General features: G+C 45.5%; 53 protein-coding genes and 1 pseudogene (1 of these 54 running past the window's edge). 6 read left to right on the forward strand and 48 right to left on the reverse strand.

Features of this window, described 5'->3' with window-relative positions:
• From ESE_RS0100750 to ESE_RS11235, 7 genes and pseudogenes are all read right to left on the reverse strand, one after another.
• A partial coding sequence (locus tag ESE_RS0100750; protein WP_010369625.1) for an Eco57I restriction-modification methylase domain-containing protein occupies positions 1–752 on the reverse strand: 752 nt, incomplete at its 3' end.
• Positions 752–4,006, reverse strand: coding sequence for a DEAD/DEAH box helicase family protein (locus ESE_RS0100755; RefSeq protein WP_010369627.1), 3,255 nt, complete (start codon positions 4,004–4,006; stop codon positions 752–754). The genes ESE_RS0100755 and ESE_RS0100750, both read right to left, overlap by 1 nt.
• 2 nt (positions 4,007–4,008) lie before the next feature.
• Positions 4,009–4,953 (reverse strand): hypothetical protein, encoded by a 945-nt coding sequence (locus tag ESE_RS0100760; RefSeq protein WP_010369630.1) that lies wholly within the window; start codon positions 4,951–4,953, stop codon positions 4,009–4,011.
• Positions 4,954–5,169: 216 nt separating this feature from the next.
• Entirely contained in the window at positions 5,170–6,078 is a 909-nt protein-coding gene (locus ESE_RS0100765) for a quinone oxidoreductase family protein (RefSeq protein ID WP_010369632.1), read from the reverse strand.
• 70 nt (positions 6,079–6,148) lie between these two features.
• A complete protein-coding gene (locus tag ESE_RS0100770) occupies positions 6,149–7,123 on the reverse strand; it encodes a Ppx/GppA family phosphatase (RefSeq protein WP_010369635.1) in 975 nt (324 codons plus the stop codon).
• Positions 7,124–7,141: 18 nt separating this feature from the next.
• Positions 7,142–9,193: a polyphosphate kinase 1 gene (gene ppk1, locus ESE_RS0100775; protein ID WP_010369638.1), complete on the reverse strand. Its 2,052-nt coding sequence runs from the start codon at positions 9,191–9,193 to the stop codon at positions 7,142–7,144.
• A 118-nt stretch (positions 9,194–9,311) separates the two neighbouring features.
• Positions 9,312–10,706: pseudogene (locus ESE_RS11235) on the reverse strand (FAD-binding oxidoreductase).
• Positions 10,707–11,064: 358 nt separating this feature from the next.
• Between ESE_RS11235 and ESE_RS11240 the strand changes: the two are divergent.
• Positions 11,065–11,808, forward strand: coding sequence for a DUF4352 domain-containing protein (locus tag ESE_RS11240; RefSeq protein ID WP_010369639.1), 744 nt, complete (start codon positions 11,065–11,067; stop codon positions 11,806–11,808).
• A gap of 335 nt (positions 11,809–12,143) precedes the next feature.
• On the opposite strand, the gene ESE_RS0100790 is transcribed toward ESE_RS11240, so the two are convergent.
• The 4 genes from ESE_RS0100790 to ESE_RS0100805 form a co-directional block, all read right to left on the reverse strand.
• On the reverse strand, positions 12,144–12,629 hold the full coding sequence (locus ESE_RS0100790; protein WP_010369642.1) for a hypothetical protein: 486 nt from the start codon (positions 12,627–12,629) through the stop codon (positions 12,144–12,146).
• A 78-nt stretch (positions 12,630–12,707) separates the two neighbouring features.
• Complete coding sequence (locus ESE_RS0100795) at positions 12,708–14,573, reverse strand: hypothetical protein (RefSeq protein ID WP_010369645.1); 1,866 nt, start codon at positions 14,571–14,573, stop codon at positions 12,708–12,710.
• A gap of 482 nt (positions 14,574–15,055) precedes the next feature.
• Positions 15,056–15,301 carry a hypothetical protein gene (locus ESE_RS0100800; protein ID WP_010369648.1) on the reverse strand — a complete coding sequence of 82 codons (246 nt, stop codon included), beginning with the start codon at positions 15,299–15,301 and terminating at the stop codon, positions 15,056–15,058.
• Positions 15,302–15,334: 33 nt separating this feature from the next.
• Complete coding sequence (locus ESE_RS0100805) at positions 15,335–15,595, reverse strand: hypothetical protein (RefSeq protein WP_010369651.1); 261 nt, start codon at positions 15,593–15,595, stop codon at positions 15,335–15,337.
• Positions 15,596–15,907: 312 nt separating this feature from the next.
• Here ESE_RS0100805 and ESE_RS0100810 point away from each other — a divergent pair, with 312 nt between their 5' ends.
• Positions 15,908–16,273: a helix-turn-helix domain-containing protein gene (locus tag ESE_RS0100810; protein WP_010369654.1), complete on the forward strand. Its 366-nt coding sequence runs from the start codon at positions 15,908–15,910 to the stop codon at positions 16,271–16,273.
• Between the two features lie 41 nt (positions 16,274–16,314).
• Here ESE_RS0100810 and ESE_RS0100815 read toward each other — a convergent pair whose 3' ends face one another.
• Positions 16,315–16,647 (reverse strand): hypothetical protein, encoded by a 333-nt coding sequence (locus tag ESE_RS0100815; protein WP_010369657.1) that lies wholly within the window; start codon positions 16,645–16,647, stop codon positions 16,315–16,317.
• A 286-nt stretch (positions 16,648–16,933) separates the two neighbouring features.
• On the opposite strand from ESE_RS0100815, the gene pnuC reads away from it, so the two are divergent.
• The gene (pnuC, locus tag ESE_RS0100820; RefSeq protein WP_010369659.1) at positions 16,934–17,713 is read left to right on the forward strand and encodes a nicotinamide riboside transporter PnuC; all 780 of its coding nucleotides are present in this window, start codon (positions 16,934–16,936) and stop codon (positions 17,711–17,713) included.
• A gap of 68 nt (positions 17,714–17,781) precedes the next feature.
• Here the strand turns inward: pnuC and ESE_RS0100825 are convergent, their stop codons facing one another.
• Positions 17,782–18,423 (reverse strand): YdcF family protein, encoded by a 642-nt coding sequence (locus ESE_RS0100825; protein ID WP_010369662.1) that lies wholly within the window; start codon positions 18,421–18,423, stop codon positions 17,782–17,784.
• Between the two features lie 53 nt (positions 18,424–18,476).
• Entirely contained in the window at positions 18,477–19,409 is a 933-nt protein-coding gene (locus ESE_RS0100830; RefSeq protein WP_010369664.1) for an ADP-ribosyltransferase, read from the reverse strand.
• Positions 19,410–19,549: 140 nt separating this feature from the next.
• Here ESE_RS0100830 and ESE_RS0100835 point away from each other — a divergent pair, with 140 nt between their 5' ends.
• Positions 19,550–19,936: a hypothetical protein gene (locus ESE_RS0100835; protein WP_010369668.1), complete on the forward strand. Its 387-nt coding sequence runs from the start codon at positions 19,550–19,552 to the stop codon at positions 19,934–19,936.
• A gap of 47 nt (positions 19,937–19,983) precedes the next feature.
• Here ESE_RS0100835 and ESE_RS0100840 read toward each other — a convergent pair whose 3' ends face one another.
• The 3 genes from ESE_RS0100840 to ESE_RS0100850 all read right to left on the reverse strand — a co-directional run bounded on the left by ESE_RS0100840 (position 19,984) and on the right by ESE_RS0100850 (position 22,929).
• Positions 19,984–20,208 carry a hypothetical protein gene (locus tag ESE_RS0100840; RefSeq protein ID WP_134658205.1) on the reverse strand — a complete coding sequence of 75 codons (225 nt, stop codon included), beginning with the start codon at positions 20,206–20,208 and terminating at the stop codon, positions 19,984–19,986.
• Positions 20,209–20,219: 11 nt separating this feature from the next.
• Positions 20,220–22,415 carry a DEAD/DEAH box helicase gene (locus ESE_RS0100845; protein ID WP_010369673.1) on the reverse strand — a complete coding sequence of 732 codons (2,196 nt, stop codon included), beginning with the start codon at positions 22,413–22,415 and terminating at the stop codon, positions 20,220–20,222.
• An 88-nt stretch (positions 22,416–22,503) separates the two neighbouring features.
• On the reverse strand, positions 22,504–22,929 hold the full coding sequence (locus ESE_RS0100850; protein WP_010369676.1) for a hypothetical protein: 426 nt from the start codon (positions 22,927–22,929) through the stop codon (positions 22,504–22,506).
• 229 nt (positions 22,930–23,158) lie between these two features.
• On the opposite strand from ESE_RS0100850, the gene ESE_RS0100855 reads away from it, so the two are divergent.
• Both ESE_RS0100855 and ESE_RS0100860 read left to right on the forward strand, forming a co-directional pair.
• Positions 23,159–24,451 (forward strand): MFS transporter, encoded by a 1,293-nt coding sequence (locus tag ESE_RS0100855; protein ID WP_010369679.1) that lies wholly within the window; start codon positions 23,159–23,161, stop codon positions 24,449–24,451.
• A gap of 1 nt (position 24,452) precedes the next feature.
• Positions 24,453–25,616: a M20 metallopeptidase family protein gene (locus ESE_RS0100860; RefSeq protein ID WP_010369682.1), complete on the forward strand. Its 1,164-nt coding sequence runs from the start codon at positions 24,453–24,455 to the stop codon at positions 25,614–25,616.
• Between the two features lie 337 nt (positions 25,617–25,953).
• Here ESE_RS0100860 and ESE_RS0100865 read toward each other — a convergent pair whose 3' ends face one another.
• From ESE_RS0100865 to ESE_RS0101015, 31 genes are all read right to left on the reverse strand, one after another.
• Positions 25,954–26,730 (reverse strand): DUF6994 family protein, encoded by a 777-nt coding sequence (locus tag ESE_RS0100865; protein WP_010369686.1) that lies wholly within the window; start codon positions 26,728–26,730, stop codon positions 25,954–25,956.
• A 156-nt stretch (positions 26,731–26,886) separates the two neighbouring features.
• Positions 26,887–27,621, reverse strand: coding sequence for an acetolactate decarboxylase (budA, locus tag ESE_RS0100870; protein ID WP_010369689.1), 735 nt, complete (start codon positions 27,619–27,621; stop codon positions 26,887–26,889).
• A gap of 118 nt (positions 27,622–27,739) precedes the next feature.
• Positions 27,740–30,016, reverse strand: coding sequence for a DNA gyrase/topoisomerase IV subunit A (locus tag ESE_RS0100875; RefSeq protein ID WP_010369693.1), 2,277 nt, complete (start codon positions 30,014–30,016; stop codon positions 27,740–27,742).
• A gap of 6 nt (positions 30,017–30,022) precedes the next feature.
• Positions 30,023–32,038, reverse strand: a complete 2,016-nt coding sequence (locus ESE_RS0100880) for a toprim domain-containing protein (RefSeq protein ID WP_010369696.1) — start codon at positions 32,036–32,038, stop codon at positions 30,023–30,025.
• A 340-nt stretch (positions 32,039–32,378) separates the two neighbouring features.
• On the reverse strand, positions 32,379–32,693 hold the full coding sequence (gene trxA, locus ESE_RS0100885) for a thioredoxin (RefSeq protein ID WP_010369700.1): 315 nt from the start codon (positions 32,691–32,693) through the stop codon (positions 32,379–32,381).
• A gap of 81 nt (positions 32,694–32,774) precedes the next feature.
• Positions 32,775–33,176: a hypothetical protein gene (locus ESE_RS0100890; RefSeq protein WP_010369702.1), complete on the reverse strand. Its 402-nt coding sequence runs from the start codon at positions 33,174–33,176 to the stop codon at positions 32,775–32,777.
• A gap of 42 nt (positions 33,177–33,218) precedes the next feature.
• Positions 33,219–33,926: a hypothetical protein gene (locus ESE_RS0100895; protein WP_010369705.1), complete on the reverse strand. Its 708-nt coding sequence runs from the start codon at positions 33,924–33,926 to the stop codon at positions 33,219–33,221.
• Between the two features lie 64 nt (positions 33,927–33,990).
• On the reverse strand, positions 33,991–34,458 hold the full coding sequence (locus ESE_RS11245) for a pyridoxamine 5'-phosphate oxidase family protein (RefSeq protein WP_010369708.1): 468 nt from the start codon (positions 34,456–34,458) through the stop codon (positions 33,991–33,993).
• 143 nt (positions 34,459–34,601) lie between these two features.
• On the reverse strand, positions 34,602–36,980 hold the full coding sequence (locus tag ESE_RS0100905; protein ID WP_010369712.1) for an endonuclease MutS2: 2,379 nt from the start codon (positions 36,978–36,980) through the stop codon (positions 34,602–34,604).
• 32 nt (positions 36,981–37,012) lie between these two features.
• The gene (locus tag ESE_RS0100910; protein WP_010369715.1) at positions 37,013–37,555 is read right to left on the reverse strand and encodes a CvpA family protein; all 543 of its coding nucleotides are present in this window, start codon (positions 37,553–37,555) and stop codon (positions 37,013–37,015) included.
• The gene (zapA, locus tag ESE_RS0100915; RefSeq protein ID WP_010369719.1) at positions 37,555–37,785 is read right to left on the reverse strand and encodes a cell division protein ZapA; all 231 of its coding nucleotides are present in this window, start codon (positions 37,783–37,785) and stop codon (positions 37,555–37,557) included. The genes ESE_RS0100910 and zapA overlap by 1 nt, the downstream gene beginning before the upstream one ends.
• 96 nt (positions 37,786–37,881) lie before the next feature.
• The gene (locus ESE_RS0100920; RefSeq protein ID WP_010369722.1) at positions 37,882–38,130 is read right to left on the reverse strand and encodes a hypothetical protein; all 249 of its coding nucleotides are present in this window, start codon (positions 38,128–38,130) and stop codon (positions 37,882–37,884) included.
• A 221-nt stretch (positions 38,131–38,351) separates the two neighbouring features.
• Complete coding sequence (gene yihA / locus ESE_RS0100925; RefSeq protein WP_010369725.1) at positions 38,352–38,981, reverse strand: ribosome biogenesis GTP-binding protein YihA/YsxC; 630 nt, start codon at positions 38,979–38,981, stop codon at positions 38,352–38,354.
• 13 nt (positions 38,982–38,994) lie between these two features.
• Positions 38,995–40,248, reverse strand: coding sequence for an ATP-dependent Clp protease ATP-binding subunit ClpX (gene clpX, locus ESE_RS0100930; RefSeq protein ID WP_010369727.1), 1,254 nt, complete (start codon positions 40,246–40,248; stop codon positions 38,995–38,997).
• Between the two features lie 169 nt (positions 40,249–40,417).
• Positions 40,418–41,707 (reverse strand): trigger factor, encoded by a 1,290-nt coding sequence (tig, locus tag ESE_RS0100935; RefSeq protein WP_010369730.1) that lies wholly within the window; start codon positions 41,705–41,707, stop codon positions 40,418–40,420.
• Positions 41,708–41,839: 132 nt separating this feature from the next.
• On the reverse strand, positions 41,840–42,277 hold the full coding sequence (locus ESE_RS0100940) for a nucleoside 2-deoxyribosyltransferase (RefSeq protein WP_010369733.1): 438 nt from the start codon (positions 42,275–42,277) through the stop codon (positions 41,840–41,842).
• 173 nt (positions 42,278–42,450) lie between these two features.
• Complete coding sequence (tuf, locus tag ESE_RS0100945) at positions 42,451–43,638, reverse strand: elongation factor Tu (RefSeq protein WP_010369738.1); 1,188 nt, start codon at positions 43,636–43,638, stop codon at positions 42,451–42,453.
• Positions 43,639–43,853: 215 nt separating this feature from the next.
• Positions 43,854–44,771 (reverse strand): hypothetical protein, encoded by a 918-nt coding sequence (locus tag ESE_RS0100950; RefSeq protein ID WP_010369741.1) that lies wholly within the window; start codon positions 44,769–44,771, stop codon positions 43,854–43,856.
• 56 nt (positions 44,772–44,827) lie between these two features.
• Entirely contained in the window at positions 44,828–46,789 is a 1,962-nt protein-coding gene (locus ESE_RS0100955) for a ribonuclease J (RefSeq protein WP_010369744.1), read from the reverse strand.
• Between the two features lie 265 nt (positions 46,790–47,054).
• Positions 47,055–47,309 (reverse strand): 30S ribosomal protein S20, encoded by a 255-nt coding sequence (gene rpsT / locus ESE_RS0100960; RefSeq protein WP_010369748.1) that lies wholly within the window; start codon positions 47,307–47,309, stop codon positions 47,055–47,057.
• 54 nt (positions 47,310–47,363) lie between these two features.
• Positions 47,364–47,633, reverse strand: a complete 270-nt coding sequence (rpsO, locus tag ESE_RS0100965) for a 30S ribosomal protein S15 (RefSeq protein WP_003609971.1) — start codon at positions 47,631–47,633, stop codon at positions 47,364–47,366.
• 139 nt (positions 47,634–47,772) lie between these two features.
• Complete coding sequence (gene holA, locus ESE_RS0100970; protein WP_010369760.1) at positions 47,773–48,795, reverse strand: DNA polymerase III subunit delta; 1,023 nt, start codon at positions 48,793–48,795, stop codon at positions 47,773–47,775.
• 38 nt (positions 48,796–48,833) lie between these two features.
• Positions 48,834–50,960: a ComEC/Rec2 family competence protein gene (locus ESE_RS0100975; protein WP_223824471.1), complete on the reverse strand. Its 2,127-nt coding sequence runs from the start codon at positions 50,958–50,960 to the stop codon at positions 48,834–48,836.
• A 137-nt stretch (positions 50,961–51,097) separates the two neighbouring features.
• Positions 51,098–51,775, reverse strand: coding sequence for a ComEA family DNA-binding protein (locus ESE_RS0100980; RefSeq protein ID WP_010369766.1), 678 nt, complete (start codon positions 51,773–51,775; stop codon positions 51,098–51,100).
• Positions 51,776–51,868: 93 nt separating this feature from the next.
• Complete coding sequence (locus ESE_RS0100985) at positions 51,869–52,153, reverse strand: DUF1292 domain-containing protein (protein WP_010369769.1); 285 nt, start codon at positions 52,151–52,153, stop codon at positions 51,869–51,871.
• 66 nt (positions 52,154–52,219) lie between these two features.
• The gene (locus ESE_RS0100990) at positions 52,220–52,504 is read right to left on the reverse strand and encodes a DUF1292 domain-containing protein (protein WP_010369772.1); all 285 of its coding nucleotides are present in this window, start codon (positions 52,502–52,504) and stop codon (positions 52,220–52,222) included.
• 12 nt (positions 52,505–52,516) lie between these two features.
• Positions 52,517–52,951: a Holliday junction resolvase RuvX gene (ruvX, locus tag ESE_RS0100995; RefSeq protein ID WP_010369776.1), complete on the reverse strand. Its 435-nt coding sequence runs from the start codon at positions 52,949–52,951 to the stop codon at positions 52,517–52,519.
• A 64-nt stretch (positions 52,952–53,015) separates the two neighbouring features.
• Positions 53,016–53,267 carry an IreB family regulatory phosphoprotein gene (locus ESE_RS0101000; RefSeq protein WP_010369780.1) on the reverse strand — a complete coding sequence of 84 codons (252 nt, stop codon included), beginning with the start codon at positions 53,265–53,267 and terminating at the stop codon, positions 53,016–53,018.
• A 42-nt stretch (positions 53,268–53,309) separates the two neighbouring features.
• The gene (gene alaS, locus ESE_RS0101005) at positions 53,310–55,958 is read right to left on the reverse strand and encodes an alanine--tRNA ligase (protein WP_010369783.1); all 2,649 of its coding nucleotides are present in this window, start codon (positions 55,956–55,958) and stop codon (positions 53,310–53,312) included.
• A gap of 318 nt (positions 55,959–56,276) precedes the next feature.
• Positions 56,277–57,413 (reverse strand): glycerate kinase, encoded by a 1,137-nt coding sequence (locus tag ESE_RS0101010; RefSeq protein WP_010369784.1) that lies wholly within the window; start codon positions 57,411–57,413, stop codon positions 56,277–56,279.
• Positions 57,414–57,491: 78 nt separating this feature from the next.
• On the reverse strand, positions 57,492–57,671 hold the end of the coding sequence (locus tag ESE_RS0101015; protein ID WP_010369787.1) for a hypothetical protein. Its footprint extends 1,329 nt past the window's final position; only the last 180 of its 1,509 coding nucleotides appear in the window; the start codon falls outside the window, past its right edge; its stop codon occupies positions 57,492–57,494.

The raw sequence follows: 57,671 nt of genomic DNA on the forward strand, positions 1-57,671 counted from the left end.
GAGATAAATGTTTCCAAATACCCAATTAACGGTACTCCAACAAATGGGGAACTCAACGTCTCTCCGAGCGATCCGGATCCGTTTGCTTTCGGAAAAATAACTTTATATTTTTCAAAATTTGAAGGTTCCTGCAAATAATCTCTTCTAAAATATTTAAACACGCGAGTGGCGTTTTCACGCCCGAGTATTTTTGCATACTCATTTCCGTCGTTAGGCTGAACATCATAGAAAATCTCACTCAATTTTTCGAAAGCATTTGACGCAAGCCTTCTATCCGAAGTCTTCGCTAATATTTCTGGACGATCTTCGTAGGCAAAATCGGAATAGCGATATGAACCACGATTAGTAACAATATCTGAAAATGAACTAAAGCCGGGCAGTGATACCACCTTCTTTAGTATTGAATTCAGCTCTTCAAAGCTAGTAAAGGTGCCAATTTCTCCAAAATTTTGGTCAGCACTCCGGTATAGAACAGCTACGCCACCCTTGATATCCGTATTTGGAAATACTGAGCCACTCTTTTGCTCGTAGTACGCTACCTTAACATGAGGATCATTTAGCATCTTTTGATTCCATTGCTTTGGGGTGCTACCGGCATTAAATAGGAATCTCGCCGGAGAAATCAAAGAAACCTCAGTACCTACCTTAAAAGCTAATTCATAGAACAAATGATAAATAGGCTCGTCTCGTTTACTCGTTCCTTGTGATTCTTCTTGATATGGGGGATTACCCACCACTACATCAAATTTCATTAATTCATACCTCCAAACAACTCGTCCATTTTAGCTTCAAAATCCCCTTCACCACGTGCATACGGCGTTGTGTCCAGGTAGACGATATGTGAATCATTGATATTTTTTGCATCACTATCAAACCCGAATATAAAGTTACGGGCGATGTTGTAGATAATTTCTGTGGGCGCAAACCCGAATACCTGGTTCTCCAAAATATGTTTTAAACGACTTGAATCATCAGGTATTTGTTCTTCCAAGCCATCATATAGTCGCTTAACAATTTCCGTGATGTACAATCCTGACTTCATGTAGAGGTCAGCAAATGTCTTGTTTGGGTCCTTGAATACTTCAGGATCCTCTTCCATCAATTCATCCACCATTATCTTCACCACTTTCTTCGGTGTGAAGATTTGGTTCGTTTGCTGTGGTGGGATGTAATCAAAGATATCTTCTTCGTTATCATCATTGAAGTAGTCCGCCAGCTCGACACGCTTGTTCAAAAACTCCTGGATTGACTGATCAAACACCACCTCATCAAAGAAGTTGTACGTGTCTCGTAGTGTACGGAACTGCTCTAGAGTGATGCCTGTAACTTCCTGGAACACCGCATCCTTGATAGTTGTATCGAACGAAGCGAGCGTTGTTTCGGGGGTTCCATATGCCATAAGGAAAGAAGGAATGGTGCGTGCGAAGCCACGAAGACGCGCACGTATGTCATCCTCGACAGTTGTCTTTTTCTTTTCTTCACTCTTCTTCAGAATCGTCTCTGCAGTGTCCTTTGCAACCTCTTTCGTCTTCTCAGCCACAACAATCTCAACTTCTTTGCGGAAATTCTGTTCGATTTCTTGTTGCTTAGCTTCGTAGGCAACTTTCGCCTCTTCTAACTTCACTGGGTTGCTTTGAGCTTCCTGAACTTCCCTCTTGTAGATAACCGTGGCCTCGTTCTGCTTGATTTTAGCCTTCTCTTGTTCGACTTGTACTTCACGGGCAATGGCGTTGGCACTCTGAGAAACCACTGCTTCAGCGGCCTTTTTTGTGACCCCTTGTTCCTTTGCCAACTCGGTAGCACCTTCTTGAACCCGTTCCTTGAATGCATCTGCAAAAGTTTTTGCCAGATTATCTGTAGCCGGTGTTACATCTGCCGGGGCAGCCGCAGGCACTTCTTCATAGATTTTCTCACCAAACTTGGCAGCGGTCGTGCTAACAACAACTTCTTCAGAAATCGTAGCGTTTCCTTCATCATCGACCTGTACATTCTTAGTGTCGATTGGCTCGTCTGTCTTAGTAGGTACAGACTTTCCAGGAGCTACCGGATTCAGGTTTTCTAGAATTTCTCGAGCCCCAGCGGATGCGAAAATTCCAGACACATTTTGGAACAACAAATTAGACATGAACCCATGACGAACAACCTCTTGTGCCTTAACAGTCTTTGGAATAGTCAGCACTTGATTAACATCAAGCTCCACCATCTTCCCTTCACTATCTTCTGCAATGACAGGGAAGAAGTTAAGCAACTTGCGGATATTTTCCTTACGATCTTCTGACGTACCGCCACCCTTAGCAGTCTTGTTACTTAGGTTGTTTGCAAATCCATCATAGACTTGCAAAGTGCGTTCTGGAGCAAAATCGAACACGTAGGCATTTTCCTTTTGATGCCATTTCCCGTCAACTTCATATTCCCATGGATTTTGGGCTCGGAAGGCCGCCTGCATGTAGAGACTCTGTGACTTCATGTTTGAAAGCATCATGACAGCCGTCCACTCTGGTACTGTGACACCAGTTGTCAGTTGTCCAACAGACAAGGTAATGGTCTTGTCATTTGACTTAATTGCTTCACGCACCCTGTCTAGTGACTTTTCGTTAATGGTTTGATCATCGTCAATTGCACGACCATCCCCAGCGGCTAGAACGATTTTGTAATTTTCGAAAACAAGGTGTTTCTCTAGCAACTTTTGAAGTGCCTTAGCACTTGCGACACGATTGAGTATCCAGAAGGTATGCTTTAGTTCGTTACGTAGCGCATGCGTTGAGAAAGGATACTTTTCATTGTGCGTTAGAGAATCCAACCACTTCTTGACATCTGATTCATGGACAAACTTTCCTTGATCATCCGTCTCAAAGAACTCGTTAAGGTCAAAAGCATACTCCTTGCTTTCACCTTCAATGTTCGCGCCTTGGTTCACTTCATCAGTAATCATCTGACTCATCTGATACGAGAACATACTTAGACGTGGCAACAATGCATAGGGGTTATTCTCTTCTGACTCAACTGGCCAGTTCACCTTTGCCTCTTGTTCATCTGTGTAAGTCCAGTTGAATATTTGCTCTTCTGCGAACTTGCCCTCCGCGACGGCTTTGAATGGAGTTCCCGATAAGTGCAACGTGAAGTTTCGCTTAATCTCGTTGAAAGCAACGTCAGTCTTAAACGTGTCGACTCCTTCGTGGCTTTCGTCAACAACAAGCAAATCCCAATTGATTTGCTTGACCCAAGCAAGTTTGTCATAACCACCACCGAAGGCGATGGCCCCCTTCAAGTCCTGGAGAGAAATGAAAGCAATTTGTCGCGTATTGTCCGTTAGACTCTCAATGTACTGTTCACGGGTTAGCACCGGTCGATCCTTGAGAGAGTCCGATGTTGAAACGAACTTATAGTTCGTCTGCCAAGCAATAAACTTCTCAAAGTCATCGAACCAAGAGTTAGCGATGGCCGGACGATTCGTCACTACCAATACGTTTTCTGCGTGCATTTGTCGGGCCAAATCGTACGTAGTCAATGTCTTTCCGAAACGTGGCTTAGCATTCCACAAAAACTCACTACCCGGATGCCCTTGTGCATACTCCAACGTCTGGCTTACTGCAGCTTGTTGCTCTGTGCGAAGCCGGTACTCCAGCTCTTGTTTAGCCTGGTCATTTACATTGCTTCGAAAATCTTCAAAATCTTCCTCGGCACGTTCCGGGGTTCCATTGTAGTAGAACCACTCGGTGTGTGGTCGTTGATCCACACCTTTGAACTTGCGTAAATAAGCATGCAATGGCTTATCCTTGAACCACTCGTCTGAGTTGCTAAAACGTGCTGCGTGATGCCAAAGCACATTGTACGGTTCTTGGAGCGCAGCTGTTTTTGTCTGCTCCTTGATTCGCGTTTCAACATCCTCACGTTCCGTGTACCCAATCTTAATCCATCCCGCGTCCTCTTGTCGTTGTGGCAATGTGTAGGCATAGATTTGTGGGTAAATAATTTTAGTTGTTTTTATCTGCGTTTTCTCACTCATAATTAGTGTAACTCCTTATCAAAAGGCTCCATTTTATTTTTCTCCCAGTTCATGACTTTTACCCGCTTTCCGGGCTTCACGATCCACTCGTCATCCTCTTTGTCGTCGGCTTCATCATCAAAACCAAGCATCCCAAACAAGTCCATTTGTCGATTCATGTTTCGTTCTTTTTTCTCTGTAAGCGGCACAATGTACTTCAGGCCGTCCATTTGAAAAATATTGTAGCTGATGATTTCAGCTATTTTCTCAAACAAACCATATAGTGGTTCTTCGCCCCACTTGTCAAAGTAATAGTCACGATATGTGTAAAGCAGATTTTCACGTGCTAAAAGTAGTGAATCACCACTCCACTCGAACCCAAAACTTGCTTTGTATGCTTCTTCGGCAAGTCTCTGCCACTCAGCTTTGTCAGAAACTTCTAGGTTGATACGCTTCATTTTTCGGTCGACAAACCCAACACGGTCAGCGATAGGGATCGTATCACCAGTTTCCATGTCGTATCGTGATGCCATGTAAGGAGCCTCACCCGCGGTTATTTCCAGCCAACGACGTTTGGTATACGTTTCCAAGTCATCATTTTCGTATTGCTTATTCACCTCTGAATTCTGCATATCAACAATCCAAGTCGGCGTAAAAACTTCCGCCTTAGTCTTAGTTCGTTCCTTTTGAAGCTCCCTCGTCTTTAACGCACGAGGTTTAATAATGCCATCTGAAAGGCCAGTAATAAGGTCTGGCTTTATTTGAGCGGTTGGCGCATAGTCCTTAATACCATAACCAAGATAATTATCGTTCGCCCAAATAATATTTCGCCGTGTCTTAGCATCAGATGTAGTTCTATCCACAAGTAAAATATCTAAGATATCTGGCATCGTCTCCTTAATTACATTTTCCTGAATGTCACTTGAGGTAACTGGATCGATGGGTCGCATTTCATTAGTAATTTTCATTTTTTTGCGGCGCCGTTGACCGGCACGTTCCTCCACATTAATTATCAAGGTATGTCAACATACTATATCTTTCATTTTACCATTACATTGCAAAAGTAGGGTTTTGTTCATATAGTAATGTAAACAAATAAATAATAAAAGAAAAAAGCCCCAAAATGAGGCTTCCAAAAGTGTATACAAATTTAAATTAAAATTCATTATATATATTTTTTAATATCAACGTTCAACCGTCAAAATCAACTTACCGTGCACGCCACCCTGTTGCAGACGTGCATAATCCAACCGCACATTATCAGCGCTCAATGGTAATTCGCTATCAATCACACTGATAAAGCGACCACTGCTCAAACGATCCAACAAAGTCTGAACCGTTTCACCACTCGCTTGGTTAAAGAAATGAACAAAACGTGGATCACGATGTGAACGCGATACAATCGACAAGACATGACCATTTTGCTTAGTAGCCTTAAATGAGGCCGCCAACACCCGATCTGAACCGACCGTATCGTAAACTGCATCATACACAGCCCCGTTAGTCGTAACATCATCCGTCTTATAATCAAAGACCGTCACTTGCGGGAACTTCTCGCGCAACATTTGTAAGCCCCAGCCACTGGCCGTGGCGCTCACTTCGGCACCAGCATCCAGTGCGGCCTGAATTGCCATTAATCCAACTGAACCCGAGCCACCGTGAACCAGAACATGTTGGCCAGCCTTAACTTGCAATCCGCGGACAATGCCACTGTATCCAGTTTGGCCACCGAGCACAACCGACACCGCGGCCGCGTATGTCACATTATCAGGAATGTGTGCCGCCAATCGCTCCGGCACTAATACTTCTTCTGCGTAGGTTTCACCGCCACGGACATTAGCGGCCAACCGATCACCAACCTTGAAGCCACGAACATTGCGACCAACCGCAACAACATCCCCAGCCACCGACGAACCCAAAATCATGCCATCTCGACCGCCACGGCTACCGCTCCCAATCTTAATATCAATTGGATCCACTGCAACCGCGCGTGTCTTAACCAAAATTTCATCAGCTGACACCTTCAAATCACGGACCTCTGCATCAACTAATGAATCGAAATCACCTAACCGATTTAGTACAACTGCCTTCATGTTTCTTGCCTTCTTTTCTTATTTACGAATAGTGTACACCTGCCCAAAATAGGTGGCGTAAAAATGGCCCTTAATCGGCATCAATCGTTAATTGACGCGCCTCAGGGTTCAAAACATGCTGATTAGTTAACTCTTCAATCGTCGCAAACAGCACGCCTTCACGTATACCTGACTGCGAGAAGATGACCTTATTACTATCGATAATCGTCAATAACGTCACAATTGGCAAAACGCCCCCGATAATAATATCGCCACGAGCCTTCGACAGACCACGAATTCCAATGCGCTCCGCCTTGTTATCACCCAACAACTCAGCAAAAATATCATCGACCTCGTCCTTAGTCATTTGATAACCGTGCACGGGTAAGTCCAACTGATTACGACGGTGACGCATAATCTTAGCCAACGTTCGGTTAGATCCACCGATTGCAATAATCGGCAAGTTCACCGCATTTGCTAACCAAGCAATATCATGGAAATATTTATTCGTCGCCGTCAATGCGTTGAACAAACTCTTCGCACTAACCAGGTCTTTCTCCAAGTGGGCTTCCGTAATATTGACGGCCCCGATTGGTACACTGATTCGTTGCACCATCTTACCGGACTTCACTAAAATCATTTCAGTCGACGCCCCACCGGTATCCAAAATCAGCGCATCATTAACCGGTAACGAATTCATAACGCCTTTGAAGTCATACACCGCTTCCTGATCGCCTGAAATCACGGTCAAGTCAAAGCCCATCGTTTCTTTAAAGCGCGCTAAAAACTCCGCTTGATTGCTGGCCTGACGTACAGCAGCCGTTGCAACGGCCCGCACGTGTACCTGTTCATCAAATGTCGTATAAATTTCTTTAAATTCAGCCAGTGCCACCATTGTCCGGTCAATCGCATCCGGTTGAATCACTTTCTCATCGCCCATCCCCGCTGACATTCGCACCATTTCTTGACGGCGGTCTAATACTTCATATGACCCATCTGCATTAATGCGATTGACCATCATGCGAACCGAGTTTGAACCAAGATCCAAAATTGCTAATGTAGGCATAATCTCTCTCCTCCAGTTTTAGTCGTTTTCATTTTCAGCTGCGATTAATAAGCGTTCTTGCACCGGTACCGGATCTGAATCCGCCTGTAACTTACGTCGGACATACCGCCCATTACGGGTTTTATTGAAGCTTTGCGCGCGGTCTGCCCACATCTGCCGGAAAATTTTACGAATACGGTGTTTCAACGCCGCATCGTGAATTGGAAACAGCAGTTCTACGCGCCGGTCAAAGTTACGAGGCATCGCATCCGCAGACGCCAGATACACCGTCACATCCTCTTTGTCCCGTTTAAACAGATAAATCCGTGAGTGTTCGAGTAACCGCCCAACAATTGAACGGATTTGGATATTCTCACTCACATTCGGCAGGTTCGGCATCGCTGTTGCAATCCCCCGGACCAGCAAATGAATGTGCACCCCGGCTTGGCTCGCGATATACAACCGTTCAATCAACTCCTGGTCCGAAATGGAATTCACTTTGAACCAGATTTCGGGGCGTTTACCAGCATCGGCTGCGACAATCATTTCATCAATCTGTTCAATCAAGGTCGCCCGCAACATATTTGGTGCAATTCGAATGTCAGCCAGTTCTTGCGGTTGTGATGCTTGCCCCGTCACATAAGCAAACACACGCCGGACATCAGCCGCCATGTGCTCATCAGCAGTAAACAAACCAAAGTCCGTGTAAAAGTGAGCCGTCTTATCGTTGTAGTTACCCGTTCCCAAATGAACAATCGTGCGACCGTCACGGACAACATAGGCCATCTTGGCGTGGACTTTCATCGCTGGAAAACTTGTAAATACGGTCACGCCAGCAGCTTGTAGTGTATCGACCAATTTCAAGTTGTTTGGTTCATCAAACCGGGCCTTAATCTCAACTAGCGCCACCACGTGTTTACCCTCCTGGGCTGCTTGCGTGAGCGCCGCCACAATTGGTGAATCATGCGACACCCGATAAATAGAAATGCCAATTTCTGACAACAAGTCATCATGCGCGGCCCGCTGGAAGAAATTCAACACAGCGTCATAACTGTCATACGGATGATGCACAAGGTAATCCTGCGCCACAATGTTATCAAAAATATCAGCCCCTGCCAGCGCCTTCACCTGGTGTGGCCGGTATGGGTGATAATGCAAGAAGGCAAACTCAGCAGCTTGGTCCTCCTGCTTCAATAAGTCATTTAATTCAGTCACAAAATCATACGCCAGTGGGCCCTTAACCTTAAAGACGTGAAGCCGGTCAACGCCCAAAACCTGCTGCAAATGGCGTTTCAATTCGGCTGGCATTTGCGCCGAAACCGTTAAATTAATTGCTGGCGCCGTCGCCCGTTTATTAACCTCTGCTTGAATGGCATCCACCACATCAGTCGTTGACTTTGGCAAAATAGGCATGCTCATATCTTGCAAGATACGGAATTGATACACCTGCTTATCAGCCAAGTCAGTCGCTAAATCGGCAATGTACGTCGTCATGACATCGGTCGTCGTGACAAAGCGGCTGTTAGGTCCCGGCACGCGGATAAATCGTGGTGTCGTCGCTGGCAAGGCAAATGTCGTCCAATCGGCATCCCCCGTATGACCAACGACATAGTTAATCGTCCCGTTGGATACTTCTGATAGACTGGTCGCGTCCATTGTCTTTAAGGTCAACTCTGGCTGAATCGTCTGCTGAAAAATCCGGCGGACCGCTGCCCGGTCATGTGCCTTTAAATCCGCCACCGGCAAAATCGGTAAATGCACATTGCTCAAAGCAACTTTCAAAGCTTCATAACTCTGGTATTGGTGCCGCAACTGTTTGCGAATGGCATGACGTACCGCGTTCATTTGTTGTTGTGGCGTCATGCCCGCCGGATCCTTCTTATCATCCCCAGCTTGAATATCACGAATCAAATCCGCCATGCGGACCATGTACCATTCATCAAAATTGCTCTGCGTGATACTTAAAAAGTTTGCTCTTTCCAAAAGCGGCTGGCCCGCATCTTGACTCAGCGCCAAAACCCGTTCATTAAAGGCCATCCAGCTTAACTCACGATTCATAAAATCGTGGTGTGTTAAAAAGTCTAATCTCATGAATAATCCCCTCCCCCGAGTGACCAAATTATACGCCTAATCGGTCCCAATTCTCCAGTGAAAATGAGAGAAAAATGACAAAGCGTGCAAGAATGTTACAACTTGCACGCTTTGATGATTAATTAATCTTTACTTGTGGGTTCAATAGGCCCATTGGATCCAATAAGGCTTTGATTTGGTGTTGCAAATAATCCGTCTCCCCGAGTTCATAATTGTTCCACTGATTTTTCTGCAAACCAACCGCGTGTTCACCTGAAATCGTCCCACCACGGCGAATCGTTTCCTTGAACATATCGCTAATTGCTTCCGCTGCACCAGCTGGTGGCTCGGTCACATTTTGGTCCCAAACAATTGACGGGTGGACGTTACCATCCCCAGCGTGCCCAGCAACATATAACTCAAGACCATACTTCTCGCCCAGTGACGTGATGTAATCCATCATGCCGGCCATTTGTGACAACGGCAAGGCCATGTCTTCCATGACGTGGTTCTTATCCTTGAAAATAGCTGGCAACATATCCTGGCGCAACTTAAGCAATGCCGCTGCCTGCTCAGGATCATCCGTTACCTGAACGTCAAAAGCACCATTCGCCGTCAACGTTTGCTCACTAATGTTGAGAATTTCAGGTGTTGAGAAATCCAGCTTGAAAATCAGCATCGTCGCGTGTTTGTCAGCGTAGTGCGTGCCTTCAAAACGGTCCAAAGCAGCCACAGTTGCTGCGTCGAGCGCTTCCAGCATGGTTGGGTAGACACCTGAACGACGCAAGGCCCCGGTTCACTTAGCTAAATCAGCCATATCCTTAAAGAACGCAATCCCAGTTAAGGGCGTCCCTACTGGAATTGGACTCAGCTTGACGGTGATTTCAACAATCACACCTAGCGTTCCTTCCGACCCAACAAACAATTGTGTCAAATCATACCCAAACGCCTGCTTCAGCGTACGGCCACCTAACGTCACTAAACGGCCATCCGCAAGCACAACCTTCACACCAAGAATATTATCCTTGGTGACGCCATAACGCACGGAACTCATACCACCAGCGTTTGTTGACACATTACCACCAATACTACTGATGTTCTTTGAGCCTGGGTCAGGCGCGTAGAAGAAACCAACTTCACGGGCAGCTTTATCCAAATCGTTGTTAATTACCCCTGGCTCAACAACTGCTACAGAGTCATCGGGATTCACTTCCAAAATATGGTTCATGCGATCAAGTGACAAAATCACCGCACCTGACCGGCCTCGTGATCCGGATACCACACTGGTACCCGTTGCCTTGGTAATAACCGCCAAGTGGTACTGACGGGCTACGGCCAATACCGCTTGCACATCTGCAATCGTGGCCGCTTCAATGACGGCGAGTGGTAGGATTACTTGGTCAACCACTGAATATTGATCATCACTATACTTATACAATGTGTCTTGATCAGTTAAGACATCACCAGTTACGACCTGCGTTTGCAAAGCCGCAATAATATCCTGGTTCGAGAACGCTGCAAAATTAATCGACATCACTTCGACCTTCCGTTTCTCAGCTAGTGTGTATGTTACGCTTACATCTTAACTCGCTTACTAAAAATAAATGCAAAAGTCCGGTATTGTGGTGACACCAGAACTAACCATCCTCATTAATGGTAATTTCTCAGAGATTTATAAATGTATTCTCCCGCCAGAATTACAGACATCATCAGTTCCCCCAGAGGCAAAAATTGCTTTACGGGGGGATTTTTTTGTTCTGAGAGCCCAATCAATAAATCGTCATAATTATCTGATACCTTTTATGCAAATACGATAGAAATAAAATTTTCTCTATTGCATTAAACACGTCCAGATAGGATCGACGTTAAAAGCTGCAAAAGGAGTCTTTGTTTTGGAAAAAGCAAAAGAAAAAAAGGTTCTTGGTATCATTGCATTGATTATCGCCATTTTCGCGCTGATCTTATCTTGGGTACCAATTGTAAATAATATAGCAGCCATTTTTGCTGTTCTTGGTATCATATTGGGTGTTATTGCACTTGTGATTAATCGCAAGAATAAAAAGACAATTGCACTCATCGCGACTATTCTGTCAGTTTTATCAATCATAGTTGTATTAGCTACTCAAGGTTTGTACTCGAAAGCGATTGATGATGCCACTGGGAAATCAGACAAAAATGTCACCTCAACCGCTTCTTCAACTGCTTCATCAGAGAAGAAAGACGATACCACAAAGAAAACTTTCAAATTGAGCGAGACCGTTAAACAGCAAAACGGACTGGAAATTAAGGTCAACAATGTTAAATTCACGCAAGGAACCGAATACACAACGCCGAAAGCTGGTACTCAGTTTATCCTAGTGAACGTTACTCTTAAGAACACGGGAAATAAATCTGTCAGCTATAACCCGTATGACTTTAAGCTCGATGATAATGGCAATCAAACGGATATGAATTCTTATGCCGGTAGTGATGAACAGGGAAATCCCGTCGTATCAGATGATTTACATTCAGGTACTTTACAACCTAACGCAACCGTTTCAGGAACCTTGGTTGGTGAAGGAAACCCTGAAAATGACATTAAACTTGCTTCTGTCGACTACGATGGCGAAATCAACTGGACAATTAATTTGAAATAGCTATCTCTCATCCATTAATTTAGATGCAAAATTTTCATCAGCGATTACTCCTAGAATTCTCACATCCAATTGATACTCTAAAGGAAACATTTGGAGGGCATCAGAATGGTAGTAACTTGCGAAAATTGCGGTAGTGAATTCAACACTAACGACTTAAACCCTAGTTTTAGCCTGGGAAGATGATAACAATGAGTTCCCATATTGGACGTGTCCAGACTGTGAATACAACAATTTTGTTTACGATTTGGATGATAACTAAAATGAGCGCACAACCCGATTTCTGAGGTTGTGCGCTCATTTTTTATGTTTCAATCAGTTTGTTAATTGCACCAAGCTCAGCAATCAACGGTCCAAGTTGTTTCATCCGGGGTCGCCGTGTTATTCACGCCATCTGAGACAAATTCAGCCCGAATATTTTTGGCCTCCCGAATAAGTTTAACGAGTAGTCCGCCAATTTTGATAAACAAGCGTAGCAACTTCACAACTTTTTCTAAAGCGGCCGTGTTCAAGGTCATCGCCGCCATCCCCAATTGGGCATTGTATGTCGTGGTCGCATTTTTCTGAACCCGTTCGTCATTGAAAAATGCCCACATGACATCGTTCGCTTCCCCACGCGTCACAAACTTGCCGAACTTGTGATCCAAAGCAAATGCCAATTGCTCTTTCGAGTGAATGACCGGGTTGCCAGCATCATCCAAAACAACATCGTCAAGTAACGTCATATTTTTACCATGTGCAAATCCAAGCCCTGAAACAGCCAGACCGCTTAAATCCGGCTGATGTTGTGCTTGCTTTAATTTTTCTAACTCAGTTGGTGTCATTAGACCGTCCTCCTCTAGTTTCACGGTTGTTTACCGTCATTATACCGAGAACCGGTCAAAAACCGGGCATCCAAACTTTTAGTCAGCTAAGGCTAAGGCCATGTTGAGCATCGTTGAAACACCTGGGTTGGCCTCCACCCGCACATTCAATTCAGGATCCTTGCGAATGACTTCGTAAGCTTCCCAGACCGTGTGGTGATGCGAACCATTCATCACCACAATCTTCAAATCATACTTATCGTTCCACAGCATGTCATTGACTTTGCCCTCACCAATCTTTGAGGTATCAATCCAGTCAACTGCCGCACCATATTCTTCAATACGGCGCTTAGCCATCCCGGCTGACTGACCAAACCAGGAAACAATCATCACCCGTTTACCAGCTAAGCGGTCATCAGTATCATGCGTCTCCGGTTCGGCCGGCTCATCTTTTACTTTGGTCGCTGATTCATCAATCGCCCGGAGGCTCCGCAAGATGACAACCACATTTGTATCTGACCGCACCTTAGCTGAATAAATAACGTGCTCGGCAATTGTGGCCGTATCAATGCCATTATAGTCAATCTGGTCATCCAAACTGCTATACGTCACATCATTCAGGGTCACAAAATCCCAATAGCCGGCATTTTTCACGAATTGCCCCTGCACCTGCTGCCAAAGTGATTTTTCATCATTAGTTAACGTGTTGTACTTATCAACCAAGCGATCAAGCCGGACATAATCAGTAACCGTATCTGCCGACAAGTTTGCGATTAGTAAATCCATCATCTCCCGGTTTGTCAGCGTGGCTGGGGTAACAGCGGCCGGTACTGGTTCCGTTGGCGTTGGTTCGCTTGCGACTTCAGCTGGTTCGGTTACCGGTGTCGCCGGCACACCTTGTTGCAGCGTTGCAATTTTCTCTGCCAAGACATTCATAATGGTCACCGCATTGGTATCATTAAACAGCCCAGTTGCCGTCATCGTTGGCTGTGGTTGGGTAACAGCCGTCTGGGCTAATTCACCGTGTAACCGGTCGTTTTCCTGTTGCGCTTGCGCTAAATCAGCTTGCAACGCTTGTTGACTAGCTGCCAATTCACGCACTTGCTGACGGAGTTGTTCATTCTCGCGCCGGTTATTGTCTTGCTCACCATCCGCAATCTCAAATTCATCGAGACGCTTTTTATAGGTCATCAACATGTTATTAGCAGCGGCAAGCTCAGTCGCTTGCTGCTTAAGTTGGGCCTGTAACGCCGCTTGGTCGTCGGTTGTCGCGCTTACGGATGTCTCGACGTTGGCCAGGTCTTGGCGAAGACTATCTGCTTCGTTTTCAGCAGTGACAGCCCGGGCCATGTTGGCTTGCGCTTCCTTCTTTAAGGTCTTGTTGGCCTTGTTTAATCGGTTGATTTCACTTTGCAAATCCGTCACTGTGGTATCCGGCTGGGGGTCCTGAGCAACCGCCATGTCAGTCATCCGGCGCTTCAACGGTTTAGCTGGTCGGCGAGCAGGTGTCACCTTATCATCTGGTCTGAGTTCGAAATAGTCTTCAAGTTGCATCGCGTCGTCGATCTGTAACAACGCCTGTAGATCAGCATACGAGCGCGTCCCTTTCACCATCATTGATACCGCGGTTGCGAAGTCTTCATATTCCATCATGATATCGCCACGGTCGGCGTGCGTGACCATGTAACGACCCAAATGTGGCTTCACCTCATATTCAGTCAACGCAAGTGGTTGCTCCTCATTTGGAAATGCAGCCATCAGTGTCTCCTGCAGTTGTTGCAAGACAATTGCTGCTTTCGTATGAACCACACTTTTCTGAGCTACTGATCGGCCCATTAACTCCTGCAAGTTTAATAACTTGTGTTGGACCGTTTGTGCAAGTGGCGTCGTCGTTTTAGTCGTACGGGTCACTTGTGTTTGTTGCTGTAATAAATGTTTCAGTTGTTTCTTATTAACCTTTGCCATCTCAATACCCTCAAATCTCATTATTCTCTTGCGGTGTTGCCAAACACCATGTGTGAAAATCACTATTTCTAGCATAGCACGCCACCCCAGTGTTTGGCAGAAGTTGCGTCTTTGGGCATATACCAAAAAGACCACATTACCGGCCTCGCTGTGCACGGTGATGTGGTCATCCCAAAATAACGGTTCAATATCATGCTGCTTGAGAAAAGTCAGTTGGCAAAGCGACACAATTTGACGGCATGTTTTGAACCCTCCATTAGTGTAGTCCTTTCCAGAACACGTGGCACAGATGTCTGGAATACGTTGTTGTTAGACTGACTAATACCTGAATAGTGGAACTTTGCCGTAACCGCGTGTATTCGGCGTACACTTACTTAGTGGCTTCCGCATCGTGCCACACCTTCTATAATCTCAACAATCACAATATTCTTGATGCGAAAAAGCACCGGACCTACGCAACTGCGTGAGTCCGGTGCTTTTAGTTAATTGTCTTGTGTCAATTGCGCCAGTTTCTTTTCGAGCGTTGTGACCAACGTCAACAGTTCCGCTTGTTGATTAAGTAGCAACGCATTTTGCGTCTCTAAGTAGTCAAAGCGCAATGCATCACGATGTTCCAACAGCCGCCCTCGATTTGATTTCAAATCCAGTTCAGCCGCCATTTCATCGCGATCTTTCTCTAAGTCAGCAAGTCGTTTTTCAAGATTTTTTCGATCGTTCTGTCTAGTCATGCCGATATCATCCCCTTCCAACGACAGCAACCCTTATTTAGCTGAGAGTCCTGTTTCACGCGCTAGTTGGTGAATCGTCGTATCATCAACGTGCAATTGTTGCCGAATGGCCGCGTATGACACGTGGTCACGTTGCGTCAACAATTGGGTATACCGTTCAACCAATTGCGCATGGTACGCCCCCTTGTTCAACCCTTGGGTTTCAATGACGGGTGCCGTGTCAATCCCCGTTGACTTCGTGAACCCGTAGTGGATGTTACCAATTCCTGTGCTTGATGCATCAAAGTTTGCCATATTAAATCCCTCTTTGCACACGTCGAAACGTGTTGCTTAATACTTTCTGTCAACCAATGGACCAAAAACGAAAAGTCACGTTCACAACCTACCACAGTTGCGGATCATGACTTTGTGACTGACATTTTAAATGGGTGATAACACTTTTAATCTCCCTCATGTTATTTTAATACTTTTTGTAAGTAAATGGGCAAAAGTCCGAAAAAATGGCGTTATTTCCTTGTTCGCTATATAATCGTTTGACGGATCCACCGCTAATGGGGTTCAATAGAAGTATCACATAGTCGCATTCGGCTAGAAAGAAGCTTTCATATGGCAGCATTCACACCCATTACTTTTAATCGCATTAAAGAAATTGCAGATGAACAAGGCTATTCCCTTCGAACTATTAATAATGTGGCCGAATTAGGCACAAACACCATTTACGGTTGGAAGTTTAAAGAGCCCACCATTGCTCACGTCGAGGCCGTCGCGAACGTACTGGGCGTTTCAGTCAATTACTTGCTGGGCTACACCGACAGCCGTGATAACAGCGTCGAGACCTTACCCTTGGAATTTACTGAGATTGATACCGACATGGAAGAAATCGTTGCCTTGATTGAGTCGGCCGGTCTATCAAAGTTGCAACTACAAACCTTGAAGCGTCTCATTCAAAAAGATTTAACGCAATTTGACTAACAAAACCGCGTATCCACATGGGTACGCGGTTTTCATTTTGATTAGAATTGGGCGGCAGACCCATAATCTGTCCGATAAGCACCGTTTACGCCAGCCAGTTTACCAATTTCACGTAATTGCGCCACATAAGGCGCAGCGCCATCCGGCAAGGTGAAGGTGCGGTTGAAAACGCTAAAATCAATATAGGCCACTAAGCGGTTCGCCCACCGACGGGCATCCTCGCCTCGTTCCATACGGGTTGCCACGCGTTGGGCCACCAGCAAAAGTTCATTAATCACATCAGCCTCGTTCAATACCTGCTGCAGTCCCATCACTGCATCTAGAACTTGAGCCCGCTCCAGCCGATCAATACGGCGTTGCTTATTAAAAAACATCGTACTACCCCCTTACGGACAGTCTAGCACTTTTTCGGGTGTTGAAAAGCGGATATTTTACTTATTAAATTCACGCTTGCTATTATGTCCCTTTGGCGTTAAAGTTATGCCACGTTGACATTTTAGCAGCGCCGACCGGAGCTTGTCGTTAAACAGCTCAGAGGGTTTTACGGGATACAACCGCCTCTCAAAAAACAAACCGGCCGGTACAATTTTTGTACCAGTCGCATGTCGCATGCGCCCACGTTACCGAATCGGTGGGTTTTCAACAATCGGAGGAACACCTATGTTCTCATATCACTCGCTCGCATCAGCCACATTGGCAATGCGTCGCACCATCCCAGCACCTCACCAATTGTGGGATGCTATTAACCCGGTCACAATGGTCCGGGAACTCGTCACCTTAAATCGACGGGAGCACCTGTTACTTGGCAGTATGTTGACCGCCTCGGTTATCGCCTTTGCTTTCCAGCGCGATTACTCAACAATTGGGTGGATTGGCTTATTAACCTCGTTTGCCACGGCATTCAACTTAATTCTGGTTGATCGTGGGCGGTTAACGAATTACGGTTGGGGCTTAATCTCAACCAGTACTTGGCTGGTAATTGCCTTTCATAATCGGTTAATTGGCGACATATCATCACAACTGTTCTATTTTATCGCACAGTTCGTTGGTATTGCCGTTTGGCACCAGTCAATTGCTGCCTCGCAAAATGATGCCGTTGTACCAAGACGGCTCACCAACACGATGGTCATTTGGGCCATTGGCTTTTCACTGCTATTATATGGTGCAAACGTCGCGCTATCCCATGCACTACACGGTAATCAAATCTATTTGGATGCCTCATTGCTGGTGCTGGGTGTTATTGGCCAGATTTTAATGACCTACGGGTACCGGTCACAGTGGGTTGCTTGGCTCATTCTGGACGTCATTAATGTCATCATTTGGGCTGTACAACTCCGTCATGGCGGCGCTGCGGCTCTATCGATGTTGGTGCTGCAAATTAGCACTTTGATTAATGGGCTCTATGGTGCTTACTTATGGTTCCGGCCACAAACTGCATAATAACTAATACAAAGGGTGTAACCGTCGCTGGCAAGTCGACTGGTTACACCCTTTTAAAATGATTAAATTCACTGCAAATAGGTCGTATAACCCTGCGCAATTAGGTATTCATACGCCCTTAGAACTTGATCTGGCATAGTTACTGGAACCTGGAAACCCTGGTCCGGGTACGTCAACAAACGTTGCGTATCGCCCACCATTAGCGCAATCATCCGTTCAAGCGGTACATCATTGGTTGGATATTGTTCAAATGGCATGGCTGGTGAATCAATATACCAATCAACTTCAGGCCATTGTCGTTGCGCTGTCGCCATCGCCCGGCGACCGAGATACGTCTTACTGACAATCAGGCCACTTCGGACGGTAATCTGCTTCGATGCCAACAAGCGCTTCGTAAATTGAAAGTTTTGACCAGAATTGGTCGACTCATTTTCAATGAAAATTTTATCAGCCGGTACACCAGCTGCCCGCATGATCTCTGCATATTTTTCAGCTTCCGGAATTCGCCAGAGATCACGAGTAATTTTACCAAAGCCACCAGCCGCCACAATGAAGTCAGCTTTACCTTGCAGAAATAGCTTGGCAGCATGTTCAGCCGGACGTAGGTCGTGCGATCCCATCGTCAGGATAAAATCTGCGTGATTGGTAGGTCGTTCTTGATGATGAAAGTCATATAACACTTTGGCAGCTGTTAATATTTTTTCGTTCATTGCGCACCCTCCGTCCGTAGCTTTATAAAGTTTCTGTCTGCGCGTTCATTATACTACTTCACATACTTCAGACTAACTAACTTGTTATCGCCTAAATCAGCAATCCCAGTGACCTTAAACTGACTGCCGTGCTTGATCAAATATTCTTTCTCAATCTTCCAATCTGACAAGTTACCGATATAGGCACCTGTTGACTTGCCCTTTGGCAACGTGATTTCAAGGACGATGCCCGTACCGTACTTCTTAGCAATTTCTTGGTCAAATGTGGCACTCATATAACCTTTATCACGGTAAGTTGCCCCAACCCGTAACTTGCCAGTCAACCCGGCCTTAAAGCCATCCGTCGACAAGCCACGCCAAACCGTGGTTGCCTTGGGATTCTTAAATCGCTTGAACGCCGTGTCAATTGACTTAATTTCGGCCTTGGTTGCTTTTGAGGCATGCTTATCCATACCGCGTAACCAGTTATTCATATCACCATAATTTTTGCTGTATTCGTTAATGGCAGCGACCTGCTTCTTTGACAAATGCTTGGCCCAGGTTTGGCTGTACTGACTAAACTTGGGTTCGTCCTTCGACATTTTGGTTGCTGGATCCTGATGATTCAATGTCAGTCCATCTTGTGACAACCCCTCATCATTCAACACGTAGACGTACTTCTCTGTATCAATCTTAGGCAAGTCGGTTGACGTCACTGTGTAACCGCCCAAATCGGTATATGGGCCCGACAGCTTTAATGTTTCACCAGCCTTCATGTAGTAAATCTTAACCAAGGTGGTGCCGTCAGTCATGGTTTTACCCAACCGCAACTTTTGGACTGCAATGGCATCCCCTGCCAATGTATAGTTAATGTTCGACTGTACAGTTGCGGTTGTTGCTGATTGACTACTTTGCACGCCGTCCGCATGTACAGCCACTGGCGTAGTCGTTCCAATCAAGCCAGCAATCCCAAACGTCACCAATAAACTTGTTTGCCACATCTTCATAGCATTCATCCCCAATTCACACTTTTATTATGTCAATATTATGACGCGTTGTAACATTTCTGACAAATTGAAAGTTAAAATACGTCGCTAAACTAAATTTACGATATACTAAAACTAACTATAAGAAAGGGTTCGTCCATATGATGCCACTTAGTCTATTTATTTTGGCCGCCATCGTCGCGGTAATCGGCATGATTTTTTATAACACAAAATCTGACGCAAAATCTCGTTTCCCTATTTTGATTGGTGTCATTGCAATTGTTGCCGGCTTGTTCTTTGTGCCTAAGCAACAGCTTGAAGCTGGCACAACACCAATTGTTAAAACCATTTTTGGTACCCGCGCTGCCGCAAATTGGCAAGCCAACTGGTCAACCAGTGAACAACAGTCCGGCTGGTTAAAGGTTCAAGTATTAGATAAGCATAACAAGGTTGTCAAAACCATCAAACAGACGAATACCAACGTCATTAATGTCGCCGATATTCCAGATGGTGGCATGGTTAAGGTCAGCGAGACCACCGAAAAATAAATTTACCGCAAAAAGTCCGAAACAAAATGCTGTTTCGGACTTTTCATTTACCGCCAACCAGCCATGACGACAAGTTCAACAAAAATAATGGCCACACCCAGTAATGCAGATAATGTAAACGCTGCTTTTTTGGTCTCACGCCGTTTCAAAATACCCCATAGCACGTAACTCAGCCCCATGACGATATTCAATGCTTCCATATGGTACATATACCCAATCAAAAAGGCTAAGGTACCGATAAACGGTAGGTAATCCACAAATTTTTTCATCATGTTGTCCTTTATTAACGATACAAATTAATTTTCTTTGGTGACGGGGTCGCTAACGCTTGAATCAACATTTCGCGATCATAGTCGACAAAGACGAGTTCTTCTTTTGCACGTGAAACCGCCGTATAGGCTAAGCCATAGTCGGCTGCTTCCATCACGTAAACCTTACGAGCACCACTACCCTGCGACTTGTGAATCGTAATGGCATAGGCCAGCAATAAATCTTGGCGCGCCTGCCAAATCGGTAACTTATACACTTTGCCGGTTGCTGGAATGGTTACTTCCACTTCACCATAGTCACCGGCCATATTACTCTGGCGCAGATTGGTCACCTCACCATATTCACTCGTCGTGTACCCGAATTGATGTGATTGATCATTGTTATAAAACATAACCTTCGCGCCAATAAAGAAACCACCACGGCCATACTTGCCACGCTTCGTAAATGGGATGATGTCGTCCATACCAGCTGATAGGTGATTGAAGAAGTACTCATTAATCTGGGCAACGCGCTGATTGGTATACGCGAGAATCATCGTGTCGTCCAACTCGAGATGCTGCATTTTTTCTTGTAGCATATTCCGGTACGTGTCAGTCTGATACAGCGGTGTTTGTCGCAAGTAATTCGCATCACTTGCTCGGACATGGGCGATAAATTCACGCAATTGCGCATTCCGCGCACGATGGTTATTTTGGAAAATAAAGCCAGTGCCAAAGGTCCGGAGCATGCCAATCAAATCGCCCGTCACAGATAATGCATCTTCATCTAAACTCACGGGTGGTAACTGCGCGTCATCACCAATCAGGATAAAACGAGTATCCGGACTGAAAAAGGCCAACAATTGTGCCATCATCTCCATGGTCATCATGGATACCTCATCAACGATGACCGTTTTAAACGACTTGAAGGCCTGGGCAGTATCCGTATCAGCGACGACTGATTGCACCGTACCAACCGTCTGGAACCCATTATCAACCAGATTCAACTTGGCTTTGTGGGTTGGTGCCAAGGCCACCACTTGATCCGTCTGCAGAATATTTCCCAAAACAAACGTCTTACCGCTACCACCAACACCTAACAAGGCCACCACCCGGCGTGGCTCATGACGCAACCACTGGATAAAATCCGCCTGTTCACCAAGTGGCTTAAAGTCTACCACTTGTTCGCGGAACGGTAGCACACGATCCGTTGTCGCGGCAATCGCTTTCCGAACTGTCCGTTCAGCTGCTAGTTTCTGCTTCAGGTATAAATATCCAGATGATTCATCGTCATGGATAAAGCCAAACTCTGGTGATTGCATCAACGGCAAAGAACGGAAACGTTGGCGTTCTTGTACTGGCAATACTTCACCAGCTTGTTTAAGCATTACTAAATCATCGACAGCGGCTAAGTGCTTCAAAACTTGACCATCCGTTTGACGACTCTCATCCAAGAGTTGTTCAACGATTGCCTTATTAAACTCCGGTACCTGTAGTAACGCAAAGACCTTGGACAATGCCCATTTCTGTTGGAAATACGCATTTTCCTCCAAGTAATCATTAAAGGCCGACATATAACGAATGTCCGACATCAGTGGCAGATACTTATCATAGTAAGTCCGTGATTCCAGCACAGACGCACTCATATAACCTGGGATATTCGTCCAACGAGGCGTGGTCAAACGTAATTCGTGCCATTCGCGGTCACCTAGCATGGTAATCTGCTGATAACTCAGTCCATCCACGAAAATATAGGCTGATTGGTATTCTTTTTCGGTCGTCATCACGATCGGATTACCGTTCGAAGCCAGTCGATCTAAGCGTACCTGCATGCGCGAATTCAAGACTGGCTTGTCCTCAGCCTGCGTTGCCGCAACTTGCCAGATTTGTTGCTGAATCTTTTCTAAACGCTCATTCTTTAATCCACGTGCAGCCGCCCGTTTAATAAATTTTTGGGCCGTGTCAGCGTCTTCATCTCGTAGCGCTAACTTGGCCAAATAAAAATAAGTATTCGCTATATTCGACTTTGGCGTTGGCCGTTGCCGTACGTACCCGGCTAATACCTCGGCTGAACGGTCATTCTTTTTCAAGGCAAACAACACCCGGCCGTAATAATACGCCACAGCACGATACTGCGGGTCCTGGGCATACAACTTAGCCAACAGGTGTTCTGCTTGCGCATAGTCTTTTGCTTTCACTAGGCTACGGGCTTGTTCATACATCTCTTGCATCTCGTAACCTCATCTCTTTTTTACTCAGACATTTATTTTACCACAGCAAAACAGGCGTTCATTCGAGTCGATGAACGCCTGTTTTAGATTACTTATCAGAAATTTTTGATTCCATTGGATTTTGCAGGACATACCCCTCAGGTCGGGCTAGCTTAATGCTGTACCCCTTTTCCTTAAACATCTCGGCCACATCACCAATTAACTTGTTGCGCATGTATTCATCACGGTCCAACAAGTCTAAGCCGGCTGCTAAATCTTGGTCATTATCAACGGTCACATCGACCTCAGCTAGCGCTTGCTTAACGCGCTGTTGGACCATTTCAGCGTCATTGCGATAGTTTGCCATCAACCGCCACAAAATTTCACCTAGGATCACATCCCCATTCTGGGTATGCAACGCACTCGTTGCCTCCTTAGCCATGAATTGTTGCAAGCCATCCCCATAAACACGTAAAGCACGAACACCCTGCAATATTTCATCATCCATTTGGTGCTTAAAAATATCAACTGCCATCAAAATACTCCTCCAAATATCATTTTTTATCATGATGCCGGATAAACGTGAAAATGCAGTAGGCGAAACCTGAAACAGTCTGACCAGATTGTGAAAAATCCGTTGCGTTTCTAATTGGTCTAGACAAAACCAGATATCTCTCGGTTGATTTTCACAATTTACACAAAGTCAGCAGGTAAATTGAAAGCAATACAATACTATTCAGCCATGCAAAGGAGTAGACAATATTATGGATGATGAAAGAGTCCTTCCTAAAGCCGTCGAAAAGCCGGCTGCCAAAGCGAAATCAAAGGTTTCCGCCCGTACAATTACGCTTGTCGCAGCCCTCTTCTTAGGCTTTATCATGATTTACTTTGATAAAAATGCGATTGGAATCATTCTGGTCAGCATGCAACAGGACTTCGGGTTCAGTAACGTGCAAAAAGGAATGGTGATGTCCGCCTTCTTCATTGGATACGCTGCCATGCAAGTTCCGGCCGGAATTTTAAATACAAAGCTTGGGTCAAAGCCAATTTTGACATTCGCGATGGCTGCCATTGCTGTGTTTGCGACACTAGCTGGTTTTGCTAAGGCCGTCATGTTTATCATCGTGATTCGTTTCTTAGCCGGAGCGATTGCCCATTCTGGTTATGCGCCAAGTGCTGCTAAGGAGGTCGCCACTAAGTTACCACTGGATCAGCGTACGCTCGCACAAGGAATCCTGATTTCAGCTTCAGGAATTGCAGGGATTATTGTCCCCCTAGTGGTATCACCAGTTTTGGCGGATTACGGCTGGCAACGCGCCTTCTGGATGATTGCAGGCGCCTCAATTATCGTTGGCATAATCCTTCGCTTCGTCTTGCCAAGTGACAAAAAAACGAAAAATCTCACTGCTGATAACACTGATGATGTCGCGGTTGCAGAAGAAGTTCCAGCCGCTAAGCTACGGGAAGTCATTAGTGAACCATTTGTTTGGCTACTGGGTGTCTTAAACTTCACCATTAACGCCATGATGTACGGCATGCTTAATTGGATGCCATCTTATCTAATTCAATCAGTTGGTTTGAGTACAATCGTGCAAGGACATATCACGGCTATTGGTGGCGCGTCCTTCTTGGTCGGTGCAATTGGTGGTTCATATATCGTTGGTAAGTTCTTCTTCGGTAAAGAAAAGACAGTCATTGGCATTGCCGGCATGCTTGGGGCGTTGAGTTTGTTTACTGCCTCAATGTCAACCGATACTGGGTTGATTACAGTCGCCCTATCACTCGGTGAGTTCTTCTGTGCCACAACTTTCGTGACGTTGATGTCATTGCCTGTTAAGCGCTTTGCAGCCCACAAGTTTGGCCCATCATACGCCATTGTCGCAACTGGCGGCATCTTGGGTGGCATTGTGTCACCAACATTGATTGGTTTACTGGTTGATATGGCCAGCGGTGCCTACTTCATGGTCTTTATCTACTTTGTCATTTTGGGGGCATTACTGTTTGTTTTGTCGCGCTTCATTCCCAAGCACAAGCCAGTTGAAAACGAGGTGAATTAATATGGAAACAGTCCTAACACGCATTCCAGTTGCTGAACAACTTAAATGGCGCCGTTGGATGCACCAACACGCTGAAGTCTCATTTGAAGAATTTGAAACCACAGCCTACATTGAAAATTTGCTTCGTGATGTACCTGGGTTAACCATTGCCAAGCCCTCACCAACCGGTTTAGTCGCAACATTACACGGTGGTCACCCAGGCAAGACCCTTGCCTTGCGTGCCGACATCGATGCCCTACCAATGGACGAGTTAGCAGATGTTGACTTCAAGTCACTGAACCCCGGCGTGATGCACTCTTGTGGTCATGATGTTCACGCCGCCATTCTTCTTGGGGCCCTCTTCGCGCTGGTGGAAACGCGTGACGCCTTGCACGGTGACGTGAAGTTCATCTTCCAAGCAGCCGAAGAAGTCCCACCTGGTGGTGCAATTGCCCTCGTTGAAGCTGGCGTGCTCGACGACGTTGATGAAGTATTTGGACTCCACGTCTTTCCAGATACCGCAACCGGTTCAGTTGGCTTTGCATACGGCCCTGTAACAGCATCATCTGACCTCTTCAACTTGACGATTAAGGGACGTGGCGCTCACGCGATGGCACCAGAACAATCAATCGATCCAATTACAATTGGTACGGAGATTATTCAATCGATCAATAACATGATTGCCCGCCGTGTCGCACCAGATGAGCCAGCATTGGTTTCTTGGGGACAGTTCACGGCTGGTTCCGTCAACAATGTTATCCCGCATACAGCGCACATTAAAGCATCTGTACGCTCGCGCAACCCACAGGTCCGCGCTGACATGGAACGCATGATTCGCGACATTATCAAGCATGTGTGTGCGATGTACGGGGCCGAGTATGACCTAGACTTCCAAAAAGGTTACGGTTCCGTCATCAACAGCAAGGAACAAACGGATCAAGTGATTGATGCAGCACGTGAAGTGGTTGGTGAAGAACGGATGTATCCAATGCCACCATTGATGGCTGGTGAGGATTTCTCAGCCTACACGGATGTTCGGCCAGGTACATTTTTCGGCTTAGGCTCTGGGTTAGCGGTAGATGGTTATGAGTTTATCAATCACCACCCGAAGTTTATTGTTGATGAGGCCTGCATGCCAGTTGGTTCAGCCATGTTTGTTAAGTTAGTTGAAAACAGTTTGAAGTAAGCGATAAAGCATACCGGGTGATCGGTATGCTTTTTTCTGTCGTTTTGCACCGGTCGTGCTAGCGCACGAGCAAGGTGGGTGGGACGTCTCCTCCGACAAAGCTCAAAACTTGGCAACCGAATGGCGCGGACGCCATCCAGCCGGGCAAATAATTCCCCGTAAGCCTTCCAGGTCGGTATGGGCTTATCCGGATAGCGCCGGCCATGCGGCATGTTGCCAAGGTTTTGAGCGCTCCGGAAACATCCCACCCACCTTGCAGCAGCTTAAGAGTTCTAGGCAGCGTAACTGCGAAGCGATGTACCAAAAAAGACCGCATCACCTACGGCCTCACTAACTACTATTTTTTACTGTCAGCCAAACGACTAGCACGATTATTCAAAATCGTCATTGCTGTCGTTAAAAAATATTGGGCATAAGCCATGCCATTTTCTCTGTCCATTGGCGTCACCACTTTTCTCGCCCTGTACAACACAATATCGGTATCAGTTGGAGCTAAGCGAATAAATTCATTATATGTATCGTCCGTAAAGAAATCTTGCAAGTAATTTTGTTCCACAAATTGACGCCATTGACCATTAAACCGCTTGAAATAAGCTAGACTCTTGTTGGTCGTGAAGACCGGTTCCGTAACCACTGCATTCGGTCCACCAAACACTTGATCATGGACCGCTTGGTAGAACAAATCCGGAAAATCATGATAGGCGGCTGATGCCCCTTTAGCGGTATTCATATTCGTATGACGATGCCATTTATCATCGGGCAACGGCAAAAAATTGGCTAATGAATGATATAGCTTTTGAAATTCCGTAAACTGTCTCTTCAGGTCATCCGTAATTAGTTCGGATGACTGGATTGCCTGTAATCTTGCGAAACTACCCTGCGGCATATCTGCCGTCATGACAAGTCGTAAAACACTACCGGCGATTGTATTAAAAGATATCGTCGTGTCACCACGATAAATTGCTTTACCAGCCGTACTATAGTCGGTACAGTTCGGTGATAATGTATTTTCCCAATATTTTGCATAAAACTTGCGTGACTTGCCAGCACTGTCTGGATCAGTTGAGTACTTATCACCAATGACTTCCGATGTAAAAAATAATTTATCCGTCATAACTATAATCTCCTTACCAAATAGCTTAACACATCGTAAATCGGTGAGTTCTTAAGTTGTGCATTTCCATCATTAATATCTCTTATATAACCTACAAATAAAAACGACGGCTGAATCTCTATTGGAAATTCGTCGTCGTTTGATTTGTTTATGTGTTTACTTGTTCAATACCGGTTCCGGTTGCTCGTCTTCGGCGGCGTGAATGTCGGCATCCAATTCCGACATATTGACTGCTTCATGCGCTCGGAATGATGCGTCATTAATAGGCAAGTGCAACTGGAAATCATCGAATATCGTTAATTCGCCGGTTAATTCTGCAGCGCTAAATTCCAAGACATGGCCCGCAAATTGGCGATCATCGCTAATAAAGTGCACGTGCCAACCAGCTGACGTGGCACCTTGATACAATTCTGGGGAATAGTAGCCGACTAACGTTCCCGCGACGTGTGCCCGTTCAAACGTTGGCTGATTCTTAGTTAATTCGAGTAACGATGGGAATGGCTCATTCGCCTTTGGTGCGACGCGAACTAAAACTTGGTCCATCACACCATGTAAGACAATCGCTGAGAAGTTATTCGCCAAATGACGCTTCTCAATTAAATCAATATTAGCCATCGTTACATCAGATAGCGTGATTCGATCTGTCACATCGCGCCCGTCATGCACCGTTGAAAATGGTGTTGTGGCCGTTAAATCGGTAATGTGATTTACAGTCCCAGTTGCGTCAGCTTGATAAACCTCACCATCCAGGATTACCACTTCACCATCGACGCCATGTAAGGTGCCGATTCCCGTGTCACCGTTCTTTAGTAACTCACTAAGCGGCATTGTACCGCCTAGTTGACCAGCTATTAATGCTTCTAATGTGCCATGTTGATAAACAGTTGTCATTTCTACAACCCCCTCATCTTTATCTTCGATGATTATTATAATCCTGAAACCTGAACATAACTGAAAATTAGTCTTTACAAAAAAACGGTGCCAATCAACTGATTAGCACCCGTTATTATTATTGGATCTTTTTGAACGTTTGTGATTCACGTAGAACCGGTAGCTGACGCAATTGTACGCCGGCAACCTTCAACAAATCTGTTTCAGGACCGTTTAGAATGTAAACAGCGTCCAAATCAGCTGAGTTCTTCTTATCCACAAATGTCTGTGTACCAGCACCGGCCGCTGAAGCTTGTAACTTAACGGCTGATAGCTTAATACGCTTATATTCTTCACCACGAATGGCGATAATATCAAAGCTCTTAATTTCAGTTTGGCTGACCAGTTGTACGAACAGCAATTCATCACTGCCATCCTTCACCGGATAAGCTTCCACCGTCTTACGCAATGTCTTGGTCGTTAGCTTAGATTCAGCCGTCGCAAAGCGCTTCGCCAAACCACGCTTAGAAACCATAACAATTTCCGTACCAGCTTCATCAAGGTGCTTACGCGTCGTCCAAAGAACCACACGGTCATCACCAGTGTATCCGTTATCGGCAAACACAGCCATCGCTGCATCCCCACGATTATTGTCGCGTGCCTTGTACTTCTTCAAGCTAGATAGCCCAACTTGCAACATGCGTCCGTCAGCTGTAAACATTTCCAACCAATCATCGTCCGTTGTTTGCAGTACAAATTGGATTTCATCGTCCGTTTCAACTTCGCGCTTATCGGTCATCTTGATGTAACCGTAACGATCAATCGTAATCGTCACAGGGTTAATAATGACGGTCTTCGCTACCTTAGCCTTCAACTCAGATTCATCACCCAACGTGGTACGTCGTGACCCAAAGCCGTCCTTCTTCAAGGCCTTGATTTGTTCATCCAAACGTTCCGACAACAATTGCACACGCAAATCTGGTTCTTCGATATAACGCTTTGCCATCGCAATACGTTCTTCCAGATCAGCCTTCTCAGCCACCAACGCTTGCGCATCCACACGGTTCAATTGGTAAACACGCATTGACGCAATCGCATCAGCTTGACGTTCCGTGAAGCTAAATGATGCCATTTGTGCCGGAATTGTCTTCAAGCCTTGCAAGACTTGCATCAAGTCTGCCTTACCATCCGTATTCTGGGCAGCATGCACAATCGCTTGAATCAAGTCAGGAACTTGAATCAGACCGTCGACAATTTCAAGGCGTGCAGACGCCTTTTCCAAATCCGCCTTGTACTCACGCACAACCAACGTGTGTTGGAAGTTTGCCACTGTCTGCAAATATTGCATCAATGTGTAGCGCTTTGGCGTCAAACCATCCAAAGCCATCCATTCGAGTGAGTACGTTTGACGCAAATCCGTCTTTTGGAAAAGCAATGTCTTGGCTTGTTCGTGGTCATAGTTGTTCTGCAACGTGACTTCAATTCGGACCTTGTTGTTGGCAATATCCTCGTCCGTCGTGAAGTCATCGATTGACCGAATGGGCTTCAACTTACCATCGGCAATCAAATCCTTCACCTTATCGAGGTAAGAATTAATTGATCCACCCATGCGGTATGGCACTTCGGTGATAATCAATGTGTTCTTATCTTCGTCAGAATCAATAATTGTCCCGGCATTTTGGAACTTCCCCACACCAGTCTTGTAGTATGAACGGACATCGCCGTACAAGGTTCCACCAGTTGGCAAATCAGGTCCTTGCAGAATGCTAATCGCCTTATCAAGCGTCATCTTTGGCGTCTTGATGTATTGCTTCAACAAACGCGTCGCATCAACTGGGTTGTGTGGTGCAATCGAACTCGTAAAGCCGACCGCGATACCTGTCTTAACCCCGTTAATCAACAAATATGGCAACTTAGCCGGAAATACCCGTGGCATCCGCTTCGTATTGTCATAATTATCTTCGTATGGGACCAACTTTTCAGATAGATCATTCACCATCAATTGCCCGAAACGTGACAACCGCACTTCTGTGTAACGGGCCGCAGCGGCCGGGTTACCAGAAATGTCGGTAAATGAACCGTGTCCTTCGATTGGTGCCAATGGGAAGACGAAATTTTGCGTCAAGTAATCAACTGACCCGTAATTATCACCGTGGGGGTGCCAGTTTCCCATCACATCCCCAACCACCGTCTGTGACTTCTTAAACTTTGCGGTTGGAGACAACTTTGCCATTGTCATGGCGTACAAAATACGACGTTGCACCGGCTTCAAACCATCCAGCACATTTGGCACTGAACGATCAGAAGCAACGGCAATCCCGTAATTTGTAAATGCTTGCTTCATTGATTGATCGAGGTCTTCAACAACTGGCTTGTCGTGCTTCAAATCAATCTTGATTTTCTTTTTTGTCGCCATTATTTCTTATTCCTCAATATGTGCAAATTCAGCGTTTTCCATTAGGAACGCACGACGTGGTGCCACTTCCTTACCCATCAACAAATCAACTAGTTCCGTTGAGGCTTCAATATCATTCGTCGTGTATTGCGTTAAATGACGAGTTCCTGGTGTAATCAAGGTTTCACGCGTCATTGGGTCACCAACTTCACCAAGTCCCTTGGCACGTTCAACCAACTTAGGGTCGTGCGTTTCCAAGTAAACTTGTTGATCACGTTCCGTGTAGATGTAATCTGTGTTGCCCTTTTCATCGTAATTAATAAACAATGGGGCTTGGGCACGATAGACGTGACCATTTTCCAATAATTGCGGCGTGTACTTTGAGAAAAGCGTAATCAACAACGCAAAAATATTGTCACCATCGGAGTCAGAGTCGGATGCGATGATAATCTTGTCGTAGTTCAACTTTGACTCATCGTACTTATCACCAATTCCAGCGCCAATCGCACTGAAAATCGTTGAAACTTCCGTATTCGCAAAAACCTTATCTGATGTTGACGTCAACGCGTTAATAATCTTTCCACGAATTGGGAAAATGGCTTGATACATGCCACCTTCCCCGTTAATCCGGGTACGCGTCAAAGAACCAGAGGCTGAGTCACCCTCGGTAATGAACAATTCAGCTTGTTCCACGCCACGGGCACCACGCAACTTCTTGGCTGGCTTCAACTTCTTTGAGACCTTGGCCTTCATGTCCTTTGAATCTAACTTGATTTTTGACAAGTCATCAATCTTGCGACGCAAAGCAGCCCGCTCTAACGCTTGCTTAATAACTGCTTCAACATCAGTGATGTACTTATCCCACTCAAATTGACCTTGCTCGTAGGTAATCTTATCAATCGCCGTCTTAGCGTCAACGTTTGAGAGCTTATCCTTGGTTTGCCCGGTATATTGGGGCTTCGTATGGTTCGCTGAAATGATCGCCACCAAACCAGGTTGCAAATCACGCGAATCAATCGAATCCTTCGTCAAGCCAAGTTTGTCAGCATAATTGTTCATCATGCGGCGCACACCAGCATTGAAACCAGAAACGTGGGTACCACCATCAGGCGTAGCCACTGAGTTAACGAATGAACGTTGGCGTGGTGTTGCCCCGTCTGTCCAAGCAAACGCAACGTCCGCACCAATCCACTCACCCTCGTTTGTCTCAATCCGACCAGAGAAACCGTGAATGCCTGTAATCAGCTTTTCATTGTCTTCCTTCGATGACTCAAAGACATATTCAACATACGCCTTCAATCCTTCAGGTTCGTGATATGACACTTCTTCGCCAGTAGCTTCATTAATCAACGTAAATGATGCTTCGGGGTTCAAGAAGGCTTGTTGGTGCAAGCGGTCCTTAAAGGCCGTCCAATCGATGGCCACTGAATCATAGATATCTGGATCTGGCCAGAAACGCAATTCTGTGCCATGACTTTGACCATGAATGTATAACTTTTGCGTCAACGTCTTGCTTGGCAATTGGTGATTGCGATTCAACTTAGTCTCGTAGATCAATGGTGACCGGCTCAACAACTTAGCGGCTTTATCACTCTTATCTTTAAATGCTGGCGCCACTTCTGGATCCAACGTGTAGATATCTTGATACCACTTACCGTCCTTCAAAATCGTACCGACCGTCTTCGTTGACGTTGCCGTCACAAACTTGGTTCCGATACCGTTTTTTCCGATTGAGGTCGTGGCTTGTTGTGTATAGTGCCCTGATGTATTTGGCACCGTCCATGCCATACGGTTGGTTGGCATTTTATCGCCATTCGCCGTCTCAGCAACTTCAACAGGCATTCCTTCACCGTTGTCAAAAACGGAATATGACCCATCCTCGTGGAAGGTGATCCACAAGTGGTCCGCTTTTTTAATTAAAATTTGATCGATTCCGTTATCAACGGCTTCCTGTAAGGCATGGGTTGGTGTACTTTTTGAACCACCATACATATCAGGGTTGATACGAATTTGATTCAATTGATTGGCATTAATGATTGCCATTAGTTCTACCTCCATTTATATGTATCGCATGTGAAAACACACGTCTATTGGCGCAACATCAACGCCTTATTTACGACAGTCCGCATGTGCAAAACTGTGCATTCAAGTCTCAGCCTGTACTATGATACCAGTCTTATCGGGTTTTGATAATACAGTTTGAACAATATTTAGCGATTTGTAAAGGTATTCAGTGTTTCTGGACTGGGACTTTCACATTAACAGACAAGCTAAAAAGCCCTCTACATCAGCAGAAAGCTTTCCTTAATGTTTAAGTATAACCTAATAACCATAACACAGAATGAAAAAAGAACCAGCATTAATTTGCTGGTTCTTAATCAAGTTAGGCTGTGTACTTAGCCAAAATAGCTTCTAGTTGGTGGGCTGGTGTGAAACCAGTCAAACGCTCAACCACTTCGCCATCTTTCTTAACAAGCAACGTTGGAATTGCCATGATACCGAACTCTTGTGCGGTTGCTGGGTTTTGATCCACGTCCATCTTGTTGAATGTTACTTCAGGCATTGTTTCGGCCACCGTCTCAACGACTGGTGACTGCATACGACATGGGCCACACCAAGTTGCCCAGAAATCGGTCAACGTTACACCGGTATCGGTTGCATCTGCAAAGTTTGCGTCTGTAATATCTTGTACTGCCATATTAACAGCCTCCTCATTGTTTTCTAATTTAAAGTTAGTATAACGCTAAAATCCGAAATTGTCGACAGCTGCCTCATGATATTAATCATAATCGCTTGCGTTACCTTCGTCATCGCCAGCCATAATTTCTGCCGCAATTAGCGGTTCAATGTCATCTACTAGAGCCTGATTGTCATCATCATTCTCATGCGCAATAATCTCGCCACCAATAATTGGCAACAAGTCATCCGTGCCACCATTACGGGTTGGCCCACCCTCGACTGTCGCGTTAACCGGCGTCTCCTGCCTTACTTCCTCACCTGTGGGCCGGCCAGCCCACCAAACTGACCCGCCGAGCATCAAAACACCGACCCCAATCGATTTCAAAGCAAAGCCCGTTACGGCGCCATCCCCCATCAATAAACCAAGTACCAAACTAATCAGCCCAACTGCCAAGATGAGCACACCCAAAACCATGCCAGCCAACATCAACAAATATCCCATGGCCAACCACCTCCATTTGTCTCCATCTTAGCACACATCCCCTTACCGCTCACGCCAGCACGCATACGCATGAATGACGTGATGACTTGGACAGTGTCTGGCCACTAAATGTTGTACTTTCTGCCAATGGTGACCAATATGCAAGCGCCAGCCATCAAACCGATAGCCTGGCCGATGGGGTTGTTCAAACGTGGCCTCGGGCACCTGCTCACCTGGTAACGCCGTAACTTGCACGCGTGGATTACTAGTTGTAAATTTGCCTAACCCGGCATCTAACTGAAAGACCGCGAGTTTTTGACGTGGCATAAATAACTTAATTTTCGTTGTTCCGCGTAGCTTCACGTCATGATAAATCACATTTTTAATGGTCAATTCACCTGCATAACCAACCTGGTTCCGCCCGTCAACCTGTTTCGTAGTTTGGTGCGCTTGTTTCAACGTTGCATGTGTTTGATGCACCGTGAGTAACTGTGGTTTCCCTAAACCGGTAATTTGATACCCCGCACTCCCGGTTAAGCCGTATGCTGCTAGCAAGGCATTGAGTTCTTGATAACTCACCCGGTAACTGGGTAACATCAAGGTCGTCGGCAAATTGATAGTCGTTGCACGGCCAGCCAGTGTATAGGCCGTAATCGGCTCCGTTTGCCGTAAAATTTCAGTATTCGACATGACCGTCACGGCTTGTACATCATCACCGACTAAAAACGCCAAGCAAACTGTCAAAAACAATAACATATACGCGCGTATCATCGTCATCGCCCCCTTCAGATGATACAAAAAAGGCCGCAATCGTCACCGACTACCGCCTCATCACTTATACTTCCTCCGTAACCACACCTTGATCATCAATCAAGACAGAGTTGATACCTTGGTTACCAAAGAACTTTACTGATTCAAATTCTAATTTCAAGACAACAAAGGTTTCCTTTGCGCCACCAACGACTTCGGTCCATTCTGGAATTTGATTATCCAACAATGGCAAAACATCATCAATGGCCTTATCCGTTAAATGAATTTGCGCCTTATTTGACGTCACGACTCCGTTATCATCATCGGTTGGCACCGTCGTGGATGATACGTGCGGGTTCGCTTCAATTTCAGCCATTTTGTTTGAATTACGTGGCGTTATGATATAGATATAGTTTGTAAATTCATCTGGCATCAGATAAAAGACATCACGGTTAGATGGGCGATTATTCACACAAGTTGCCAAATTCAAGACGTGTGAATCACGCAAGTATTTTTCCAATAGTTCAGATTGTGTCGCAGTTGCTGTTGTCATGTTCATTTCTTCCTTTCATATTCCCTGTTTACCGTTTATTATACTGATTCAGCCATATAAATGCCGGTACCAAGCTTGGAAGAGTTTGTGAAGAATAGAAAAAGACTGATTCTTGACACAGAATCAGTCTTTCTTCATTTTGATTAACCTAGTTCGGCGTATGTTGCCCCTTGGTCCGGACCTGTAAAGCTAAAGTCCTTAACCGCACGGTGTGAACGCAAGTATTCTTGCACACCTTGGCGAATAGCGCCTGTTCCCTTACCGTGAATGATTTCAACAGAAGGTAAGTTATTCAGCAAGGCCCGATCGATGAACTGATCCAGCTCACCCATCGCTGCCTCATAACGTTGGCCACGCAAATCAAGCGTTGCTGATGCGTTTGCGCGGTTAACCGCCTTATTCGTGCTAACACGTGGCTTAGCGGCTGCCTTTTGCTCCGACTTCGCCGTTTGTGCAGCTGCTTGCTTCTCGATTTCATCTTCAGCCAGCACCATCTTCAAAATACCCATTTGGACTTCGAACTTGCCGTCCTTTAACTTGCGCTTAACAGTACCTTGTTGACCGTACTCACGAACCAAGACAGTGTCACCAGCGGCAATATCTTGACTCTTAGCCTGCTTAGCCTTCCGCAAAACGCGATTGTTTTCCGCTGATGGTTCTTGTCGCATTGCGTTCAAGGCACCCTTAGCATCCATCAACTTGTTTTCCTTAACGGCCACCCCATCTAACTGCATCTTACGCAAATCAGCGATAATCTTATCGGCCTTCTTACGCGAATCTGCCACGATGTGGTTAGCTTCCTTCTTGGCTTCTTCCAGTGTACGGGCCTTCTCAGTTTCCATCTTTTCAAGCTTTTGCTCGTAATCGTTCTTCATCTGACGATTTTCGATAACTTGTTGCGCCAACTGCACTTGTTGCGCCAAAACGGCATTACGACGTTCAACCAAATCAGCAATCATGTCATTCAACTCTTGCGAATCTTCTGACGTCAATGAAGCCGCAGCATCAATAATTGATTGATCCAACCCCAAACGCTTTGAGATTTCCAACGCGTTTGAACGGCCGGGAATGCCAAGCAAGAACTTGTACGTTGGACGCAAAGTATCAACGTCAAACTCCATCGATGCATTGATTGTGTCGACACGGTTGTAACCGTAGACCTTCAACTCTGGGTAGTGTGTCGTTGCCACAGTGTATGAACCCTTGGCACCAACTGCATCCAGAATAGACATCGCCAAAGCGGCCCCTTCTTGAGGGTCTGTTCCAGCACCCAATTCGTCAAATAGCACCAAAGAATCCGCGTCAATTTGCTTCAAAATATCAACAATGTTGACCATGTGTGATGAGAACGTTGACAATGATTGTTCAATTGACTGCTCATCACCAATATCAGCAAAGACTTCCTTAAACAAGCCAACCGTTGAATACTCAGCCGTTGGGATAAACAAACCTGATTGGGCCATTAATTGTAACAAGCCCAGCGTCTTCAAGGTAATCGTCTTACCACCGGTGTTTGGTCCAGTGACAATAATCGCCTTGTAGTCTTCACCGATAATAATATCGTTGGCAACCGCCTTTTGTGGGTCCAACAATGGGTGACGCGCTTGGAGCAAACGCACGTGATTTTCTGGACTGTACTCTGGCTCCTGGGCCTTAGTTGCTGCAGCATAACGCGCCTTCGCGTTCACAAAATCCAAGTGGCCTAACACTTCTGCATTCTTCTGAATGTTTTCGGCTTCCGGACGCAACATATCTGACAATTCTGCCAAAACACGTTCTTCTTCGTGTCGCTCCTTGATATAGTGCTCACGCAAACGGTTGTTCATATCAACCACGTCAGCTGGTTCAATATATAATGTCTGACCAGTTTGTGATTGATCGTGCACAACGCCACCAAAACGACTACGGTATTCAGCCTTAACCGGAATAACATAACGATCACTGCGAATCGTCACAATTGGATCTGACAGATACTGTGCTGACTTACCACGAGTGTAATCTTGCATCTTCTGACGGATTGCATTTTCAGTCGAGGTGATTGCTTGGCGAACCCGGTGTAGTTCAGGTGACGCTTCGTCAGTAACACGACCATCACCATCAATTGCCGTGTTCACACGGCGCGTCAAATCTTGCATCACAACCAAACGTGAGTAGTATGGTCGCAAGGCAGCCAATGGCTCACCACGGTCTTCAATTAAGTTTTCAAAGAACATACGCATTTGACCGGTTGTAAACAGCACCCGACCAACTTGGGCCAATTCTGTACCACTTAGCGCTGCATCGATACGTAAACGTTGCATGTGTGGCTTAACATCAGCCAGCTTAGGAATATTAATTCCCCCTTGCCAACGTAATACCTTAGCTGCATCAGACGTTTCCGCCAACCAAGCTTGCATTTCATTGGCATCAGCCGTTGGCAACAAGTTGTGCAACTCATTTTCACCGGCAGCCGTTGAGAGGTATGGCCGCAACTGGGCCTTTACCGCATCATACTCAAGGGTTGCCAAGACTTTCTTATTCATCTGTCTGAACCTCTAATATCTCTATTTCTGCCCTACTGGAGAATCCACCATTGATAGATGGCGTCTGAGAAGTAAGGTGTTTGATTTAACATCCACTGGGCGACGGGTGACTGAATCATCGCGTCGTGATACCAAGGGATTTCTAATGTCTGTGTTAATTGTAAAACAAAGAAGATTTCAATGTAGACTAAAAGGCCGTATACAAGCAGGCCAGCCAAGCGATTTAGTTTACCTAAAACAGGAACCTTATTAATAAAACGCAGACTGCGTTCAATCGACCGCAGGACCAGCGACCCGCCAAACATCAAGATTCCAAACGCTAATCCTGACGCCAGAAATTCATTTGCTTTATCAGCTAGCACAGTTGGTACACCGTTTGCGGCCCATCGTGCTTGGATTGTTGTCAAAAACGTCGCATGAATCCACGCCCCGAAGCGATGCGACAAAAGAATGGCAACCGCGTACACGATAAACCGGCCCCCGAACGAGACTAAACTACGTGTAAACCCGAGCGTATAACCACGCGTCATCGCAGCGACTAATAACACCAGAATGATAACTGATAGTAAATTCATTACTTATTAGCGTCCTTCTCGGCCTGCATCTTCAACTGATCTGATAGTGCATTAATGGCCAACAACGTTAGTAATTGATCGTCAGTTAAGTGTGGGGCTAGCTCGCGCATTTCGTTCAATTGTTGATTTGCCAAGTCGAACACAGCCTTCATGTGGGCTTGGGTCTCATTTGACGTAATGGTAATTGGCTTACCAAGGATTTCGCCTTTAAAGCGCATCTTTTCTGCCATGGTTTTGCCTTCCTTTCACGGATGTCGTTCTTATTTCATAATTTCCAGTATAGCAAAAAAACGCTGATGTTTCAGCGTTTTTCATTGACTTGCTAATTATCCTAGTGTTTGGTAATCCGAAGTAAATTCAGGTGCCTTCACAATTTTGAATGCTGGGCCGTTTTTGATTAGGTAATCACCACAATTACCAATACTATCAGGCTCATGCAATCGCAACTGGTTATCTGCCTTTGATTGCCAAGTCACAATACCCTTTTGCAATGCGTCCTGCACCCAAACAGCAGGTGCCGTATCGTCTGAGATTTGCCATGCCTCGACAATCATATCATTGTGTTTCACTTGCATATCGAGTCGCCTACTTTCTTTCTGCTTAGCGATTCTCTTCTCCCTAAGTACAATTTTACACCATGTCGGCACAAATTTACTGTTTGAACATTAGGTGAAACGGTTAACTTTTAGATAGTTAAATGGTCGTCGCGTTGTGACGAGCATGGCAGGTGTCAGCCAAGATATACTTAGTTGTTCAACCGCATAAAAAAGCACGCAATTTGCATGCGTGCTTTCGTTTAATCTTCGAATTCTTCTGGATAAAAATCCGTACCATCAAGCATACGGGCTTCTAGCCAGTCCCAGACGTTATCCTTACCATATTTGGTTTCTGATGAGAAAATCTCAAAGTCAGATACGTCAGGGTTAAATTGCAAACCGCGCTTGATATCTGCCTCAGCCTTATTCCACTTACCACGTGAAATCTTGTCAGCCTTCGTGGCAACAACCAAAACTGGTAGGCCGATGTCATCAGACGTCAACCAGTTGTACATCTCGATGTCTTCCTTAGAAGGCATGTGACGTGCATCCACCAGTTGCACAATACCCTTCAGTGGCTCACGGGTACGCAAGTATTCACCAATCATGACCGCAAACTCTTCACGGGCCTTCTTAGAAACCTTAGCATACCCATACCCAGGCACGTCGACGAAAAAGATTTGATCTTCCACCTTGTAGAAGTTCAAGGTTTGCGTCTTACCAGGTTGTGATGAGGTGCGGGCAAATGACTTGCGGTTAATCAAAACGTTCGTCAATGAAGACTTACCAACATTTGAACGACCAACGAATGCCACCTCAGGTAAACCATCAGTTGGGTATTGGCTGGCACGCACAGCGGACATTACCATTTCGACATTGTGTACTTCCATGATAAATCCTCCGTTAGTTTTGTTCTGTAACCATCTCTGGTTGCTCGTTACGTAATACAGCACCTTCAGTAATAATAACGCCGTTAACGTCATCACGTGATGGTACGTCGAACATTACGTCGCGCATCGTCTCCTCAATAATTGAACGCAAACCACGGGCACCCGTCTCACGCTCAATTGCCAAGTGTGCCATGGCCTTCAAGGCTTCAGGAGTAAACGTCAACGCAACTCCTTCGAGTGCCAACAAAGCCTGGTATTGCTTAACCAAAGCGTTCTTAGGTTCCGTCAAAATACGAACCAAATCATCTTCTGTCAACTCTTCCAATGCTGTCAAAATTGGCAAACGACCAATGAATTCTGGAATCAATCCAAAGCTCATCAAATCTTCAGGTACAACCTGTTGCATGATTGACTTGTCAGTATTCTTAAATTGTACTGTCTTAGAGTCCGTACCGAAACCAATTACCTTAGCTCCGACACGTTCCTTAACCATTTGTTCGATACCCGCGAAGGCACCACCGACGATGAACAAAATGTTTGTCGTGTCGATTTGAATGAACTCTTGGTTAGGGTGCTTACGACCGCCTTGAGGTGGAACGTTAGCAATGGTACCCTCTAGCATCTTCAAAAGTGCTTGTTGCACACCTTCACCAGAAACGTCACGTGTAATCGAAACGTTTTCGGCCTTCTTGGCAATCTTGTCAATTTCGTCGATGTAAATAATACCAGTTTCCGCGCGCTCGACATCATAGTCAGCGGCTTGGATCAACTTCAATAGAATGTTTTCAACGTCTTCACCAACGTATCCAGCTTCTGTCAAAGTCGTTGCATCCGCAATTGCGAATGGCACATTCAAAAGCTTAGCCATTGATTGTGCAATATACGTCTTACCTGACCCAGTAGGTCCGATCATGGCGATGTTAGACTTTTGCAGCTCAACACCTTCAGCCCCAGTATCACCCGTCAACATAGCGTTAACGCGCTTGTAGTGGTTGTAGACGGCAACTGCAAGAGTACGCTTAGCTTCGTCTTGTCCGATAACATATGAATTCAAGTTATCGACAATCTCTTGTGGTGTTTTCAAAGTCAATGTGCGCTCCAATGCATCTTGTTGCAAATCTTCATTAATAATATCTTGTGCCAAAGCCACACATTCATTACAAATGTATACGCCAGGCCCTGCGATAAGCTTCTTCACTTCTGTTGAAGCCTTACCACAGAATGAACAGTAGGCAATGCCGTTTGAATTATCGGTTGTATTAAACACTGTTCAACCTCCTGTAAGTTTTTAACGTTAGTCGAAACGTAAGTTACCTACTATTGTACCAGAGATTTTGTGTTTTTTTATACGATATTCTTAGGACTTATATAGTGTAACACTGCAAAAAGAGGTTAGACTCGAAAAAGTCTAACCTCTTAATTAACGTTGTTTAGAATTAAGCTTCAACAGCGTTTTCAACGATCATGTCAACAACTTGCTTGATAGCAATGTCGTGTGACAACATGTCGTCTGACAAAGCACCGCGAACAGCAGCTTCGTCCATACCGTATTGGTCAGCCAATGACTTTACTTCAGCAGCAACGTCTTCGTCCGTAGGCTTGATGTTTTCTGCCTTAACAATAGCTTCCAATACCAAGTTCGTCTTTACGCGACGCTCAGCACCTTCTTCGTATTGCTTGTGCAAATCATCTTCTGATGAACCAGTGATTTGGTAGTACAACTCTGGTGAGATACCTTGTTGTTGCATTGAAGCAAAGAATTGGTTCATTTGACGGTGAACGTCTTCGTGAATCATTGAATCAGGAATTTCTCCACCAGCAACTGATGCGTTGTCAACAACGGCTGAGATAGCAGCATCTTCCTTGGCATCCTTAGCAGCGTCTTCCTTTTCAGTCGTCAAACGTGCCTTAACCTTGTCCTTCAATTCTGCCAAAGTATCAACTTCTTCGTCGATGTCCTTTGCAAATTCGTCGTCCAATGCAGGAACTTCCTTAGCCTTAACTTCGTGCACAGTAACAACGAACAAAGCGTCCTTACCGGCCAAGTCAGCAGCTTGGTATTCTTCTGGGAACGTTACGTTTACGTTAACAACGTCATCGGCCTTGGCACCAACCAATTGGTCTTCGAAGCCAGGGATGAATGAGTTTGAACCCAATTCAAGTGAGTAGTTGTCACCCTTACCACCGTCGAACTCAACACCGTCAACTGAACCAACGAAGTCGATAACAACCGTGTCACCGTTCTTTGCAGGAGCGTCAACCAAAACCAATTCTGCTTGACCTTCTTGCAAACGAGCGATTTCGGCATCCAATTCTTCATCAGAAACAGTAACGTCTGATGCAGGAACCTTAACACCCTTGTAGTCGCCCAATTCGATTTCTGGAGCCAATTCAACTTCAGCAGTCAAAACCCAAGCTTCATCCTTGTTCATTGACTCTGCGTCGATCTTTGGTTGACCAACAGTCGTAACACCTGCTTCTGCAACTGCATCAGCGTAAACATCTGGCAAAACGATGTTCAAAGCGTCTTGGTACAATGACTCTTCACCGTACATTTGAATAAAGACTTGCTTAGGCATCTTACCCTTACGGAAACCAGGAACCGTAATTTGCTTCTTAACGTCGTTAAATGCGGCGTCGATACCCTTTTCGTATACGTCAACAGGAACTTCGAACTTGATCGTTCCCTTGTTGCCTTCACCCTTAGTGAAAACTGCGTTAGCCATGTTTATTCCTCCAATAGTAACCAACTAATAGTCAGTTACATATATTATCTTTACATACTTTATAAGTTTACCGGAAAGTGCCTATTTTGGCAATAATTCTAGGCCGAAAATCGACTGTAAACCCGTAATTTACTAGAACAATTGTCCTTCAAACTTTGATTCAGGATAGTTCTTGAAATCATAAGTTGCCAAATCTTCAGCCTTGTTCACAAAGGCAGTCAAAGATTCAGTTAACATCAAGTTCGTCTTGTAATCAGTCTCTTCAACCATGATGATTGGCTTCTTTAAGGCCCAAGCCATACCAGCTTCAAAGGCAGTCCCTGAGTCTGCATCGTCATCACGGAAATCAGCGACAACAACCAAGGCGTCTGCATCAAGCACTTGTGTCACATCACGACGGAACACTTCAGCCGCCCAGGCTGGCGTGTATTCAGGGTTATCCGTCTTTTGGTGGTGACGTGGTGAGTAGAAGTCAGTAACCGTTGGGTTCGCTTCCAGTGCTGCCTCAATACGTGCAACACGATCAACTTGTTCGTCACTAAAGAATGGTGCGGCCAAATAAATTTGCATGATGTAAAATCCCTCTATTTGTAAAATTTGTATAGTTCACTTTACCACATCTCGTGACATTTGCTAACCGGAGAAATAAGAAAAAAAGAGAGTTATTACACCATAAGATGTAATAACTCTCTTTTAAAAGCGCAGCCTAAGCTACATTGGAAAATTCTACGTTAAACGTAAAATTAGTCCTTGATTTCTGAAACAGTTCCGGCACCGACAGTACGTCCACCTTCACGAACCGTAAACTTCAATCCCTTTTCGATGGCAACTGGTGCGATCAATTCGATATCGAATGTTACGTTATCACCAGGCATAACCATTTCTACGCCTTCTGGCAATTCAACAACACCAGTAACGTCAGTCGTGTGGAAGTAGAATTGTGGACGGTAGTTAGTGAAGAATGGCGTGTGACGGCCTCCTTCTTCCTTAGTCAAAACATAAACTTCGGCCAAGAACTTAGTGTGCGTTTGGATTGAACCAGGCTTAGCCAAAACTTGACCACGCTCGATTTCCTTACGATCAACACCACGCAACAATGCACCGATGTTATCACCAGCTTGACCTTGTTGCATTGACTTACGGAACATTTCGATTCCAGTAACAACAGTCTTGCGAACTTCTTCCTTCAAACCAACGATTTCAACTTCGTCGTTCAAGTTAACAGTTCCACGGTCGATACGACCTGAAGCAACAGTACCACGACCAGTGATCGTAAATACGTCTTCGACTGGCATCAAGAATGGCTTGTCAGTGTCACGCTCTGGAGTAGGAATGTATGAGTCAACAGTGTCCATCAACTCTTCGATAACCTTAACTTGTTCTGCGTCACCTTCCAAAGCCTTCAAGGCTGAACCGCGGATAACTGGAATGTCATCCCCAGGGAAATCGTATTCTGACAACAATTCACGAACTTCCATTTCAACCAAGTCGATCAACTCTTCGTCGTCAACCAAGTCAACCTTGTTCAAGAATACAACCAAGTAGTCAACACCAACTTGGCGAGCCAACAAGATGTGCTCACGAGTTTGTGGCATAGGACCGTCAGTTGAAGCAACAACCAAGATAGCACCGTCCATTTGGGCAGCACCAGTGATCATGTTCTTAACGTAGTCCGCGTGACCAGGGGCGTCGATGTGGGCGTAGTGACGAGCTTCCGTCTCGTACTCGATGTGAGCAGTGTTGATCGTGATACCACGCTCACGCTCTTCAGGAGCAGCGTCGATAGCAGCAAAGTCTTGTTGCTCAGCCAAACCCTTGTCAGCCAATACCTTTGAGATAGCGGCAGTCAAAGTAGTCTTACCGTGGTCGACGTGACCGATAGTTCCAATGTTAACGTGAGGCTTAGTGCGCTCGAAATTTTCCTTAGCCAAAAGCTTGTCCTCCTAATATTCGCATGTTAGTCCTTTATTGGGCTAACCCTTATTGCTTACGTATTATTATACTACATTCTTAAAAGAACTAAAACAACTTGGTGCGAAAATCTTTAGTAATTTCTCTTTATGAGACTGGAATTATTATATATAACTTCGTGTTAATTGTAAATAATTTTTATCTTTTTTTGCAAACTGATTTTAAAAAGCCGGTTTTACGCCATTAAAGCTAACATTTCAGCCTGTAATTTTGCGCGCCATTCGCGCTGTTCCACTGCTTCTTCTGGCATCGGATTGCCAAGCGACTCAGCAATTAAGCCGGCAACCCAACTTTTAGTTTCAATTGCAACCCTTTCTAAGACGGGGTAAGCAATCATAAGCATCAATCGGACTTGTTCTGCCAGGCCATGAATCATAGCAGGCCCAACTGTTCGTTCATACGATTGTAATTCAGTCACAATAGCTTGATACTGAACCATATTTTCAATAGATTCAAGTTGGGCTGGTACAACCGTCAGTGTGCCTCCGTCAAGCCACACCATATCAACTGACTGCGTCACTCGTAAACGGCGTAACCGGTCCAAGACTGATACACGTGAAATGGCCGTTAAAAATGGGTCCAATAAGACGAAACGTGCCCCAACTAGATACTCATCTAGTGGCAATTTGTCGGCTGCAATCAACCGTTCCCGTTGACTGATTGCATCCCCGTCGCTCAAATGATAAAAATGACGCGCAATCGTTGTGATTGTTGCCTGTTGCGTTTGCCGAGCTGTCATTTCTGCCGTCACAACTTGGGCCATCAAGTCGGCGCGTTGCGTCTCCGGTAACCACATAATAAATTCGCGGGCCGTCAAAAATTGTTGATTATGCAAGGCAACCGTCACGTATAATTGCGCTGTTTCGGCAGTCGCTAGGTAACTGTCAATAAATTCGTCAGCAAACAACTGTGCAGTCTTATATTGACCATCTGCCAATAGTACGCGCGTCAGCAACTGGTTGATTGCTGGTGTTTGCTTGAGATCGTAAGCTTCATCCAATGCATCTAAAGCTGGGCCGTATGAATGCTCGTCAAAAGCAGCTTGCCCTTTTGCCACTAAGCGAGCAAATCGTTCTTCTTCCTCTGGTGTCATGCCCTCACCTTTCTAGATTGAAGAAGCGCCGATTCCTAAGAACCGACGCTTCTTTTTTATTCTGCACTTACTGGTTGTTCACCTTGTGTTGCCTTTGGCTTACGACGACGTGGGCGACGCTTCTTTTTCTTAGCGCCTTCCTCCGTAGCCCCCGCTGGCTTTACTTGTTGATTAGCCGGTGCTTGTTGTTTCTTTTGTTGTGCGCCATTACCTTGTCCTTGTGCACCAGGCACTTTTTTCTTAGGCTTTGGCTTGCGGGCAGCTTGCTTTGGAGCTGCTACCGGCTTGTCCGTTGACTTGTTATTCGTCTTGCTTGCAGAGCGCTTGCGACGACGGCCATTTTGATTAGCTTCCATGATAACTGGTAAAATCACTGGCTTACGACGAGTTTGCTCAAATAGGAACTTACCCAAGGCATCACGTACTGAATTCTTCAAGTTACCCCAATCGAATTCCTTCGTGTTCTTAATGCCTTCAGCAACTGTCTTTTCAACCAATTCCCCGGCTTCACGAATCAAATCACGTGACGTCTTCACATAGACGAAACCACGTGAGTCAATCTTAGGTGTTGCGACAATCTTTTTCTTCTTACGATCAATCGTTACAACGGCGATAAAGACCCCATCTTCTGACAAGATGCGACGATCGTTTAGCACGATTGAGCCAATATCACCAACACCAGAACCATCAATCATTGTTGAGCCGACCTGGATTGAGCCACCCAAGAACATTTGCTCGCCATCCCAACGCAGGTTATCACCCTTCGCCAACAACCAAACGTGGTCATCATCGTAACCAACTTGTTCAGCCGCATGGTAAGCCGCATTCAAGACACGGTATTCACCTTGGATAGGAATCACATGTTGTGGCTTCAACAAGTTGAGCAACAATTGGAAATCTTCCTTTGACGCGTGGCCTGAAGACTTCTTATCCGTTGAAATTTGCTTAACTGAGGCACCGGCGCGGAACAACATATCACGTGTTCGCGCCACGTAACCTTCCATGGCCGTAGATGGTGTTGTTGTAATAAAGACTAAGTCGCCTTCTTGAATTTGGATGTTGCGGTCATCGCCTTGTGCCATACGTTGCAAATGACGAATTGGCTCACCCATCTTACCAGTTTCCAAAATAACAGTTTCTTCAGGTGCCAGCTTGCTCAAATTCTTCAAAGAAACGAATAATTCGTTTTCAGGCATTGGCAAGTGCAACTTCTTCAAACGAAGGGCTGTGCGGACAACCTTTTCCAAATCGTTACCTGAGATAACGATTTTACGGTCAACCTTGTAAGCAGCATCAATAACTTGCTGGATACGTTGAATGTTTGAAGCCACTGCGGCGACGATGATACGGCCGTTCTTATGTGCACGGAATGAGTCCAAAACGTACTCTGCAAGTTCTGATTCGTGTGCTGACAAACCATAGCTTGCTGTACCGGCAGCATCAGCCAAGACAGCAATTACACCCTTGGCACCAATTTGTGCGAGACGCGCTAAATCAGTTCGGTAGTATGGCAATGCCGTCGTATCAATTTTAAAGTCACCAGTGTAAACAATTTGCCCCTCTGGTGTTTCGATAACGATCCCCAATGATTCTGGAATCGTGTGTGTGGTCTCAAAAAATGAAACCGTTACATCCCCAAAGCTAACTTCTGAATTACCACGAACAACGTGATAATCATCAAACCCCTTTGCTTCTGGCTCAGCTTCAACAGCAAGCTTAGCCAATTCAATCGTTAATTCTGAACCAAAAACTGGCACCTTCACTTCACTTAACAAGTAAGGCAATGCACCAATTGCATCTGCGTGACCGTGTGTCAAAAAGACACCGGCAATCTTATCAGCGTTTTCTACCAAGTAGGCAAAATCTGGAATAACCACATCCACGCCAAGCAAATCGCTTTCTGGGTACTTCAACCCTGCATCCAAAATAAAAATGTCTTCACCGACGGTAACTGCATACATGTTCTTTCCGTTTTCACGTACGCCACCGAACGGCATAATACTTAATGTCGTTGTCATAATGTTCCTATTCTCGTTGTCTTTCACGGGTCAGCACAACCCAAACGTTTGTATGATTTATTCCAGTTTACCACAGTTTGAAGGCGGTACCAACAACAAGAAAAATAAAAATGGCGAACACCTGATCGACAACACCGATTAAGCTGTCTGATAGTTATATAACAAAAAAGAGCAAGTCCATAACAGACTTGCTCTTTTTATCAAACATCATTTGCGAACAAATAACATTTGATGTGGGATATAATCCCTATTTAGCTAACGTTGATTACTTGTTCAACAAAGCTGACAAACGTGACTTGTCACGTGAAGCCTTGTTCTTAGCAATCAAGCCCTTTGAAGCGGCACGGTCGATAGCTGATGAAGCGTTAACAAACAACTCTTGCAAGTTGTCTGCACCAGCTTCAGCGGCCTTACGGAACTTCTTCACTTCAGTACGGTATGCACTCAATTGTGAGATGTTACGCTCGCGTTGCACCTTGTTCAAGCGGGCACGTTGGATTGATGACTCAATAATTGGCATCGCTTTTCCCTCCGATGATAAATGTCAAAATAACGTACGTTGTTAATGTAAAAATTAACGACGCAATCCAAGCTTTTGGATCAACTCACGGTAACGTTGAACGTCGTTGTCACGCAAGTAACGCAACAAGTTACGACGGTGACCGATCTTCTTCATCAACCCACGTTGTGAGTGGAAGTCGTGCTTGTGCTCTGACATGTGTGCGTTCAATTCGTTGATGTCAGCAGTCAAAACTGCAACTTGAACTTCAACTGAACCAGTATCACCTTCGTGACGTGCGAATTCCTTGATGATTTCATTCTTGCGTTGTGCAGAAATAGCCATGTTGGATATCCACCTTTCTTTTGTATAGTCGCCTTAGACAACGTAGGACGACGGTGAACCGTCAAACATCGTAAAAGGTCGTGTGCTTTTGCACTTCAAATATAATACTAAACTTTCTAACGCAATGCAAGTAAAATTCCTAAGCAATATCTGCTTGATAGCGCAAGACAAATAATTCGAACAACAGTTCTGGTTCACGGGCTGTCGACTTAAGTTGTTCTTCCATCCCGACTAACCCTAAATAAGCTTTTGCTAATGCAGGGTAACTGAAGCGGCGAACAGTTTGACGCGCCAACTTAACGCGATATGGGTTAACCTTTAGCATTTTTGCAGTACCAGCTTCACTTTGCGTGGCTGATTTCACTTGCAATAGCAACCTGAACTGCCCGAGAATAGCTGCATGTAATCGAAGCGGTGCTTCACCACCCTCGATTAACTCGTGATACAGTTCGACTGCCCGTGTTAATTTACGATTCAACAACGCATTAATCAAGTCGAAAATATTTTCGCTCAAGGTACGTGTGACTAAAGCATCCACTGCTTGCTCATCAATTTGCTTCGTATCGTAGGCATACAGCATTAATTTATCCAGTTCAGACATAATTTGGGTCAATGACATATTCGTGAGTCGAACAAGTAGTTGGATGGCTGGGCCCGACATTTCAAAGCCGTTTTGCCGCAATTTATCCGTAATCATGCTACGAACATCTTTTTCTGTTAAATCACCAAAAGCTAAATAAGCTGCTTGTTCTTTCAACAACTTCACAACCTTCTTACGGCTATCAAGTTTTTCATAGGGTGCAAAAATCACCAAAACTGTTTGGGGCTCTGGATGTTCTGCATATGCAATCAAATCTTCGACATGATGTTCTACCTTTGTCCGGGGATTTTCACCGGTCAAGAAGTACGCGTCGTCAATCATGACAACCCGTCGATCACCAAAAAACGGTACCGATCGTGCATCATCTACAGCCACACCGAGTGGCGTTTCGCGCATATCAAATTGGGCCAAATTCAACGTGCGATCTTCATCCGGAATCAAGCTAACGAACGCTGATCGAACTTGATCAAGTAGATACTGGTCTGTTCCTTGAATCAGATAGATTGGCTTTAACGTTTGCTTGGCAACATCCTGTTGCACATCTCTTAGCGTAAGCGCCATGCTGCCTGCCTCCTCGTTTTTCTCATGTTTCTACTGTATCATGGTCGCCCCGGAAGTTGAATAGGTGATGTGATTTCTGCTTGCCACCGGTCACGCTTGCCTGACCAGCAATATTGCAACATACCACTTTCAGCAGTACTGAACACTTGCATGTTATTTTGGTAGGCTGTAACCAACGTTTCTTGATTGGGATGACCAAATCGATTCTTTACCCCTGCTGAAACAACGCCAACATTTGGTTGCAACCGCTGTACAAACTCGGAGGCCGTACTCGTTTTCGATCCGTGATGACCAAACTTTAGTATCGGCACCCGACCAAGCATCGGGTCATCTAATAGGTTTCGCTCGCCCGCCTGATCCAAATCACCAGTCAGCATCAGCCGTTTAGGTCCTGTCTCAACCAACACCGCTACAGAATCTTCGTTATCGCCTGCACCGGATTTAAACGGATGCTTCACTAACGTCCAACGATTCAAACGCATCCCAGCTTGCACTTCTTGTACCGAGGCACCCTTACAATGTGGTGCGACCAATTCCTGATAGGCCTCCGTTTGCATCATGCCCAGTGGCACGTAAATGTTATCAACAGGTATTTGTTGTAAAAAATGTGGCAAATTGCCAATATGGTCAATGTCTTTATGCGTCAGGACTAATTGTTGCACCCGTGTGATACCCTTTCCCCGCAAAAACTGCACCAATTGTTGTGCCTGAAAATCACGCTTCTGTGGGGTGGCCCATGGTGGTTGTGGCAAATTCATTTTGCCACCAACGTCCACCAGCATGACTTGCCGGGGTGCAAGTCGCACAATCGTTGCATCCCCTTGCCCAACGTCGGCGAACGCCACAAACCCGCCCGTTGCTAATCTTGGTAACAAAAACATCACGCCATAGATGACTAATAGCACCAAACCAATTGTCCGACGCCTGCGCCTCAACAGCCAACTAACTGTCCCAACCAAAGCAACACCGCTTAGCAACAACGGTGGCTGACCAAACACTAGCTCACCTGGTACACGGTCCATTTGCGCGATGCCAAACTGGATGCCGTTAATCAGCGCATTACAACATGACATGATAGGCGTCAGACCACACCAAGCCGCACCAATGCCAACTAACAGTACCGGAATAACTAACCATGTAAATACAGGCATCGCCACCAAATTTGCCAGAATACTAATCGGATGCCAAGCGTACGTATGCCACAACAGCACTGGTAAAATTAATACCGACAAAAAGATGCATTGCCACCAACCCGGTTTGCCTGTTAGCCATAAGAGGCCAAAAGTTAGCAGGTATGATAATTGGCCACCTAAATTATGTAACACCCCCGGTTCAAGTAATAAGCCCCCTAACAATGCAACGCCCCAAGCATCAACTGCTGACAAGCGGAGCCATCCCAATTCGCGCCAAGCTTGTGTTAACGCCAATAATACCGCCCGCACCAATGATTGGACACCGCCAGCAAATAGCAGCAACACAACTAAAAGCACTTGTACAATTAACAACGACCGTTCACGGGTAATGCCAATCCACCGACCGAACTTACGCCACAATACATAGACTCCCGCGACTTGAAAGCCTGAAATGCTAAACAAATGTACCAAACCCATCTTCTGAATACCAACGTTATCATCATAGAAGTCACGACGCGTATAACCCAAAAATAATGTTTCACCATAGTCACGCAACCCAGGTGGTAGCGTTTCAAACCAGGCAACTAATCGGCTGTGGCCCGTCCGAATCCGACTATTAATAAATGGCCATGCCCCCGTTGGCGTATCAACCTGCGTGATGGTCGCTTGCTTCACAACAAACTGATGAATAATCCCCCGACTTCGCCAATAACCAATCGGATCAAAATTATACGCATTCCGGCGTGGTTGGATCCCTTCATAATCGCCGACCCCGGTGACAACATAGCCCACATGCGTCGTCTGTAGCTGGCGAAACGTGGCTTCCTCACGGCAAAACCAAGTTAACCGCACCCGTTCCCGATTTGGCATCACCGCAAACCCTGTAATTGTTGTACCACTAAACTGTAGTTCATCGGCATGGATGCGAAACGTACTCTCAACTTTACCAGTTGGGCGTTGCGCTAATGCGGTTAGCTTTGCATCCTGTGCAATAAAAAAACCGACATAGCCAATCGTGATGAGTATCGTCAAAACAATGCGACACCGAAAACGAATTACGAGTAAGCTACTTAACCACAATAACAGCGGCACTGACCACCAAAATTGATAACGGATTACCGTGTTTAACCCGGCAATGTACAATGACAGGACTAACCAATAACCGGGCATTAAACCGTAACCAACGGAGCTAAGCGAGCATATGTCTTCTCCCCAATCCCAGCAACTTCCTGCAAGTCATCGACCGTCTTAAACCCACCCATCGTTTCACGCTGGGTCACAATATCCTGAGCCCGCTTTTCACCCACGCCTGGCAAGGTTTGCAATTCAACGACCGTCGCCGTGTTCAAATTGACAAGTGATGTTTCAGTGGCTGTTGTCGCTGACGTTGTCGATGGTGCGGTGGCGCTTGGTTGTCCCGGTAATGGATAGGCATCTGGCACTATTTCAGAACCGTTCGGTATATACAGTACCTGACCATTCGTCAAGGAGGCTGCCAGATTCAAGCGGGTGCGGTCGACAGTTGCCAATGTCCCGCCCGCTTTTTCAAGGGCATCCGCCATAATTGGTGGTACTGTAAATTTATAAACGCCTGGACGGTGCACAGCACCCTTCACATCAACCACGACGGTCGCCGATTGAACTGACGGCTGCACGGTCCGTGTAACCGAAACCGCTTTTTGTGTTGATTGGTCAGCCGCCACGCTTGGCGAAATATCTCGCGGTAATACTGGTGCGGTCTGTGAACACTGCCACCAAACAACTAACCCAATACCGATACCAATTAGGCCAGTTGCAAACCAAATCATATGCTGAAATCGATAATAATACGCTTTTAGATTTGCCATGTTTTTTCCTCCAGTAATAGAGACACATAACCAATCAAAAAGTCCAAAAAAAGACTGGTCCCAATTTTTCATCGGGATCAGTCTTAATCATCATTATTGTAAGTTTGGATCATTAAAGATCGTGTTCATCACTTCTTCAACCATATCAAATTCTGCATCAGTTTCGATTGGTTGCAACATACCTTCTTCATCATCCTTATTGTAGATGAATGGCATAATACCAACTTCTTCTTCGTCATCCCCATCCATCGCTGCATCTGCAGGGCCAAGGATGATGTATGACTTACCAAAATCTTCAGAGTCGAAAGAGAACAACTCAATAAATTCGTGTTCGTTGCCGTCCTCGTCAGTTAAGACGAACAATTCTGCGTCGTTCATTTTTACGTCCTTTCCAGTTAACAAAAAATGACCGATGCATCACCGGTCATTAATTGTACTAAAACATTAGTCTTCTTGCTCATCCAAGAATTGGTTCAAACGCTCTTCAACCATTGACCACTCTGCGTCGTCTTCGATTGGCGTCAAACCACCTTCAGTAGACGCAGCCGTCTCTTCAGGGTCGAAAATGTATGCTAACATTTCAACTTCTTCATCTTCGCCTGCCCCTGCTGGGTACAAGACGATGTATGACTTACCAAAATCTTCTGACTTAAACGTAAATAGCACTTCGAAAAGTTGCTCATCGCCGTTGTCGTCAACCAATGTGATAATGTCTTGCTCTTCGTCCATTATGTTTACCTCTTACTTTACAAGTGGTCCTTTGCGATCCAAATAGTTTTGGAGAATCAAAGCCGCCGCTAACTTATCAATAACCTGCTTACGCTTCTTACGAGACGCATCAGCTTCTTCAACAAGCATACGTTCTGCTTCAACCGTCGTCAAGCGCTCATCCTGAAAATCAATTGGCAAGCCAAATGTTTCCGTCAACAAATCACCATATGCACGTGCGGCATCGACGCGCGGACCGGATGTGTTATTCATGTTCTTTGGCAACCCAAGAACGAACCCCGTTGGTTGGAATTGTGCCACCAACTCCTTCATGCGCGCAATGCCAAACTCTTTCTCATCTTCATTAATGCGAATGATTTCAACACCTTGTGCTGTCCAACCGAGCAAGTCAGATACTGCCACACCAACTGTGCGTGATCCGACATCTAGACCCATTACGCGTCCCATATTATCTGACCTCTTCTTTCTGGACCAAAATTTCTCTTAAATCTCTCGGAATTTCTCAACCAAATTACTTAGACAAGTAATCCTTAACCAACGCTTCAATGATTTCATCACGTTCAAACTTGCGAATCAAATTACGCGCATCGTTTACACGTGGAATATATGCTGGATCGTTTGAAATCAAGTAACCAACAATTTGGTTGATTGGGTTGTAACCCTTTTCTTCCAACGCTGCGTACACAATCTCAAGTGTCTTACGTACGTCGTGTTCTTGGTTATTACCAAAATCAAAGACAGCTGTATTATCTAATGAAGTCATTTTCAGCCTCCTTCCGAGGTTCCCCTCAATAAAAATGCAAGTTTACTTTGCAGACAACCAATCTGCTGCTTGCGTAAATGCATCTGCAATACCCGCTGGGTTCTTACCACCCGCTTGGGCCATGTCTGGGCGACCACCGCCACCACCGCCGATAGCTGGTGCAATGGCCTTGATCAAATCACCGGCCTTAACACCCTTAGCAATCGCGTCTGGTGAAGCAGCAACCAACAAGTTAACCTTTTCACCCAAATTAGCAGCCAAAACCAACACATCTGACGGCGTTGCTTGCTTCCAGTTATCGGCTGTTGCACGCAACGCATCCATTGATTCAACGGCCATTTCAGTCGCGATAAACGTAAAGTTGCCAGCCGTTTGTACATCGTTGAACGCAGCATTGGCAGCTTGATTAGCCAGCTTTTGCTCCAATGAAGCCGCTTGACGCTCGGCATCCTTCAATTGTGCTTGCAAAGCAGCAATCTTATCGTTAACTTCTGACAATTGTGGTGCCTTAACTTGGGCCATTGCTTCGTTCAACCAAGCATCGTGTTGCTTGAACAAGTTCATTGCCCCCTGACCAGTCACTGCTTCGATACGACGTACACCGGCACCCGTACCTTGCTCGCTGACAATCTTGAACATCCCCAACTCAGCCGTTGAATTAGCGTGTGTTCCACCGTCAAACTCAACGTTGAAGTCACCGATTGAGACAACACGGACCTTCTCACCATACTTTTCAGTAAAGACTGCGACAGCCCCCAACTTCTTAGCTGATTCGATATCCGTTTCAACCCATGAAATTGGCAAGTTTTCAATAATCTTAGCGTTGATCAAATCTTCAATTTCTTGCAACTTCTCTGCTGAAACAGCGCCGTTGTAAGTAAAATCATAACGCAAACCATCTTCAGTGACCAATGAACCGGCTTGGGTTGTGTGTTCACCTAAGATGTTACGCAAAGCTTGGTCAAGCATGTGAGTCGCCGTGTGGTTCTTTGAAACCGCTGCGTGGTACGCACGGTTAACATCGAGCTTGTACGTCTCACCGGCCTTAATTTCTGCATTAACTTGCAATGTGTGCAAGTGTTGGCCATTAGGTGCATTTTGTACATCAACGACTTCAGCGACAACTTCGCCAGCTGCGTTAATGACAACACCGCGGTCAGCTACTTGACCACCCATTTCAGCGTAGAATGGCGTCACGTCAAAGATAACTTCGGCTTGACCATCCTTAGCAGACTCGACCAATTCATTATCAACAATCAGGTCTGTCAACTTAGCAGCATCAACTGTTAATTCTGACCAACCAACGTAGGTTGATTCTGTCTTCAAATCTGTCAACAAGGCATTTTGAACACCCATTGAAGCTGTGTTGCCACGAGCGGCACGGGCACGTTCTTGTTGCGCAGTCATTTCGGCATCGAAGCCAGCACGGTCAACTGTCAAGCCAGCATCAGCGGCTGATTCTTCCGTCAACTCGTATGGGAAGCCATATGTGTCATACATCTTAAAGGCAACCGCACCGTCGATAACACCACCGTTAGCCTTTGCTTCATCAATGACACCGTCCAACAATGACAAACCATCTGCCAACGTCTTGTTGAAGCGGACTTCTTCAGCTTCAACAACTGATGCAATGTAGTCTGCATTAGCCAAAACCTCAGGGTAGTAAGACTTCATAATCTCACCAACCACTGGGACCAAGTCCTTCAAGAAGACCTTATCAATCCCCAACTTGCGACCGTGCAAAACAGCACGACGAAGCAAACGACGAATGATGTAACCGCGACCTTCGTTTGATGGCAAAGCCCCATCACCGATGGCAAATGTTACGGCACGGGCGTGGTCAGCAATCACCTTGAATGAGATGTCCTTTTCAGGATCATCACCGTACTTGTATTGACCTGACATCTCTTCCGTCTTACGGATGATTGGCAAGAACAAGTCCGTTTCAAAGTTGGTCTTGGCATTTTGGAAAACAGAGACAACACGTTCGAGTCCCATACCCGTATCAATGTTCTTGTGTGGCAACTCAGGGTAATCCTTGTTGTCAGTCAAACCAGGCAAGTGGTTGTATTGTGAGAACACGATGTTCCAAATTTCCAAGTAACGTTCGTTTTCACCACCAGGGTAGTTTTCCTTGGCATCGTCGGCGTTAAATTCTTCACCGCGATCATAGAAAATTTCCGTATCTGGTCCTGAAGGTCCCTCACCGATATCCCAGAAGTTATCTGGTTCTTCGTACAAGTGGTCCTTAGGCAACCCCACAACGTTCAACCATATTTCCTTGGCCTCAGTATCATTTGGGTAAACCGTCACGTACAACTTTTCAGGGTCCATACCGTACCATTCTGGACTCGTCAACAATTCCCAAGCCCAAGGAATAACTTCAGGCTTAAAGTAGTCGCCAATTGAGAAGTTTCCCATCATTTCAAACAACGTGTGGTGACGGGCCGTGTGACCAACGTTCTCAATGTCATTCGTACGAATTGACTTTTGCGCGTTCGTAATACGGTGGTTTTCAGGTACAACTGAACCGTCGAAGTACTTCTTCAACGTTGCGACACCAGAGTTAATCCACAACAATGTTGGATCGTCCTTTGGAATCAATGATTGAGATGGCTCAATGCTGTGTCCCTTGCTTTCGAAGAAACGCAAAAACATATCACGGATCTCAGCTGATGATAATGGCTTCATCTTCCAATCCTCGCTTAAATAAATATCTAAAATAAAAACAGACCCCCATTGCAAAAACAGAGACGCCTACACGCGGTACCACTCTGCTTGCAATGATAGTCTGCATCATTACCTCTTTGAATGCCGTTAACGCTGGCGCACGGTTTGCTTTCACAAACAGCTATGAAGGTAGCATCACAAAAGGTTGAGCGTTGTTTACATCATCCACAACGTTTCTGTTGGCTCTCAAACCATAAATGATATGTCCTTGTTCATTATTGTAACATATTAAGAACTTCTAATAACCGTTTTTGTTTGCTTGAAATGTTTTTGTAAAAGTTATTTGGTATTTAGCAATCGCGCGATGTTCTCAGCTGTTCGTGTGAGATTTGCCTCACCATCCTTCATTGCAGTCGGCAAATCAACTGCACCCGGCACGATGCTGAACACCGCATCGATACCCAAATCATACAATGTATCAATGCCATCCCCAACGTATCCAGCCAATCCAATGACCTTCGCATCGGGTGAGGCTTGCTTAATCGCTTGCGCTGCACCCATTGGCGTCTTACCGTATTGCGTTTGAAAATCAATCGCACCTTCGCCGACAAATGCGACATCCGCATTGGCAGATTTGGCGACTAATGCAGTTGCTGCAACAACCAAACTAATGCCCGATTGCATCTTAGCCTGTGTGAACGCCAACATACCTGCTCCGAGTCCGCCGGCAGCGCCCGCCCCCGGTGTATTAGCCAAGTCGATACCCAATTGTGCCTTAACCACCTTGGCATAATTTGTCAAAGCCGTATCGAGTTCGGCCACCATCGCTGGTGTCGCACCCTTTTGTGGGCCAAAGACGGCTGACGCACCAGTTTCACCAACCAATGGATTCGTGACATCTGATGCCAATAAGATTTCAGACTCAGCCACGCGCGGATCAATGTGGCTCATATCAATCCTGGATAACTGTGCTAACGGCGCACCACCATGAGCGATTTGCTGACCATTTTCATCAAGGAACCGGACACCCAACGCTTCAGCCATGCCAGCCCCACCATCGTTTGTGGCAGAACCGCCAAGTCCGATGATGAAGCGACGCAACCCGCGATTCAACGCATCTTTGATCAATTGGCCCGTGCCAAACGTCGTCGTAATCAGCGGATTTTTCGTTTCCTCTGTCACGAATTGAATACCAGATGCCGCTGACATTTCAATTACAGCCGTCTGACCATCACCTAGAACACCGTAAAAGGCCGTCACCGTTTCGCCCAACGGATTTTGTACATCAACAGCGATGATATCACCGTCCGTTGCATCAACTAATGACTGAACAGTGCCTTCACCGCCATCGGCCATCGGTACCAATTCATAGTCCGCGTCTGGATAAATTTTTTGCAAGCCAACTTGAATGGCCAGAGCCGCCTCTTTTGCTGTCATACTACCTTTAAATGAATCTGGGGCAATTACAAATTTCATATCAATTCCTCACTGAGTTGACCGTGGTTTTGAAAAAGACGCCGTTTATACCACTAATAAAACTTTCCGTGTACGAATTTAATAATCTAAACGATGAGCCACGAACGGACTAATTTTTGCATATAATTGCGGTTTAATCTTGTCATCCACATAGGAAACGATGCCAGGAGTTTTACTACCAATAACAATCTGACCGGATGGCAACTCGACACCACTATCATGTTCATATACATCATAAAAATTCAATTCGTCGAAGTC

It is taken from the genome of Weissella cibaria KACC 11862 (assembly GCF_000193635.1).
GTDB lineage: Bacteria > Bacillota > Bacilli > Lactobacillales > Lactobacillaceae > Weissella > Weissella cibaria.

Bases quoted from the DNA above. Each gene is read 5' to 3' on its own strand.
- rpsO (WP_003609971.1), bottom strand. From the start codon at position 47,633: ATGGCTATTTCTGCACAACGCAAGAATGAAATCATCAAGGAATTCGCA.
- ESE_RS0100905 (WP_010369712.1), bottom strand. From the start codon at position 36,980: ATGAATAAGAAAGTCTTGGCAACCCTTGAGTATGATGCGGTAAAGGCC.
- ppk1 (WP_010369638.1), bottom strand. From the start codon at position 9,193: ATGAGATTAGACTTTTTAACACACCACGATTTTATGAATCGTGAGTTA.
- ESE_RS0100940 (WP_010369733.1), bottom strand. From the start codon at position 42,277: ATGCAAATTTATTTGGCCGCACCATTCTTTAGTGACGAACAAGTTGAT.
- ESE_RS0100980 (WP_010369766.1), bottom strand. From the start codon at position 51,775: ATGGCAAATCTAAAAGCGTATTATTATCGATTTCAGCATATGATTTGG.
- ESE_RS0100920 (WP_010369722.1), bottom strand. From the start codon at position 38,130: ATGCAAGTGAAACACAATGATATGATTGTCGAGGCATGGCAAATCTCA.
- ESE_RS0101000 (WP_010369780.1), bottom strand. From the start codon at position 53,267: ATGACTTCATTAGATAATACAGCTGTCTTTGATTTTGGTAATAACCAA.
- ESE_RS0100805 (WP_010369651.1), bottom strand. From the start codon at position 15,595: ATGGCAAACTTTGATGCATCAAGCACAGGAATTGGTAACATCCACTAC.
- trxA (WP_010369700.1), bottom strand. From the start codon at position 32,693: ATGGCAGTACAAGATATTACAGACGCAAACTTTGCAGATGCAACCGAT.
- yihA (WP_010369725.1), bottom strand. From the start codon at position 38,981: ATGGAAGTACACAATGTCGAAATGGTAATGTCCGCTGTGCGTGCCAGC.
- ESE_RS0100865 (WP_010369686.1), bottom strand. From the start codon at position 26,730: ATGACGGATAAATTATTTTTTACATCGGAAGTCATTGGTGATAAGTAC.
- ruvX (WP_010369776.1), bottom strand. From the start codon at position 52,951: ATGGGACGCGTAATGGGTCTAGATGTCGGATCACGCACAGTTGGTGTG.
- ESE_RS0100875 (WP_010369693.1), bottom strand. From the start codon at position 30,016: ATGGCGACAAAAAAGAAAATCAAGATTGATTTGAAGCACGACAAGCCA.
- ESE_RS0100760 (WP_010369630.1), bottom strand. From the start codon at position 4,953: ATGAAAATTACTAATGAAATGCGACCCATCGATCCAGTTACCTCAAGT.
- ESE_RS0100895 (WP_010369705.1), bottom strand. From the start codon at position 33,926: ATGATACGCGCGTATATGTTATTGTTTTTGACAGTTTGCTTGGCGTTT.
- ESE_RS0100855 (WP_010369679.1), top strand. From the start codon at position 23,159: ATGGATGATGAAAGAGTCCTTCCTAAAGCCGTCGAAAAGCCGGCTGCC.
- ESE_RS0100955 (WP_010369744.1), bottom strand. From the start codon at position 46,789: ATGACAACGACATTAAGTATTATGCCGTTCGGTGGCGTACGTGAAAAC.
- ESE_RS0101010 (WP_010369784.1), bottom strand. From the start codon at position 57,413: ATGAAATTTGTAATTGCCCCAGATTCATTTAAAGGTAGTATGACAGCA.
- ESE_RS0100790 (WP_010369642.1), bottom strand. From the start codon at position 12,629: ATGACACCAACTGAGTTAGAAAAATTAAAGCAAGCACAACATCAGCCG.
- rpsT (WP_010369748.1), bottom strand. From the start codon at position 47,309: ATGCCAATTATTGAGTCATCAATCCAACGTGCCCGCTTGAACAAGGTG.
- ESE_RS0100815 (WP_010369657.1), bottom strand. From the start codon at position 16,647: ATGTTTTTTAATAAGCAACGCCGTATTGATCGGCTGGAGCGGGCTCAA.
- ESE_RS0100755 (WP_010369627.1), bottom strand. From the start codon at position 4,006: ATGAGTGAGAAAACGCAGATAAAAACAACTAAAATTATTTACCCACAA.
- ESE_RS0100770 (WP_010369635.1), bottom strand. From the start codon at position 7,123: ATGCCTACATTAGCAATTTTGGATCTTGGTTCAAACTCGGTTCGCATG.
- ESE_RS0100985 (WP_010369769.1), bottom strand. From the start codon at position 52,153: ATGAACGACGCAGAATTGTTCGTCTTAACTGACGAGGACGGCAACGAA.
- holA (WP_010369760.1), bottom strand. From the start codon at position 48,795: ATGGCGCTTACGCTAAGAGATGTGCAACAGGATGTTGCCAAGCAAACG.
- ESE_RS0100910 (WP_010369715.1), bottom strand. From the start codon at position 37,555: ATGAATTTACTATCAGTTATCATTCTGGTGTTATTAGTCGCTGCGATG.
- ESE_RS11245 (WP_010369708.1), bottom strand. From the start codon at position 34,458: ATGACAACAGCAACTGCGACACAATCTGAACTATTGGAAAAATACTTG.
- ESE_RS0100845 (WP_010369673.1), bottom strand. From the start codon at position 22,415: ATGCAAGAGATGTATGAACAAGCCCGTAGCCTAGTGAAAGCAAAAGAC.
- ESE_RS0100830 (WP_010369664.1), bottom strand. From the start codon at position 19,409: ATGAAGATGTGGCAAACAAGTTTATTGGTGACGTTTGGGATTGCTGGC.
- ESE_RS0100835 (WP_010369668.1), top strand. From the start codon at position 19,550: ATGATGCCACTTAGTCTATTTATTTTGGCCGCCATCGTCGCGGTAATC.
- alaS (WP_010369783.1), bottom strand. From the start codon at position 55,958: ATGAAGCCATTATCATCAGCTGAGATCCGTGATATGTTTTTGCGTTTC.
- ESE_RS0100800 (WP_010369648.1), bottom strand. From the start codon at position 15,301: ATGACTAGACAGAACGATCGAAAAAATCTTGAAAAACGACTTGCTGAC.
- ESE_RS0100810 (WP_010369654.1), top strand. From the start codon at position 15,908: ATGGCAGCATTCACACCCATTACTTTTAATCGCATTAAAGAAATTGCA.
- ESE_RS0100860 (WP_010369682.1), top strand. From the start codon at position 24,453: ATGGAAACAGTCCTAACACGCATTCCAGTTGCTGAACAACTTAAATGG.
- pnuC (WP_010369659.1), top strand. From the start codon at position 16,934: ATGTTCTCATATCACTCGCTCGCATCAGCCACATTGGCAATGCGTCGC.
- ESE_RS0100890 (WP_010369702.1), bottom strand. From the start codon at position 33,176: ATGGGATATTTGTTGATGTTGGCTGGCATGGTTTTGGGTGTGCTCATC.
- ESE_RS0100880 (WP_010369696.1), bottom strand. From the start codon at position 32,038: ATGGCAATCATTAATGCCAATCAATTGAATCAAATTCGTATCAACCCT.
- ESE_RS0100840 (WP_134658205.1), bottom strand. From the start codon at position 20,208: ATGATGAAAAAATTTGTGGATTACCTACCGTTTATCGGTACCTTAGCC.
- ESE_RS0100950 (WP_010369741.1), bottom strand. From the start codon at position 44,771: ATGACACCAGAGGAAGAAGAACGATTTGCTCGCTTAGTGGCAAAAGGG.
- ESE_RS0100850 (WP_010369676.1), bottom strand. From the start codon at position 22,929: ATGGCAGTTGATATTTTTAAGCACCAAATGGATGATGAAATATTGCAG.
- ESE_RS0100795 (WP_010369645.1), bottom strand. From the start codon at position 14,573: ATGGCAAAGGTTAATAAGAAACAACTGAAACATTTATTACAGCAACAA.
- budA (WP_010369689.1), bottom strand. From the start codon at position 27,621: ATGACAACTGTTTATCAACATGGCACATTAGAAGCATTAATAGCTGGT.
- ESE_RS0100825 (WP_010369662.1), bottom strand. From the start codon at position 18,423: ATGAACGAAAAAATATTAACAGCTGCCAAAGTGTTATATGACTTTCAT.
- zapA (WP_010369719.1), bottom strand. From the start codon at position 37,785: ATGGCAGAAAAGATGCGCTTTAAAGGCGAAATCCTTGGTAAGCCAATT.
- ESE_RS0100765 (WP_010369632.1), bottom strand. From the start codon at position 6,078: ATGAAGGCAGTTGTACTAAATCGGTTAGGTGATTTCGATTCATTAGTT.
- tig (WP_010369730.1), bottom strand. From the start codon at position 41,707: ATGGCTAACGCAGTTTTCACTAAGGGTGAAGGCAACAAGGGAACGATC.
- ESE_RS0100990 (WP_010369772.1), bottom strand. From the start codon at position 52,504: ATGGACGAAGAGCAAGACATTATCACATTGGTTGACGACAACGGCGAT.